At 61.8% G+C, this 54882-nt stretch carries 62 protein-coding genes and 1 tRNA gene (2 of these 63 running past the window's edge); 29 read left to right on the plus strand and 34 right to left on the minus strand.

Translation table 11 applies throughout. The features are described 5' to 3' along the window. Positions 1-950: the 3' portion of an alpha/beta hydrolase gene (locus EJ076_RS22105; protein WP_126069260.1), read on the plus strand. It extends 214 nt beyond the left edge of the window; only the last 950 of its 1164 coding nucleotides appear in the window; its start codon lies off the left edge, out of view; it ends in the stop codon at positions 948-950. Between the two features lie 185 nt (positions 951-1135). Here EJ076_RS22105 and ade read toward each other — a convergent pair whose 3' ends face one another. Continuing rightward, complete coding sequence (ade, locus tag EJ076_RS22110) at positions 1136-2953, minus strand: adenine deaminase (RefSeq protein WP_126069261.1); 1818 nt, start codon at positions 2951-2953, stop codon at positions 1136-1138. A 146-nt stretch (positions 2954-3099) separates the two neighbouring features. Here ade and EJ076_RS22115 point away from each other — a divergent pair, with 146 nt between their 5' ends. Next, positions 3100-3948 (plus strand): alpha/beta hydrolase, encoded by an 849-nt coding sequence (locus EJ076_RS22115; RefSeq protein WP_126069262.1) that lies wholly within the window; start codon positions 3100-3102, stop codon positions 3946-3948. Between the two features lie 116 nt (positions 3949-4064). Further along, complete coding sequence (locus EJ076_RS22120) at positions 4065-4730, plus strand: outer membrane protein (protein WP_126069263.1); 666 nt, start codon at positions 4065-4067, stop codon at positions 4728-4730. Here EJ076_RS22120 and EJ076_RS22125 read toward each other — a convergent pair. The 4 genes from EJ076_RS22125 to EJ076_RS22140 form a co-directional block, all read right to left on the minus strand. Beyond that, positions 4718-5476 carry an amino acid ABC transporter permease gene (locus tag EJ076_RS22125; RefSeq protein WP_245462854.1) on the minus strand — a complete coding sequence of 253 codons (759 nt, stop codon included), beginning with the start codon at positions 5474-5476 and terminating at the stop codon, positions 4718-4720. The two genes, EJ076_RS22120 and EJ076_RS22125, sit on opposite strands and share 13 nt — an antisense overlap. 20 nt (positions 5477-5496) lie before the next feature. After that, complete coding sequence (locus tag EJ076_RS22130) at positions 5497-6204, minus strand: transporter substrate-binding domain-containing protein (protein WP_164548702.1); 708 nt, start codon at positions 6202-6204, stop codon at positions 5497-5499. Positions 6205-6320: 116 nt separating this feature from the next. Beyond that, positions 6321-6644: a GYD domain-containing protein gene (locus EJ076_RS22135; protein ID WP_109671734.1), complete on the minus strand. Its 324-nt coding sequence runs from the start codon at positions 6642-6644 to the stop codon at positions 6321-6323. A 23-nt stretch (positions 6645-6667) separates the two neighbouring features. Continuing rightward, a complete protein-coding gene (locus EJ076_RS22140) occupies positions 6668-7363 on the minus strand; it encodes an isochorismatase family cysteine hydrolase (protein ID WP_126069264.1) in 696 nt (231 codons plus the stop codon). Positions 7364-7468: 105 nt separating this feature from the next. Between EJ076_RS22140 and EJ076_RS22145 the strand changes: the two genes are divergently transcribed. Together EJ076_RS22145 and EJ076_RS22150 are read left to right on the plus strand one after the other, a co-directional pair. Further along, entirely contained in the window at positions 7469-8368 is a 900-nt protein-coding gene (locus EJ076_RS22145; RefSeq protein ID WP_109671736.1) for a LysR family transcriptional regulator, read from the plus strand. A gap of 489 nt (positions 8369-8857) precedes the next feature. Continuing rightward, positions 8858-8943 (plus strand) — tRNA-Leu (locus EJ076_RS22150). Between the two features lie 125 nt (positions 8944-9068). On the opposite strand, the gene EJ076_RS22155 is transcribed toward EJ076_RS22150, so the two are convergent. The 4 genes from EJ076_RS22155 to EJ076_RS22170 all read right to left on the minus strand — a co-directional run bounded on the left by EJ076_RS22155 (position 9069) and on the right by EJ076_RS22170 (position 11073). Then, positions 9069-9437: a hypothetical protein gene (locus EJ076_RS22155; protein ID WP_126069265.1), complete on the minus strand. Its 369-nt coding sequence runs from the start codon at positions 9435-9437 to the stop codon at positions 9069-9071. Positions 9438-9776: 339 nt separating this feature from the next. After that, positions 9777-9986: a hypothetical protein gene (locus EJ076_RS22160; protein WP_109671774.1), complete on the minus strand. Its 210-nt coding sequence runs from the start codon at positions 9984-9986 to the stop codon at positions 9777-9779. A 13-nt stretch (positions 9987-9999) separates the two neighbouring features. Further along, complete coding sequence (locus tag EJ076_RS35850; protein ID WP_109671738.1) at positions 10000-10257, minus strand: PilZ domain-containing protein; 258 nt, start codon at positions 10255-10257, stop codon at positions 10000-10002. A gap of 237 nt (positions 10258-10494) precedes the next feature. Next, positions 10495-11073 carry an NUDIX domain-containing protein gene (locus tag EJ076_RS22170; RefSeq protein ID WP_126069266.1) on the minus strand — a complete coding sequence of 193 codons (579 nt, stop codon included), beginning with the start codon at positions 11071-11073 and terminating at the stop codon, positions 10495-10497. A 154-nt stretch (positions 11074-11227) separates the two neighbouring features. Here EJ076_RS22170 and EJ076_RS22175 point away from each other — a divergent pair, with 154 nt between their 5' ends. The 4 genes from EJ076_RS22175 to EJ076_RS22190 all read left to right on the plus strand — a co-directional run bounded on the left by EJ076_RS22175 (position 11228) and on the right by EJ076_RS22190 (position 13483). Next, the gene (locus tag EJ076_RS22175; RefSeq protein WP_126069267.1) at positions 11228-12331 is read left to right on the plus strand and encodes an NADH:flavin oxidoreductase/NADH oxidase; all 1104 of its coding nucleotides are present in this window, start codon (positions 11228-11230) and stop codon (positions 12329-12331) included. 133 nt (positions 12332-12464) lie between these two features. Further along, positions 12465-12782: an SH3 domain-containing protein gene (locus tag EJ076_RS22180; protein WP_109671740.1), complete on the plus strand. Its 318-nt coding sequence runs from the start codon at positions 12465-12467 to the stop codon at positions 12780-12782. A gap of 153 nt (positions 12783-12935) precedes the next feature. Continuing rightward, entirely contained in the window at positions 12936-13214 is a 279-nt protein-coding gene (locus EJ076_RS22185; protein ID WP_013532012.1) for a DUF982 domain-containing protein, read from the plus strand. A gap of 29 nt (positions 13215-13243) precedes the next feature. Further along, the gene (locus tag EJ076_RS22190) at positions 13244-13483 is read left to right on the plus strand and encodes a DUF2188 domain-containing protein (RefSeq protein ID WP_109671741.1); all 240 of its coding nucleotides are present in this window, start codon (positions 13244-13246) and stop codon (positions 13481-13483) included. Positions 13484-13555: 72 nt separating this feature from the next. Here EJ076_RS22190 and EJ076_RS22195 read toward each other — a convergent pair whose 3' ends face one another. Both EJ076_RS22195 and EJ076_RS22200 read right to left on the minus strand, forming a co-directional pair. After that, positions 13556-13843 carry a hypothetical protein gene (locus tag EJ076_RS22195; protein WP_126069268.1) on the minus strand — a complete coding sequence of 96 codons (288 nt, stop codon included), beginning with the start codon at positions 13841-13843 and terminating at the stop codon, positions 13556-13558. A 67-nt stretch (positions 13844-13910) separates the two neighbouring features. Next, positions 13911-14909: an alpha/beta fold hydrolase gene (locus EJ076_RS22200; protein ID WP_109671744.1), complete on the minus strand. Its 999-nt coding sequence runs from the start codon at positions 14907-14909 to the stop codon at positions 13911-13913. 134 nt (positions 14910-15043) lie between these two features. On the opposite strand from EJ076_RS22200, the gene EJ076_RS22205 reads away from it, so the two are divergent. The 5 genes from EJ076_RS22205 (at position 15044) to EJ076_RS22225 (ending at position 18592) form a co-directional block, all read left to right on the plus strand. Continuing rightward, positions 15044-15787, plus strand: a complete 744-nt coding sequence (locus tag EJ076_RS22205; RefSeq protein ID WP_109671746.1) for a competence/damage-inducible protein A — start codon at positions 15044-15046, stop codon at positions 15785-15787. Between the two features lie 81 nt (positions 15788-15868). Continuing rightward, positions 15869-16702, plus strand: a complete 834-nt coding sequence (locus EJ076_RS22210; RefSeq protein ID WP_126069269.1) for a universal stress protein — start codon at positions 15869-15871, stop codon at positions 16700-16702. Between the two features lie 236 nt (positions 16703-16938). Then, on the plus strand, positions 16939-17439 hold the full coding sequence (gene gpt / locus EJ076_RS22215; protein WP_057145797.1) for a xanthine phosphoribosyltransferase: 501 nt from the start codon (positions 16939-16941) through the stop codon (positions 17437-17439). Between the two features lie 211 nt (positions 17440-17650). Further along, on the plus strand, positions 17651-18139 hold the full coding sequence (locus EJ076_RS22220) for an NUDIX hydrolase (protein WP_109669793.1): 489 nt from the start codon (positions 17651-17653) through the stop codon (positions 18137-18139). 141 nt (positions 18140-18280) lie between these two features. Beyond that, positions 18281-18592: a PilZ domain-containing protein gene (locus EJ076_RS22225; protein WP_109669790.1), complete on the plus strand. Its 312-nt coding sequence runs from the start codon at positions 18281-18283 to the stop codon at positions 18590-18592. Between the two features lie 65 nt (positions 18593-18657). Here the strand turns inward: EJ076_RS22225 and EJ076_RS22230 are convergent, their stop codons facing one another. The 9 genes from EJ076_RS22230 to EJ076_RS22270 all read right to left on the minus strand — a co-directional run bounded on the left by EJ076_RS22230 (position 18658) and on the right by EJ076_RS22270 (position 27865). Further along, complete coding sequence (locus tag EJ076_RS22230) at positions 18658-19479, minus strand: IclR family transcriptional regulator (protein WP_126069270.1); 822 nt, start codon at positions 19477-19479, stop codon at positions 18658-18660. A gap of 54 nt (positions 19480-19533) precedes the next feature. Beyond that, positions 19534-20745: an aminotransferase class V-fold PLP-dependent enzyme gene (locus EJ076_RS22235; protein WP_126069271.1), complete on the minus strand. Its 1212-nt coding sequence runs from the start codon at positions 20743-20745 to the stop codon at positions 19534-19536. Positions 20746-20754: 9 nt separating this feature from the next. Then, on the minus strand, positions 20755-21246 hold the full coding sequence (locus EJ076_RS22240; protein ID WP_109669782.1) for a RidA family protein: 492 nt from the start codon (positions 21244-21246) through the stop codon (positions 20755-20757). Beyond that, the gene (locus EJ076_RS22245) at positions 21243-22244 is read right to left on the minus strand and encodes an oligopeptide/dipeptide ABC transporter ATP-binding protein (protein WP_126069272.1); all 1002 of its coding nucleotides are present in this window, start codon (positions 22242-22244) and stop codon (positions 21243-21245) included. The genes EJ076_RS22240 and EJ076_RS22245 overlap by 4 nt, the downstream gene beginning before the upstream one ends. Further along, entirely contained in the window at positions 22241-23260 is a 1020-nt protein-coding gene (locus tag EJ076_RS22250) for an ABC transporter ATP-binding protein (protein ID WP_109669845.1), read from the minus strand. Before EJ076_RS22250 ends, EJ076_RS22245 begins: the two co-directional genes overlap by 4 nt. Further along, a complete protein-coding gene (locus EJ076_RS22255) occupies positions 23257-24477 on the minus strand; it encodes an amidohydrolase/deacetylase family metallohydrolase (RefSeq protein WP_109669777.1) in 1221 nt (406 codons plus the stop codon). Before EJ076_RS22255 ends, EJ076_RS22250 begins: the two co-directional genes overlap by 4 nt. After that, entirely contained in the window at positions 24477-25340 is an 864-nt protein-coding gene (locus EJ076_RS22260; RefSeq protein ID WP_126069273.1) for an ABC transporter permease, read from the minus strand. The genes EJ076_RS22255 and EJ076_RS22260 overlap by 1 nt, the downstream gene beginning before the upstream one ends. After that, positions 25340-26281 carry an ABC transporter permease gene (locus EJ076_RS22265; protein WP_109669772.1) on the minus strand — a complete coding sequence of 314 codons (942 nt, stop codon included), beginning with the start codon at positions 26279-26281 and terminating at the stop codon, positions 25340-25342. The genes EJ076_RS22260 and EJ076_RS22265 overlap by 1 nt, the downstream gene beginning before the upstream one ends. Positions 26282-26368: 87 nt before the next feature. After that, positions 26369-27865, minus strand: a complete 1497-nt coding sequence (locus tag EJ076_RS22270; RefSeq protein ID WP_245463104.1) for an ABC transporter substrate-binding protein — start codon at positions 27863-27865, stop codon at positions 26369-26371. 920 nt (positions 27866-28785) lie between these two features. Here EJ076_RS22270 and EJ076_RS22275 point away from each other — a divergent pair. Together EJ076_RS22275 and EJ076_RS22280 are read left to right on the plus strand one after the other, a co-directional pair. Beyond that, the gene (locus EJ076_RS22275) at positions 28786-32568 is read left to right on the plus strand and encodes a vitamin B12-dependent ribonucleotide reductase (protein ID WP_126069275.1); all 3783 of its coding nucleotides are present in this window, start codon (positions 28786-28788) and stop codon (positions 32566-32568) included. A 10-nt stretch (positions 32569-32578) separates the two neighbouring features. Next, positions 32579-34264: an AIPR family protein gene (locus EJ076_RS22280; protein ID WP_126069276.1), complete on the plus strand. Its 1686-nt coding sequence runs from the start codon at positions 32579-32581 to the stop codon at positions 34262-34264. A gap of 21 nt (positions 34265-34285) precedes the next feature. Here the strand turns inward: EJ076_RS22280 and EJ076_RS22285 are convergent, their stop codons facing one another. Next, complete coding sequence (locus EJ076_RS22285; RefSeq protein ID WP_245462855.1) at positions 34286-34891, minus strand: hypothetical protein; 606 nt, start codon at positions 34889-34891, stop codon at positions 34286-34288. 4 nt (positions 34892-34895) lie between these two features. Beyond that, complete coding sequence (locus tag EJ076_RS22290) at positions 34896-35417, minus strand: hypothetical protein (RefSeq protein ID WP_126069278.1); 522 nt, start codon at positions 35415-35417, stop codon at positions 34896-34898. Between the two features lie 193 nt (positions 35418-35610). On the opposite strand from EJ076_RS22290, the gene EJ076_RS22295 reads away from it, so the two are divergent. Continuing rightward, positions 35611-35943, plus strand: a complete 333-nt coding sequence (locus tag EJ076_RS22295; RefSeq protein WP_245462856.1) for a hypothetical protein — start codon at positions 35611-35613, stop codon at positions 35941-35943. Positions 35944-35957: 14 nt separating this feature from the next. Here EJ076_RS22295 and EJ076_RS22300 read toward each other — a convergent pair whose 3' ends face one another. From EJ076_RS22300 to EJ076_RS35280, 3 genes are all read right to left on the minus strand, one after another. Beyond that, on the minus strand, positions 35958-36923 hold the full coding sequence (locus tag EJ076_RS22300) for a DUF3592 domain-containing protein (protein WP_245462857.1): 966 nt from the start codon (positions 36921-36923) through the stop codon (positions 35958-35960). A gap of 322 nt (positions 36924-37245) precedes the next feature. Then, complete coding sequence (locus EJ076_RS22305; RefSeq protein ID WP_126069279.1) at positions 37246-37854, minus strand: class I SAM-dependent methyltransferase; 609 nt, start codon at positions 37852-37854, stop codon at positions 37246-37248. A 42-nt stretch (positions 37855-37896) separates the two neighbouring features. Next, a complete protein-coding gene (locus EJ076_RS35280; RefSeq protein WP_164548704.1) occupies positions 37897-38064 on the minus strand; it encodes a hypothetical protein in 168 nt (55 codons plus the stop codon). A 104-nt stretch (positions 38065-38168) separates the two neighbouring features. Here EJ076_RS35280 and EJ076_RS22310 point away from each other — a divergent pair, with 104 nt between their 5' ends. Beyond that, the gene (locus EJ076_RS22310) at positions 38169-39080 is read left to right on the plus strand and encodes a LysR family transcriptional regulator (protein ID WP_126069280.1); all 912 of its coding nucleotides are present in this window, start codon (positions 38169-38171) and stop codon (positions 39078-39080) included. Between the two features lie 8 nt (positions 39081-39088). Here EJ076_RS22310 and EJ076_RS22315 read toward each other — a convergent pair whose 3' ends face one another. Beyond that, positions 39089-39970 carry a glycoside hydrolase family 25 protein gene (locus tag EJ076_RS22315; protein ID WP_245462858.1) on the minus strand — a complete coding sequence of 294 codons (882 nt, stop codon included), beginning with the start codon at positions 39968-39970 and terminating at the stop codon, positions 39089-39091. On the opposite strand from EJ076_RS22315, the gene EJ076_RS35855 reads away from it, so the two are divergent. Beyond that, a complete protein-coding gene (locus EJ076_RS35855; protein WP_245462859.1) occupies positions 39969-40244 on the plus strand; it encodes a hypothetical protein in 276 nt (91 codons plus the stop codon). The genes EJ076_RS22315 and EJ076_RS35855 overlap by 2 nt on opposite strands. A 102-nt stretch (positions 40245-40346) precedes the next feature. Here the strand turns inward: EJ076_RS35855 and EJ076_RS22320 are convergent, their stop codons facing one another. The 4 genes from EJ076_RS22320 to EJ076_RS22335 form a co-directional block, all read right to left on the minus strand. Next, complete coding sequence (locus EJ076_RS22320; protein ID WP_126069282.1) at positions 40347-41138, minus strand: phosphodiester glycosidase family protein; 792 nt, start codon at positions 41136-41138, stop codon at positions 40347-40349. A 79-nt stretch (positions 41139-41217) separates the two neighbouring features. Then, complete coding sequence (locus EJ076_RS22325) at positions 41218-42090, minus strand: undecaprenyl-diphosphate phosphatase (RefSeq protein ID WP_126069283.1); 873 nt, start codon at positions 42088-42090, stop codon at positions 41218-41220. A gap of 205 nt (positions 42091-42295) precedes the next feature. After that, on the minus strand, positions 42296-42493 hold the full coding sequence (locus tag EJ076_RS22330; RefSeq protein WP_109669740.1) for a hypothetical protein: 198 nt from the start codon (positions 42491-42493) through the stop codon (positions 42296-42298). Between the two features lie 151 nt (positions 42494-42644). After that, positions 42645-43043: a GFA family protein gene (locus EJ076_RS22335; protein WP_126069284.1), complete on the minus strand. Its 399-nt coding sequence runs from the start codon at positions 43041-43043 to the stop codon at positions 42645-42647. A 117-nt stretch (positions 43044-43160) separates the two neighbouring features. Here EJ076_RS22335 and EJ076_RS22340 point away from each other — a divergent pair, with 117 nt between their 5' ends. Next, positions 43161-44189, plus strand: a complete 1029-nt coding sequence (locus tag EJ076_RS22340; RefSeq protein WP_126069285.1) for a 2OG-Fe(II) oxygenase family protein — start codon at positions 43161-43163, stop codon at positions 44187-44189. 52 nt (positions 44190-44241) lie between these two features. On the opposite strand, the gene EJ076_RS22345 is transcribed toward EJ076_RS22340, so the two are convergent. From EJ076_RS22345 to EJ076_RS22355, 3 genes are all read right to left on the minus strand, one after another. Next, the gene (locus EJ076_RS22345; RefSeq protein ID WP_109669734.1) at positions 44242-45198 is read right to left on the minus strand and encodes an alpha/beta hydrolase; all 957 of its coding nucleotides are present in this window, start codon (positions 45196-45198) and stop codon (positions 44242-44244) included. 26 nt (positions 45199-45224) lie between these two features. Then, positions 45225-45710: an SRPBCC family protein gene (locus tag EJ076_RS22350; protein WP_109669841.1), complete on the minus strand. Its 486-nt coding sequence runs from the start codon at positions 45708-45710 to the stop codon at positions 45225-45227. A gap of 136 nt (positions 45711-45846) precedes the next feature. Continuing rightward, the gene (locus tag EJ076_RS22355) at positions 45847-46095 is read right to left on the minus strand and encodes a ParB N-terminal domain-containing protein (protein WP_013532091.1); all 249 of its coding nucleotides are present in this window, start codon (positions 46093-46095) and stop codon (positions 45847-45849) included. 193 nt (positions 46096-46288) lie between these two features. Here EJ076_RS22355 and EJ076_RS22360 point away from each other — a divergent pair, with 193 nt between their 5' ends. Next, positions 46289-46705: an acyl-CoA thioesterase gene (locus EJ076_RS22360; protein WP_126069286.1), complete on the plus strand. Its 417-nt coding sequence runs from the start codon at positions 46289-46291 to the stop codon at positions 46703-46705. Positions 46706-46720: 15 nt separating this feature from the next. On the opposite strand, the gene EJ076_RS22365 is transcribed toward EJ076_RS22360, so the two are convergent. Further along, a complete protein-coding gene (locus EJ076_RS22365; protein ID WP_126069287.1) occupies positions 46721-47680 on the minus strand; it encodes a LysR family transcriptional regulator in 960 nt (319 codons plus the stop codon). A gap of 135 nt (positions 47681-47815) precedes the next feature. Here EJ076_RS22365 and EJ076_RS22370 point away from each other — a divergent pair, with 135 nt between their 5' ends. The 8 genes in view from EJ076_RS22370 to EJ076_RS22405 are tightly spaced (at most 60 nt apart) and all read left to right on the plus strand, a layout consistent with a single transcriptional unit that may run on beyond the window. Further along, on the plus strand, positions 47816-48598 hold the full coding sequence (locus tag EJ076_RS22370; protein WP_109669726.1) for an ABC transporter substrate-binding protein: 783 nt from the start codon (positions 47816-47818) through the stop codon (positions 48596-48598). 60 nt (positions 48599-48658) lie between these two features. Then, on the plus strand, positions 48659-49306 hold the full coding sequence (locus tag EJ076_RS22375) for an amino acid ABC transporter permease (RefSeq protein WP_126069288.1): 648 nt from the start codon (positions 48659-48661) through the stop codon (positions 49304-49306). Between the two features lie 14 nt (positions 49307-49320). Continuing rightward, positions 49321-49980: an amino acid ABC transporter permease gene (locus EJ076_RS22380; protein WP_126069289.1), complete on the plus strand. Its 660-nt coding sequence runs from the start codon at positions 49321-49323 to the stop codon at positions 49978-49980. Then, entirely contained in the window at positions 49977-50741 is a 765-nt protein-coding gene (locus tag EJ076_RS22385; protein WP_109669717.1) for an amino acid ABC transporter ATP-binding protein, read from the plus strand. Before EJ076_RS22380 ends, EJ076_RS22385 begins: the two co-directional genes overlap by 4 nt. Before the next feature lie 8 nt (positions 50742-50749). Next, complete coding sequence (locus tag EJ076_RS22390) at positions 50750-52393, plus strand: N,N-dimethylformamidase beta subunit family domain-containing protein (RefSeq protein WP_126069290.1); 1644 nt, start codon at positions 50750-50752, stop codon at positions 52391-52393. Position 52394: 1 nt separating this feature from the next. Next, on the plus strand, positions 52395-53780 hold the full coding sequence (locus EJ076_RS22395; protein ID WP_126069291.1) for an aspartate aminotransferase family protein: 1386 nt from the start codon (positions 52395-52397) through the stop codon (positions 53778-53780). A 4-nt stretch (positions 53781-53784) separates the two neighbouring features. Beyond that, positions 53785-54714: a 3-keto-5-aminohexanoate cleavage protein gene (locus EJ076_RS22400; protein ID WP_126069292.1), complete on the plus strand. Its 930-nt coding sequence runs from the start codon at positions 53785-53787 to the stop codon at positions 54712-54714. A gap of 9 nt (positions 54715-54723) precedes the next feature. Then, positions 54724-54882, plus strand: partial view of a GNAT family N-acetyltransferase gene (locus tag EJ076_RS22405; RefSeq protein ID WP_164548705.1) — the beginning only. The gene runs 360 nt beyond the window's last position; the window shows 159 of its 519 coding nt (coding positions 1-159); its start codon is at positions 54724-54726; the stop codon falls past the right edge of the window.

Raw genomic sequence — 54882 nt, forward strand, 5'->3', positions numbered from 1 at the left:
CCAGCTTTGCCCGTGTCGACGTCACCGTTCCGAAAAGCCATCAGGTCGGCGCCATCGAGCGGGCCAAGGGATCCGCCAACAGCAATCCGGCCAAGGACTTCACCGCCAAGGACGTCGCCTTCTACGAAGGCGCGCCGCAATTCGCCAAGGCGGTCGGCGCCGACATCACCATGCGCGGCGACCGCGCGCTGGTTTTCGTGCACGGTTTCAACAACGGGTTCGATGACGGCATCTACCGGCTGACACAGATCGCGCACGACACCAAGTATCCCGGTACGCCGGTGCTGTTTTCCTGGGCTTCAAGCGCCAAGACAACAGGGTACCTCTATGACAAGGACAGCGCCAATGCCGCGCGCGACGACCTTGAGGCAACGTTGCGGATGCTCGCCAAGACCCAGGTAAAGAGCATCGACATCATCGCCCATTCGATGGGAACCTGGGTGACCATGGAAGCGCTGCGCCAGCTCGCCATCACCGGCGATCGCGATCTCGGCGGCAAGCTCGGCTATGTTATCCTGGCCTCGCCCGACATCGATGTCGACGTGTTCAAGAAGCAGATGATCCGTTACGGCAAACCCACCAAGCCTTTCGCCATCCTGCTTTCAGGCGACGATCGGGCTTTGAAGCTCTCCTCCTTCATCTCCGGCGACAAGCCACGCGTCGGCGACTACGGCAACGCGGCGGACCTCGCCAGCTATGGCGTGTCAGTCGTCGACCTGACCAAGACCAAGAGCGGCGACCAACTGAACCACGCCAAATTTGCCGACAACCCGTTCATGGTGCAATTGCTCGGCGACCGGCTGCGCGCGCCCGCCGGCCTGGCTTCGGACGAGACAGCGCCCGCACAACTCGACAATCTCGGCCAGGGCCTCGGCAAGGCTGTCGGCTCGGTTGCCGAAATCGTCATCACCACGCCGTTCAGGGTGCTGACCATCGCCACTGGCGGGTGACTACCATCAACAAGCGTAAGGGTATGCCGAGATTCGGGTCAGGCCGAGTCGAGAATGGCGGCTTTCGAGAACCGGAGCGGAACGTACTTTAAGTACGTGAGCTCAGTTCTACCGCGACGCGGTAGAACGGGGAAGCGCAGAAAGCCACCATTCGCAGGCCGGCCTCACCCGAATATCGATATACCCTAGACGAAGAGATCGACCTTCTGGAACGTCGTCACATCAATCAGGCCGACATCGGAAATCCTGAGTTCGGGAATGACGACCAGCGCCAGCAGCGAATGCTGCATGTATGCGTTGTTTAGCGAACAGCCCATCTTGCGCATTGCCTCGGTGAGTTTCTCCGCCTTGGCCGCGACGATTTCCGCCCGCTCGTCCGACATCAGCCCGGCGATCGGCATTTCGACCAGCGCCAGTTCCTTGCCCTTGGAGAACAGCACGACGCCGCCACCGACCTCGCCCAGACGGTTGACCGCCAGCGCCATGTCCTGCTTGTTGGTGCCGACGCAGATGATGTGGTGGGCGTCATGCGCCACGCTGGACGCCATGGCGCAGTCGCCCATGTAGCCGAAGCCGGAGACAAAGGCGTTGGTGACGCCGCCCGTGCCCCGGTGGCGCTCGACCAGCGCGATCTGGCAGATGTCGTTGCGACGATCCATGGCGACCAGTCCGTCCTCGACCGGCAGATCGGCCTCCAGCGCGCGCGTCGGCGCCTGGTTTTCGATGACGCCGATGACGCGCACCCGCACCTCGTTGGCGCCCTTGGGGGCGGCGATGTCGAAGTCGCCAGCCTTGAGCCTCTTGCCGAGCTTGACGGTGTTCTTCGCCGTCCGGGGATAGTCATAGGCCGGAATATCGATTTCGAGCTTGCCGCCCTTGGCCAGCCTGACGCCGCGTGCATAGACCTCGTCGATGGTCATTGCGGCGAGATCCGAGACGATCAGCAGGTCGGCCAGCCGCCCCGGCGCAATCGAACCGATCTCGCGCTCCAGTTTGAAATGCTGGGCGGTATTGAGCGTCGCCATCTGGATCGCCGTCACCGGCTTCAACCCCTGTTGGATGGCGTGGCGCACCACGCGGTCCATATGGCCTTCCTGAACCAGCGTGCCGGAATGGCTATCGTCGGTGCACAGGATGAAGTTGCGCGGATCGATGCCGCTCTCGGTCACCGCCTTGATCTGCGAGGCGACGTCGTACCAAGCCGAGCCCAGCCGCAGCATCGCCTTCATGCCCTGGCGCACCCGGGCAATGGCGTCCTCGGCGCGCGTACCCTCATGATCGTCCTCGGGGCCGCCGGCGACATAGCCATGGAACGGCAGGCCGAGATCGCGCGAGGCATAGTGACCGCCAACCGTTTTCCCCGCTTTCACCGTCGCGGCGATCTCGCCCGACATGACAGGATCGTTGGCGACGACGCCGGGGAAATTCATCACTTCACCCAGTCCGATGATGTTTTCCCAGGTCATCGCCTCGGTGACGTCTGCGACCGTCAGCTCGGCGCCGGCGTGTTCCAGCCCCGGCGCCGAGGGCACGCATGACGGCATCTGCACATGCACGTTGATGGGCATCGCCACAGCTTCGTCATGCATCAGCCGCACGCCGGGCAGACCCAGTACATTGGCGATCTCGTGCGGGTCGATGAACATCGAAGTGGTGCCGTGCGGAATGACAGCGCGGCAGAACTCGGTCACCGTCACCATGCCGCTTTCGACATGCATGTGCGCGTCGCAGAGACCGGGCACCAGGTAGCGCCCGCCGGCGTCAACCACCTTGGTACCCTGGCCGATGGCATGGCTGGCGTTCGGCCCGCAATAGGCAAAGCGGCCGCCGGCAATGGCGATGTCGGTACCGGCGATGATCTCGCCCGAATGGACATTCACCCAGCGGCCGTTGCGCACGACGAGATCGGCGGGTTTGCGCCCCATGGCGACATCGACCAGATATGTCGCCATCTCGGTCCAGGGTTTGGGTTTTGCGGGCCTTGCGGGCTTGGCTTTCGTCATTGGCGATTCCTCGGTTGGGGCCAGTGTCGCAAATGTAGGCTGGCGCCGCCAGAGCTGTCGGTCCGACATCCGGCGGCAGGCCAGGCTTGTTGACTAATCCGGCTAAAACGCGATGCTGACTGCGGATCGAGCTGCAAGAGGGAAACATGACCCGTTTTTGGAAAGCGTTCGCCATCATCTTGTTCACAGCGTCGACCACTTTTGCCGCCGCCGAGGAACGTTGGCAGACCTTGCCGGAGCCGGCGGCCATGCCCAAACCCGATCAGAGCGGATATGCGCCGGTGAAGGGCATCCAGATGTACTACGCCGTTTTCGGCGCGGGCGACCCGGTGCTGCTCATCCATGGTGGCCTCGGCCACGCCGACATCTGGGCCAGCCAGGTGGCCACGCTTTCCAAGACGCACAAGGTGATAGTCGCCGACAGCCGTGGCCACGGTCGCTCCACCCGCACCGAGCAGCCTTACGGCTACGACTTGATGGCGTCGGACTATCTGGCGCTGCTCGACTACCTGAAGATCGACAGGACCGCGGTTGTCGGATGGAGCGATGGCGGCATTATCGGTATCGACATCGCGCTGCATCATCCGGAGCGGCTGACAAGGCTCTTTGCGCAAGCCGCCAACGTAACCACCGATGGCGTCGATCCCGGCGTGATGACCAACAAGACCTTTGCCGCCTACATCGACCGCTCCGGCCGCGACTACAAGAAGATGTCAAAGACGCCGGACCAGTATGACGCCTTCGTGGCGCAGATGAGCCATATGTGGGAGAGCGAGCCGGCGTGGACCAAGGAACAGCTCGCCAAGATAACCACGCCGACGGCGATCGTTGCCGGCGACCATGATGAGGCGATCAAGCGCGAACACACCGAATACATCGCCTCCGCCATCCCGGGCGCGAAGCTGATCATCCTACCCAACGCCAGTCATTTCGCCATGCTGCAAGCGCCGGATGAGTATAGCCAGGCGGCGCTGGACTTCATCGACGCCAAATAGGGATTCTGTGCGGCAGAAAGGGGATTGCGATTGTTGAGCAATGGGATTCCGTTTTGCGGCGAATGTGGTTATCCTCGCCGCAAGGATCTTTCTGAATCGTCATTTCGGGGAGTTCGATGCATCGACTGATGGTCGCAAGTGCCGGTTTCCTTGCCGCTCTGGCCATGCCGGCTTTCGCAGCCGACCCGGCGGTCGACCTGCCGATGACCGCGCCCGGCTTCGACTGGACGGGTTACTATGCCGGCATGCAGGCCGGCTATGGCTGGGGCCGATCCGATATATCAGTGACAGAAGGCGCGCCGTTTTCAATCTCGCCCGACATCGACGGCGGCTTCGTCGGTGGCCATGTCGCCGGCCTTTGGCAGTTCGACCAGGCGGTGCTAGGCGCCGAGGCAGATCTCAACTATTCCTCGATCGAAGGCACGACGGAATCGGGCCTGGGAAGCACATTTGGCACCGACGTCAAGTGGTTCGGGTCGGTCAACGCCAAGGCCGGCTACGCGATGGATCGCCTGCTGGTCTACGGCGTTGGCGGCATCGCCTTTGCCGGCATCGAAACGTCGCAAGTCGCGGGGCCGGCGTTCACCACCACGCGCACAAATGTCGGCTGGACCGTCGGGGCCGGCGTCGACTATGCGCTGACCGACAAATTCGTCGTCGGCGCGCAGTATCGCTACTATGATTTCGGCTCCGAGCATTACGACACGCCGGAACCCTTCAACGATCGCGATCAGAATGTGAAGCTGAACACGGTCGGCATCAATTTGAGCTACAAGTTCTGATCGCTCCCGTTCAGTGCCGGTGTGTTGCGAACGGGTTGCAAGCCGGAATTCCGATCGTTGCTCTTCCGAGAATATGGGGCGGACATTCGTCTCTCGATCCAGCCTTGCGCGAGTGTCAGGATGGAGACCATGACGAGATAATAGAGGAACGCGCAGGCATACCATTCGGTGAACCGGAAGCTCGCCGATATGGACAGGGAGGTTGTTGTCATCAATTCCCGCAGCGAGATCGTGTACGCCAGGGACGTCGATTTCAGCAAGGAAATGAATTCATTCATCAGAGACGGCAAGGCGATACGCATTGCCTGAGGCATGACGACCAAGCGAAAGGCCTGAAATTTGGTAAGCCCAAGTGCGGCAGCCGCCTCCCTCTGGCCAGCCCCCAGAGACCCAAGTGCGGCGCGCATGATTTCCGCGTTATAGGCCACACCGACCAGGGTCATGCCAATGTAAGCGGCAATGAACGGGGTGAACCACGACGAGCGGAATATCGGAAACAGTTGCGGCAAGCCGTTCCAGATAAACAACAGCACCAGGATCATGGGCGCACTTCTGAACAGCCAGACATAGGCCAACAGGACCCAGCGGACCGAAGCGTGCTTGGAGCTTAACCCGATCGCCACAGGTAAACACAGCGTGAAGGCTGTCACCTGGACGCAGATCGAAAGGCCGATCGTTATTAGAGCGCCCTGGATCAAGGCGGGGCTGATGAGAGCTTGAAGGAAAATGATCGGATCAAACAGCACGTCGGCCCCGCGCTTCTTGCCTACGAGTCAAAGTCTACGTCGAAACCAGACTCGGGAAAATTGTACTTCTTCGATATCTCGCCAAACGTTCCTTGCTTCTTGAGCGCCTTAAGCGCCGACCTCAGCAACGCCAGGTCTTCCGGCGATTTCTGGATGTATATGCCGAACTGGAACTCGGAGGGATAGGTGTACACGACCTTGATCTTGTCACCGGTCTGTTTGGTGCGAACGCCAGCTTCAGCCGCTTCGGTCAGCGTTGCATCGGCTCGCCCGATCATGACCTGCTGGGTCGCCGCGACCTGCGATTCATAGGTCTGGAAGGTGACAAGCGCCTTGCCCTCCGCCTTGAACTTCTTGTTCATCTCGTCGGGTGCATCGGCGTAAGACGTCCCGGCTTCGATCGCCAGCGACTTGCCGGCAAGGTCGTCCGGGGTCTTGATCGCATTGTTCGTCGCGGCAGTGACGATCACGGTCGACGATTTCAGATAGGGCACCCCATCATAGGATTGACGGCGCTTGTCGTTGAGATAGATGCCACTGATGACGAGCGAGCAGCGACTTGCCTGCAGCGACGGCAGAAGCCCGTCAAAGCCTGAGACCACGAATGTGATGTCGGCGCCCCAGAATTTGGCAAGCGCATCGGCGACATCTATGTCGACGCCGACCGGTCGCGTGTCGGTTGGCTTGTCCATGTAGGTGAATGGTGGAAAGCCGGCCGTGGTGCACACGGTGAGGTGTCCGTCGCGTATGAACGAGGGCGCAGCTGTTTGAGCAAGAGCGGTTTGGCTGAGCAGTGTTGCGCCCAACACAGAAGTGATGTGGCATGCACGTAGCATCGTTCGTTTCATGGCAATTCCCCTGTTGCAATTCGGCTTTTTATTGACGCCTCGACAATCGAGCTCCATGCCGAGGCGTCGAATGCACGCAGCACGACCGGATCGACATGCCCGTCCTGGCGGGCGACGAGCAGGTATTGCATCATCGCCGTTTCGCTCGGCATCTCGAAAATCTGCACGAAATCGTAGGCGCCCATTGTGGCGTAGAGGGCGACGCTGCGCCCACCGAGATCTTCGACTCGTTCACGACTGACCCGAGCGCGCTCCGGAGAATTGGCAATCTCGTCGAGCCCCCGCTGCGTGAGACGCATCAGAGAGATGAAATAAGGCATTGCACCAATCCAGTTGGTTTCGATCAGGTGTTGGCCGAGGACGCGTCCAATGCGCGAAGGCCCGCCATCACATCCGCCGCCCTTGAGACGACACCGTAGATGCCGTCCTCGACGGTGACCATGTGAACGGCGGCGTCATGGGCGTACTGGTCGCCGCTGGCGCAGGCATCCTCGATCAGCAGGCATTGGTAATTTCTGTCCGCCGCCTCACGCATTGTCGTGCTCACGCAAACGTCCGTCGTGCAGCCGCTGAAAAGCAGGTGGGAAATCCCCCTGGCCCGCAGGACATGATCGAGGTCGGTATGGGTGAATGCACCGTTGGCGGTCTTGTCGATGACGACGTCGTTGGCGTGGACGGTGATTTCCGGGACAATCTCAAAACCTGGCGACGAGCGCAAAAGGACTTGGGTTCCCTCGAGCCCCGCACGTTTGCGACGCCAGCGCTCATAGGGAGTCATATCGGCCATGTCGGCGCGATAGCCCTGCCTGGTATGCAGGATCAGGCACCCCCCCGTGCGGGCGGCATGTATCAGAGCATTCACCGTCGGCAAAATCGCTCGCAACGGTGCGGGATCGTAGCCTTTTCTGGCGAAATAGCCGTCGGAAGACAGGAAATCGACCTGAAGGTCGATGACGAGAAGAGCCGTCACCTTGGGATCGAGATTTCCGTCATAGGGATAATCGAAAGGACGCGACCTGATCCACTTTGTTCCTGTCATTGGGCGCCCCGGCTTGTTGCTCGACGCCGAAACTAGGACAAGCCAATTGTTTTGACAAACCAAATGATTTATACAATTTCAAGTTAGTACAGCTAAACAATAGAGATGAAGCACCCACACGGCCTGGCCTATCTTCGCGTCTTCGAAACGGTTGCTCGGGTTGGTTCCGTGCGCGCGGCTGCGACCGAGCTGAGCGTCACGCCCGGCGCTGTAAGCCAGCAGGTGCGCAACCTGCAGGACACCCTTGGTGTCGCCCTGTTCGTCAGGGACGGGCGGCGCCTGCGCCTGACGGAAGCTGGAAAGACATTGCAGCGCTCAGCGGCGATAGCTTTTTCCGAGATCGACACGTGCGTTGATGAAATTGCCAGGCCCGCACCATCGGCGGGACCTCGATCCGTCACGATTGCGGTGCCACCGGCTCTCGCGGTTTCATGGTTCACGACCCAGATGTTCGACTTTGCCCAGGTTGAAGGCCTTACGTCCTTTCGTATGATTCCCGCGGTTGATTTCAGCCAGATCGACTGGCGCTCGACCGACATCGCGATCGTCTACGGTTCACCGCCCTGGAAGGGCTTTTCCTGGAGCCTCATGGCCAACGTCGCCCTGCGACCCGTTTGCAGCCCGAAACTGCTGAATGCCTCACCATCATTGAGATCGCCGCGCGACGTGACGGAACACTGGCTTTTGCACGAGGACGACGGCAGTGAATGGCTGCGGTGGCTGACAGCGGCGAATGTATCGCAAGTCACCTCGCGCAACGCATATTTCGGCACATTGATGATGGCGATAACCGCGGCTCTTGAAGGGCGCGGACTTGCTCTGGTCAGTGACTTCCTTGCGTCCGAATACCTTCATTCAGGACGACTGGTCAGGCCGTTCGAGACGGCAATCGAGGCTTCACGGAGCTACTATTGTGTCTGCGCCGACAGCCGCGCCGCCGATCCGCAGATCATGCGGATGACAGAGTGGATCATAGACCGATCGAGAGCACCGCAACGAGTTTGAACGGGAAAGCGTTCGGCACTTGTCTTGGCCTCGCCACAGCGTGATTTGAACCCTTGTCCGCCCAAGGCGCGTGGAACAAATGGTTCGGGTCGGTTAACGCCATGTCCGGCTGCGCCATGGACCGCCTGCCGGTCTATGGGATTGGCGGCATCGCCTCCGCCGGCATCGAACCGCGATCAGAATGTGAAGCTAAACACTATCGGCATGAACCTCACCAGCAGCGTAACGCTGCTGGCTAAGGCCGAGGAGCTATCTTGGTGGAAGGGAGGCGGCCGACGCTCCCAGTGGGCGGGGGGAATGGGTTGGGCCTGAGAGGCGCCGGCCTTGGTGGATCAAATCCACCACACAGGCATCCTACCAGCACCCGCGGCGCCGATAATTCCGTGATCGCGCCAGTATCATCAAGCCGCCCGGTCTGTTTGCACGTTCGGCCAGGACCCAAGAACACGACTTGACGGCCTGTGTCTGGCGTCTGAAAAGGGCTGGCCTGCGGACGTGGCGGAATTGGTAGACGCAAGGGACTTAAAATCCCTCGATCTCTGATCGTACGGGTTCGATTCCCGTCGTCCGCACCACTGCTGTGATTTGTGCAAGATTCGGCTTGAACCAGCCCGGAAACGACGGCGTTCCCAGCGCAGCCATCAAATGTCAGGCGTCGCGACACGAACCATGAACTGAAGGGGCAGCGCCGGTGTCCTGCTCACAGTGACGCCATACCGACAAGGGTTTGCGCGTGAGCATAGAGCTCGCGGCCGGCTCGCCGATATTCGATCTCCTCGCCGCTACAAACGACCATGAACTGCGCCGCGAACTCATGGGTGGTTGTGGCCGGGGTTGCGAGCATGGTTTCCACGATACTGGACATGTCAGCATACACGCGAACCAGATCATTGTCGGAAATGTCAAAGGAGATCGATTCCCTGAGCGCCACCCAACGCCGAAAGCTTGCCAGGATCGGCCTTTCGTTCAAGTTTGCAGCAGAAGCCCTTTCCACTGCAGCGGCTCCTATTGCTGGAATGGAGACGACTGTGCCGAGCACAGTGCGACTGGTCGTTGCATGAAAAGTCATGTCCAAGTCCCTACGGTTGCAGCCAACTTTCTACGGTCGACAACCCGAAGCTGCATTGCTCTAAATCAAAATCATTGGCAAACGAGCCGAACCGAAGGAACACGCGCCAGATGGCTGCGCGCCGCATAACAAACGGCCCGGCACGCTCGCAGTCGGGGGGACGTTGGGGTCATGCCGGGCCGTTGCGGGTGGGCTTGGTTTGGGATCTTGCCCCGCACCGACCAGCGTATATCTATATTAGCCACGTCTCAATTAAGACTGAAGTCCTGCCGACCAAGAGCTCTTTGTTTTAACGCAATTCCGCACGGAGAACCGTTTCACACTTTTCCTGGAATTGCTCTAGCGGCCCAAGGGTTGCCTGGAAAGCGAAACCAGCTCTAGCTCGTCAGTTACGCCGGCCATGTAGTTTGCGATGATCCGAGACGCGAGCGCGCTGCGCGCTTCAGTCGATTGGCTGTTGAGCTTAAGTTGCTCAAAAACGCGCCCCAACAAGGCCAGTTCGGATGGATCAAAAATCCCTGCTTCCGTTGCTTTTCTCCGAATAGGCACGCGACCTCCCAACTCAGTATATTTGAATGCCAAGGCGCTCACGCCTTCGCCACCGCACCACAGCTCGATAGCTGGCGTCATCTTCAGGCACTAGAAGGACGAAACGGTCTGGAATTGTGACGCCAGGGTCCACCCGCAATTCCGCACCATGAGCGTGTTGATTTCTAACGGAGCAACCGATCTTCGCATCGTCCGTGATGATCGTCGCATCCTTCAGGACAATCCCACGAGCGTGAGAGCGTCGCTCCATTGGCGGATCAATGGGGGGCATGGTGTTATTCTTTCCGTAAATCCAGCAGTGAACGGTTGATGGACTTCAAACGCATGCTTGACTCGCAAAACCACGATTCAATTAGCTAGCACTAAAATGGTTCCCAAAACGCAAAGCCGACAGCGCTTCGTCTGTCCTGCCCTCGAGAAGCGCCCTCGCGGCCATCCATGACCTGCTTTGATGGCACCCATTTTCCAGCGCTCCGATGCCGGCAAGGCGCCGGATAGCCGCAGAGGGTCAAGCAGGGATCGGGTTCAGCTTCAGATGCTGGATCAGAATAATCGTCTTGGCATCGATGATGCGACCGTCGGAGATGCCGGCCAGCGCCTCGTCGAGCGGCATTTCCAGCACCTCGATGTCCTCGCCCTCTTCCGGCGCGCCGCCGCCGGCCGAGATGCGGTCGGCGGGCGAATAGCGGGCGACGAAGAACCAGAGCCGTTCGGTGACGCTGCCCGGGCTCATATAGGGCGAAAAAAGCCGCTCGACGTTCTGCAGCCGGTAGCCGAGTTCTTCCTCAGCTTCCTTGCGGATGGCGGTCTCTGGATCGTTCTCGTCGAGCAGCCCGGCACAGGCCTCGATCAGCGGCTCGCGATGGCCGGTGACGTAGGCGGGATAGCGGAACTGGCGCACCAGAAGCACGGTCGAACGCGAAGGATCGTAAGGCAGGATCACAGCGCCGTCGCCGCGATCATAGGTCTGGCGTACCTGCGTCTCCCACTCGCCGTCACGCCGGCGGTAGTCGAGGACGGTCTTCTTCAGGACGGCCCAGTCGTCGGAGAGTATCTCTTCCGAACGGATGCGAATGCGATCTTCCATCACGGTCTCCATGCTACCCGGCCGAGGCGTAGCCGCGAACCGGCATTTGCGCAATGTAGGCAATCGGTTCAAAAAGGCGCTTCACCGTCTCGTGTCTGGCGCGCTTCCGATCCATTGCCTAGATAGCGGCTTACCCCTCCCGGAGCCCCATTTCATGACAGCATCGCTTTTCCAGCCGATCACTCTCGACGGCCTCACCTTCCCCAATCGCATCGCAGTCGCGCCGATGTGCCAGTATTCGGCCGAAGACGGCTCGGCCAGCGACTGGCACCTCTATCACTGGATGAACCTTGCCATGTCCGGCGCCGGCATGGTCACGGTCGAGATGACCGATGTCGAGCGGCGCGGGCGCATCACGCATGGCTGCCTCGGCCTCTATTCCGAAGACAATGAGGCCGCCGCCCGCCGGACGCTGGATGCGGCAAGACGCGTCGCCGCACCCGGTACGAAATTCGGCTCTCAGCTTGCCCATGCCGGCCGCAAGGCCTCGAACCGCAAGCCGTGGGAGGGCGGCGGTCCGCTGCAGCCAAACGAGGATCCCTGGCAGACCGTGTCGGCCTCGGCCATCGCCTACGATACCGGCTGGAACGTGCCGCACGCGCTGGAGGACGACGAGATCCTGCAGCTCATCGAACGATTCACTGATGCGGCGAGGCGTGCCGAACGCGCTGGCTTCGATTTCCTCGAACTGCATGCCGCGCACGGCTATCTGATCTTCCAGTTCCTGTCGCCCTTGTCCAACCAGCGCACTGACCGCTGGGGTGGCTCGCTGGAAAACCGCATGCGTCTTGTCGTCGAGATCGCCAAGGCGGTGCGGAAGGCAACGCCAAGGCTGATGCTCGGCGCGCGGCTGTCGGTGAAGGATTGGGTCGATGGCGGCTTCGACGTCGAGGACGCGATCGAAGTGGCAAAAGCACTGAAGGATTTGGGTGTCGCCTATCTCTGCTGCTCGAGCGGCGGCAATTCACCGCTGCAGAAATTGCCCACCGGTCCCGGCTACCAGGTGCATCTGGCGGAAGCCGTGCGCAAGGGTGCGGATATTCCGACCCGTGCGGTCGGCCTGATCGACGACCCAAAGCAGGCCGAAGCGATCCTCGCCGAGGGTCGCGCCGACATGGTGGCGCTGGCGCGCGCCTTCCTGGCCGATCCACGCTGGGGATGGCGTGCGGCGGCGACGTTCAGCGAGACAATCCACCCGGCGCCACAGCTTGCCCGTTCGGTGACCACGATGCAGCACTGGATGAAGGCGGCGGGCTGATCGGCGCGTTCTCTACCGGCGCGGTGTTGCCTCCTAGCCCTGGACAGTTTGCCACAGCTTCGCTTCAATTTTACTCGCAACCTGTTACGTTGGGTGAGGCTGCGGCGGGCGTGGCCGGGCTTGGGAGGAGATCATGTCGTTCAGGGCATTCTTGCCGGTTGCAGCGCTGACCGTTGTGGCCGGACTTTGGATCGGCACATCGACGCCGGCCGGCGCACAATATTGCGAGGGCACGGTGCACGGCCTGTCCGGCCGCTACAATCTGGCGACAGGAAGCGGCTTTCTTGCTGTGCGGACACGGCCGAACTCATCGTCGCGGATGATCGGCCAGTTGTTCAATGGCGATCATACCGAGATCTTCGACCGACGCGGCAACTGGTATCAGGTCGAAATCGGCGGCCGGACCGGCTGGGCAAACGCACGCTGGCTGCGCAACGATTGCGGCTACTGAGACATCAGTGCATGTCACCCAAAAGTGGATCCGGTTTTGGGATAACGACATGCATCGAACAAAGACCTAAGTCGCGTCGCAAACGCGACGCGACTTTTGGGCGCAGGCTGAAGGCCATGGTTGCAACCAAATTGGCTGCTTTGCGTTGCGGCCATGATGGACAACAAACCTTTTGAAGTGCCGGTCGTCGTCGAACTTGGCCACGTCGGCAAATATCGCCATATCCGCAGCGCCCAGGAGGCGGCTGAGTGCCTGATGACCGTGTGGCCGCTCAATCGCGGCCCGCGCCATCGTGATGCGCTCGACACTTGCCTCAAAGTACTGGAAGGTTATCGTTCGACTGCAGATGCGCGCCGGGCGCTGATTGAAGCCGCCAAGGAATCGGAAGTGCTGGTGCCCGACGACAGACTGCCAGACGACCGGCTGCATTGAGCAGACGGACCTTTCAACTGGAGGTTTTCATGGCGAAGCTGACTTACAAGGTCGTCGAGCATGACGGCGGCTGGGCCTACAAGGTCGGAGCGACCTTTTCGGAGACGTTTCCCACCCATCAGGACGCCTTGCGCGCCGCCGAAATCGCCTCGGCCGAGCAGCAAGTCGCCGGAGCCACGGACGGCATCCAGTACGAGGACGCCGAAGGCAAATGGCATGAGGAACTGGCCGATGGCCGGGATCGACCGCAGACAGAGGTCTCCGACTAACCCTTCGTCAGGGAGTCGACCGCGGACGCCCGGAGAGAAGGGCGTCTCGCGGCAGTAGAAGCCTGCGGCTGACTATTTGCCGCAGTACTGGTCGTTGACGTTCCCCTGAGCATTCGCATCAGGACCGGCGGTGTTGGAGGCGCAGGGCCCGGCTGCGCCGGGGTTGCCGAGGGTGTTCAGCCCGGAGCTGTCGCCATTGATGCTACCAGTTGTGGTAGTGTCCACAGACGATGAATCCTCATTGCCGAAGAGCCAGTTGTGATGGAGCCAATCTTGATGATTGCCGTCCGACGACTGCTCCATCGCCGATGTGGCGAGACCGATCGTGAGAACGGATGCTGCGAGAAGTTTCCTGTACATTGAATTACTCCGTATCTTGGCCGCCTTGGGTGCGACACGGGTAAAACCCGCCAATGAGTCGAATGGTTCATTGAAATTGTTGTGAAGCCGGGTTGATGTCGGATCGGAAAGCACGGGCCGCAATGCGTTTGATGAACGCGATGACCCGTTCCGGCTCGTTGAATTGCGGCATGTGCCCGAGGCCGTCGACAGATTCGAACTCAAGCCTTTCGATCTTGTTCTGCATGGGCTCGCCGTGGGTACGGATATCGATAACGCGATCGGCCGTACCGAAAAGAATGCCGGCCGGCATGACGATCTCGCTATAACGACCCTCGATGCGGCCGAGATCTTGTTCTACCGCCACGACATCGGAGGACGTGGCGTAGAAATGGGCTGGTCTCAGCCCCAGCCACCCACCTCCGTCGACCATGTAGTCGGCAGGAGAAGCCTGTGGCGCGAAGATGAATTCCATTGTCGGCCGCGCATATCTAAGGCTCGTCGGTATCGCCAGCGTATAGCTCATGATCCGGCGCCACAGGCGTGACGGGATATAGAGCGAGCCCAGCTTTTCACGCGCACCGGCTTCCATGTGGGTCAATGGCGACAACAAGGCGATGCCGGAAATCACCTCGGGGTGCTCCACGGCAAGGGTCAGCGCGATGGCGCCGCCGAGGGAATGACCGACCACCAGCGGCCTTTCCAGCCCAAGCGCTTCGATGAAGCCTCGCACGATTCCAGCCTGTTCGGGCAGGCCACCGGAGGCGCCGCTGGCGCGCACCGAATAGCCCGCACCCGGTCGGTCGAGCGCGATCAGCCGGTAGCCCGGGCCGAATCGTCCGAACAGAGTGTGCCGGAAATGATGGAGCTGAGCGCCAAGCCCATGCACGAAGACGATCGGCCGCCCCTCACCCTGATCGACATAGTGGATGCGGTTGCCGTGGATCTCGATGAATTTTCCGACCGGCGGCACCAGCCTTTCGGCCTTGGCCGCGATCCACAGCGTCGCCAGCACCAGACTGGCGATCCCCAAGACTGCCAGCAACACCAGAACGACCAGCAGCCACGACAGAATCGACAGGAGCATTGTTCACCCGGATCAGAGCCTGGTTGAGCTTAGCCGCATCCGGTGCCGCTGCAACCTTGCATCGAAACGGGGGCGGCATTGCGGCCGCTGCCGCGCCGCGCTATCTCAGGCGACCTTTCTTGCCGGAGCTTCCCATGCCTGAAATCGTAACCGCCGCCATGCTCGTCATCGGCGATGAGATTCTGTCCGGCCGCACCAAGGACAAGAACATCGGCCATCTCGCCGACATCATGACGGCGATCGGCATCGACCTGAAGGAAGTGCGCATCGTCCCGGACGAGGAAGACGAGATCATTGCTGCGGTGAATGCCGTGCGCGTCCGCTACACTTATGTGTTCACCACCGGCGGCATTGGCCCGACGCATGACGACATCACGGCCGATTCCATTTCCAAGGCCTTCGGCGTGCCTTGTGAATACGATGCCAAGGCCTACGCGACGCTGGAGGCAAGCTATGCCGCACGCGGCATCGAATATACCGAGGCCCGCAAGCGCATGGCACGGATGCCGCGAGGCGCCGATCTCATCGACAATCCGGTGTCGGTCGCGCCCGGCTTCCGCATCGGCAACGTCCATGTCATGGCCGGTGTGCCATCGATTTTCCAGGCCATGCTCGATAATGTCGTGCCGACGCTGAAGGCCGGCACGAAAATGCTGTCGGCAACCGTGCCCTGCCCGTTCGGCGAAGGCCTCATCGGCGGGCCGCTGGGCGACATCCAGAAAGCGCATCCGGACACGATCATCGGCTCCTACCCGAAATATGGCGACGGCAAGTTCTGGACCGAACTGGTCGTGCGTGCCCGCAGCCAGGAGGCGCTGGACGCCGCCCGCGCCGATGTCGAGGCAATGGTCACCGGGTTCGCCAACAATCCCGGCTGATCCGGTCCAGACCGGAACCAAGCACGACGCTGCAACGTTTCCTCGGCGCGAGTTCGATAGCTCGTAGACTGAGGGATCATCATGCGATTCAAAACCATCGTCGCCATTCTGCAGAACGAGCAGGACGCGGAGCGGGTGCTCGACTGTGCCATTCCGCTCGCCACCCGGTTCCAGAGCCATCTGATCGGCATCCACGCCGAAACGCTTCCCGTGCCCTACACCTCTGCCACAGGCTTTCCGGACACCGAGTTCCTGCAGGTTTCGGCCGACATGAACCGGGAGCGGGCCGAAAAGCTGCAGGCCGTGTTTCTCAGGCATATCGAGAATTCCGGTCTATCCTTCGAGTGGCGAAGCCTGGAGAGTTTTTCGGGCGACAGTGCGCTGACCGGGATTTCAAGCGTGCGGGCCGCCGACCTGATCATAGCGGCGCAGCGCGAAACGGGCGGTGACCCGAGCGCGGATGTCGACACGCTGGTCTATGACGCCGGCCGGCCGGTGCTGGTGGTGCCGCATGCGGGTCCGCTGGTCACCACCTTCAAACACGTGCTGCTCGCCTGGAACGGCAGCAAGGAAGCGGCGCGCGCCGCCTTCGACGCGCTGCCCTTCATCATCGAAGCCGAGAAGACCGACATATTGGTCATCGACCCCCCTGAAACGCTCGACGACAGCCCAGAGGCCGCCGGGGCCGAAATCGCGTCCGCGCTATCGCGCCACGGCGCCACCGTGAGCGTCTCGGTGCAGCGTTCGGGCGGCAATTCGATCGATGACATCATCCAGACCAGGATCGCGGAGACCGGCGCCGACCTGCTGGTGCTCGGCGCCTACAGCCACTCATGGCTGCGCCAGCTTCTGTTCGGCGGCGTGACGCGCACGGTGCTGCGCACCGCGCCGGTGGCAGCCTTCCTGTCGCGCTGATGCCTGTCGCTCAAAAAATGGCTCCGGTTTTGAGACAACGACATGCATGCAAGCAGAGACTTGAGGCGCGTCGCATGAATCCGTTTCGACGCGACACGCTTTAAGTCCACAGCGATCTCTGAGGCCTGCCCTTGCCAAGGCCCCTGCTCTTGCCAAGACAGGGGCTTTCCGGCTAATTCCGCGCGCATTCCCCTGTTTTCTTGCGCGCGATCCCCGCGTGCTGCGGAGTGCGCGACATGTCCCTTCCCGAAAAAGCCTTTCCGGTCTCCTGGGACCAGTTCCATCGTGACGCCCGCGCGCTCGCCTGGCGGCTGGCCGGCGCCAACAAGGGGCAGTGGAAAGCGATCGTCTGCATCACGCGAGGCGGGCTGGTCCCCGCCGCGATCATCTCGCGTGAGCTTGGCATCCGCGTCATCGAAACCGTCTGCGTCGCCTCCTATCACGACTATACCAGCCAGGGGCAGCTGCAGGTCCTCAAAGAGATCACCCCAGCCCTGCTCGCCGAAGACGGCGCCGGCGTGCTGATCATCGACGACCTGACCGACACCGGCAAGACAGCGGGCATCGTGCGCGCGATGATGCCCAAGGCGCATTTCGCCACCGTCTACGCCAAGCCGAAAGGCCGGCCGCTGGTCGATACTTTCGTCACTGAAGTCAGCCAGGACACCTGGATCTATTTCCCGTGGGACATGGGCTTCACATACCAGAAGCCGATCGCCGACGACCACGCCGGCTGATTCGCCACAACCTGCCTGTTACATACCAGCAGCTTGCACCGGGCATGATTTGCTTTCGCAAACGGGCCTGGCAGGCCAGATATTTTGCGAAATCGACGTCTATTGGTGGAAATCGGCCAGACGAGTGAAATTTTTTACTTTTATTGCCGACAATTAGCCGTAAGATTCATGAGGCGGCAAACGATTCTGGAGGCTGGGGCTAGCTTCTCCGATGTTGACGAGGCCAACGACGCACAACCATCTGGTCGAAAGGGTCCGGCGACTCTTCGGCACCGCACCCTGTCGCCTACAGGTTGCCGCCCTGCCCTGGCGCGATACCGGGAACGGCGTCGAGATCATGCTGATCACCAGTCGCGATACCGGTCGCTGGGTTTTGCCCAAGGGCTGGCCAGAGGCCAGGGAGCCGCTCTGCGAGGCCGCGGCGCGCGAGGCCGGCGAGGAAGCCGGGCTGCGCGGCAGTGTCTCTCATCTCGAAGCCGGCCGTTACTTCTACGCCAAGGTACTGGCTTCCGGCGAAGAAGTGCCGTGCGAGGTCCTGGTGTTCCCGCTGCACGTCGACAAGATCGCCGACCGCTGGAAGGAAAAACACTCCCGCACCCGCAAATGGGTCAGTTCCAGCGAAGCGGTGCACATGATCAACGAACCTGATCTTTGCCAGATTATCGCCTATTTCTGCGCCGACCCGCACAGCTTTCCCTAAACGGGACATTGGATGGCCGCACCGCGCGCCCAAGTTGTAAACCAGTTCGGCTTGCAAGGCACGATACGCATTTGCGCATCAACGTGAATGCTTTGCTAAGGAATCAAAGGTAGGATTCGGCAGCTCTGGTATTTTTCAGCGATGTCGAACCCTGCAAATCCGATTCCGAACGTGTCCGACGAGCCCCAGCGCGAGCATCGTCCGCGTGTGCTCAAGGGCGGGTCAATCATTACCGGAATTTCGAATTCGGAAGTCGGTTGCACGCTGCGCAATCAGCACGAAAGTGGCGCCGAACTGAAGATACCGCTCGAAGCCCGGGTTCCAGATCACTTTCTTCTCTATGTGCCGCTCGACGGCATTGCCTATCGGTGCGAGGTCCGCTGGCGGCACAACGACCGTATCGGGGTGCAGTTCACCAGCACCGAGCCAAAACCCCGGCTGCATTACGGCTGATCCTGCCGGGACCTGGGGTTGGCAAGCCGACCACCAGCCAATCTCGAAAAACATCAAGCTAGCGGCTATGGCTGGCCGTTCCGCCAACCCAGACGCGTTTCAATACGCCCCGCGCTCAGTTTGACCAGCGCAGCCAGGTCCGGGTTCTTTTGTTTCAGCTTCAGATCGGGAACGACGATCGAGATCGTCGCGCGACAGGCTCCCAGATTGTCGCGGATCGGAGCGGCGATACAGGCGACTGAAAAATCGGATTCGCCGGCCTGGATCGACAGCCCCTGCGCCAGCGTCGCTGCGGATGCCTTGGCAAGCACATTCTTGTCGGTTTCGGCGCGCCCCGTCGGCGAGGCCGTCGCCGAGCGGGCGAATATCTCCAGACGCTCGGCTTCCGGCAAATGACCGACTAACAGCCGGCCCGAGGCGGTCCAGTTGAGCGGCGTGCGCGTGCCGACGCGCGACGTCACCTGGAAATGATCCTTGCCCTCTTCCATGGCGAAGACGACCATGTGGTCGCCATCGCGACCACATATCTGGACGGTCTCTTTCGAATTCTGGGCCAGTTCATGCATTTCCTGCACCGCAACGTTGAGCAGGTCGAGGGTGCGGGCATAGGTCAAGCCATATTGATATAGCCGCGGCCCGAGCCACAACAGGCCGCCATCCTTGCGGTCCAGAAGCTCCTTCTCGACCATGTCGTCGACAATGACATAGATGGTCGACAGCGGTGCGCCGATATCGCGCGCGATCTCATAGGCGGTTGCAGGCCGTCCCTGCCGCTGCAGGCAATCCAGAATTTGCAACGCACGGTCAATGCCGCTGGTACGCGACCGGCGCGGCTCTGTAGCGACCTTGGTGCTGCTCAGGTCTCGATCGGTTGTCGTCGTTGCCATGAGGCCTCGGGGTTCATCGCGCATGGTTGTCACAGGGCAGTAGCATGGCGGCAGTCAATCCGGCCAGTTGAGGATTGCCGCCTCGCTGGCGAGGACGCGCTCGTTGAAAGGCGTCGCGATGATTTCATTCGACTTGCGCGCAATATCGAGTTCCTCGCCAAGCCGGGCAGCCACGACGAACTCTTCGTCCGGATGAAGGTTGCAGGGGTCGAGAAGGAAATAGCCATGCTCGACTTCGTGGTCGCGCACGATCACCGGCCGGTCGCCGGCGGCCAGACGATCGGCGAGATCCCATGCGGTGATGCGGGCCTGTGCCGGATCGATCGTAAGCTTCAGGCGGTCGAGCGGGTTGTTGGTCGGATCGGGCTCGATGCTGACATTGACGCCAGCCCGCCCTTCAAGCGTCTCTATCCAGCAATCGAGCGCCCTGCGTTCGCGGGCACGAATGGCGTCATGGTCACGCACCTTCCAGGCCTGAAGTGCCGCGAGCGCCCCGACGATGCCCTCCTTGCCCACCTTCATGCCACGGCCGATGCCGCGGTTCTGCAGGTAGACGTTGCGAACCCTTTCCTTCGGCCCTGCAACGATGCCGGAGGTCGGACCGCCAAGGAATTTGTGGCCGGAATAAAGGACGAGATCGGCGCCGGCTGCGAGAAAGCCGGTGAGATCATATTCCGACGCCGCATCGACGATGACAGGCACGCCACGCGCGTGCGCAACCTCGGCAAAGATCGCCAGCGGTATCTGGGCATAGTCGACCACATGATGCGAAACGACAAAGACCGCCGCCGCGGTGCGATCGGTGATGGCACCAGCCAGATGATAGGCCGAAGCGCTGGTCGCCTGGCCAACCGGGACGACCTTGGCGCCGGTCAGCCGGATCGCCTGTTCCACCGGCGCACCATAGGAGATCATGTGCCCGGACTGGATCAGCACCTCGTCTTTCAGGCCTGATGTGTCGGGCAGCCGCTCGATCGCCCAGAGGTTAGGCCCGGTCATGCAGGCAGCCACGGCAAGACTGATCGCCGCCGAACAGGAAGCCGTGATGAAGCCGGCTTCGGCGCCGGTCAATTGCGCAATGGCGGCACTGGCACGCCGATGCAGGTCGCCCATTTCGACGAATTCGCCGAGGATGGCGGAGACGGCCTCGACCGCTTGCGGGACGACGATGGAGGCACCAAGCGAGGTCATCGTGCCGGACACGTTGATGACGGGCCTCAAGCCCAGCTGGCGGCGGATGTTGTCGGGTCTGTTGTGCTTGGTCATGTCCTGTCCTCAGTCGATCGCTATGACGGCTTCGATCTCGACGGTGATGCGGCCGGGCAAGGAGCCATGGCCTACCGCTGAACGCGCGTGGATACCGGCTTCCTGGAAAACATCGATAAGCAGGTCCGAACAGCCATTGATGACAGCCGGATGGTCGGCAAAGTCGGGTGTCGCGTTGACCATGCCGAACAGCTTGACCACACGCCGCACACGGCGCAAGTCGCCCAGGGCCGTGTGCATGACGGCGATCAGGTTGATGCCCGTCAGCCGGGCATGGGCATAGGCCTCGTCAATGGTGACGTCGGCGCCGACCTTGCCGGTATGGAGCCGGCCATCGGCTTCGCTCGGTCCCTGGCCGGACAGGAACAGCAGCTTTCCCTCCTGGACGTGGGTGACAAAATTGGCGATTGGCGACGGCGCCTCGGGCAGCGTTATGCCAAGCGCCGAAAGCCGGCTGTAGGGCGTGCTGTCCGGATGCTTGAACAGCTCGGAAAAGGTCATTTCAAACTCCAGTCAGACATTTTTTCATTGTGGCGGATGCATGCCACGTGATGTCCGCCGCCGACAGGCTCGACCGGCGGCACGGTTTCAGCGCAGGCCGCGATCGCTTCCGGACAGCGGGTGCGGAAGACGCAGCCGGAAGGCGGATCGATCGGGCTCGGGATGTCGCCATGCAAAGGTATGTGCGAGCGGCGCCGCGTCGGGTCCGGCACGGGCGCCGTCGCCAGCAGGGCTTTCGTGTAGGGGTGGCGTGGCGCGGCATAGACAAGGCGGCTCGGGCCGCGCTCCATGACGCGACCGAGATACATGACCACCACCTCGTCGCAAAGATATTCGACCACCGAGAGATCATGGGCGATGAACAGCAGCGTCAGGCCAAGCTTTTTCTGCAGGTCGCCAAACAGATTGAGCACCTGTGCCTGCACCGAGACATCGAGCGCCGAAACCGGTTCGTCGGCGACGATGAATTGCGGCTCGACGGCGAGCGCGCGCGCGATGCCGATGCGCTGGCGCTGGCCGCCGGAGAATTCGTGCGGATAGCGGCTGGCGTGGTCCGGCGACAGCCCGACCAGCGTCAGCAGCTCGGCGACCCGCTCCGCCCGCTTTTTGCCGCGGGGAAAGCCGCGCGCGTCAAGCGCCTCGCCGATGATAGCGGCGACCCGCATACGGGGATTGAGGCTGGAAAACGGATCCTGGAAGACGATCTGCAACTTCTGCCGATAGGCGCGCATGTCGCGCGACGACAGTGAGAACAGGTCGACGCCGTCGAACAGCGCCTTGCCGCCCGTCGGTTCAACCAGCCGCAGCAAGGCCCGGCCGGCGGTGGTCTTGCCCGAACCGGACTCGCCGACAAGGCCTACGGTCGAGCCGCGTTGGACATCAAAACTGACATCCTCGACCGCATGCACGATGCGGCCGTTGCGCGCTGGAAAATGCTTGGTCAGGCCCTGCACGCTGAGCAGCGGCTGCGCCTCGACGGTTTGGACAAGCGCGCTCATAGCTCGGCGCTCCTGATGCAGCGGGAAGCACCGTGCGGGCCTGCCGGCACGAGTGCGGGCGGTGCTGCCCGACACGGCGCTATGGCGAAATCGCAGCGCGGCTCGAAGGCACAACCTGGCGGCAGATTGGTGATCGGCGGCACGCTGCCAGGGATCGAATAGAGCGCACGGCGCTCGCCGGCGGCGTCGATGTCGCGGGCGGCGTTCGGCGTGCAGGCCAGCAGGCCCCTGGTGTAGGGATGGCGCTGATGCGCGAACAGATCGTTGACCGGCGCCTGTTCGACGACGCGGCCGCCATACATGACAACCACATCATGGGCGATTTCGGCGACGACACCGAGATTGTGGGTGATGAACAGGATCGACATACCCATCTCGGCCTGCAGCCGGCGCAGAAGGTCGAGGATCTGCGCCTGGATGGTGACGTCGAGCGCTGTGGTCGGCTCATCGGCGATCAGCAGAGACGGGCTGCACGACAGCGCCATGGCGATCATGACGCGCTGGCGCATGCCGCCGGACATCTGGTGCGGATAGTCGTCCAGACGCGATTCGGCGTCGGGGATTTCGACATGCTTCAGCATGGCGAGCGCGCGCTTGCGCGCTTCGCGACGATCGACCGGCTCATGCAACGCGATCATCTCGCCGATTTGGTCGCCGACCGTGAACAGCGGGTTGAGGCTGGTCATCGGCTCCTGGAAGATCATCGCGATCTCCGAGCCGCGCATTTTCCGAAACTGCTTCTGGCTGAAGCCGGCAAGATCGTGGACGCGCTCTTGCCTGTCGCGAAACAGGATGCTGCCGCCGGCAATCGCACCCGGCCGCGACAGAAGCCCCATGATGGAGAGGCTGGTGACGGATTTTCCCGAGCCGGATTCGCCGACCACCGCGAGTGTCTTGCCGCGCTTCAGATCGAAGGTCACGCCATCCACCGCCTTGGCCGTCAGCCGGCGCGTCACGAACCACGTCCGCAGATCGCGAACCGACAGGATGACGTCGCTGGCGAACGGCTCTGTCACGACTTCCACCCGCAATGCGGACAGGCGTGGGGACCGCCCTCGCCTTGCCTGGGCATATGGCGATGAGCTGCAACGGCGTGGGCGCCCAGAATGGCATGACGCGGTTCAAACAGCCGGTGCAGTGTGCTCGGCACGCCTTGGGAATCGCGCACGGTCAGATCGGCGTCGACAACATCGAACAGCGTGAACTCCGCCGCCTTGCCTTTATCCAGCAAGCCGTCGGTCGGCAGGCGGATGGCGCGGCGCGGCGCGGTGGTCGAGGCCGCCACCACATCCTCGAATTTCATGCCGAGCGACAACAGCTTGGACATGGTGGTGGCCATGTCCCAGACCGACGTATCCAGCGAGCGGTTGTGGAGATCGGTCGAGATCGTTGCCGGCGGCAGGCCGCGCTCGAGGGCCGCCTTGGCGACATCGAAGGAGAAGGACGCGCCGCCGTGACCGACATCGAGCACGATGCCTCGCGCCGCCGCCTGTTCGGCCAGCAGGTAGAGATCGTCGTCCTCGATGATCGAGCCGCCGGCCTTGCCGTTGAAGCAATGGGTGACGATGTCGCCTTCGGTCAAAAGGCCGAGCACGTCGTCGTAGAGCGGCGGCGGCTCGCCGACATGCACCATAATGGGCAGCTTGAGGATGCGGCTGAGTTTCTTGGCCAACCGGACGGGCGTCAGATCCCAGCCGCCTGTTATGACATGGCTGGCGCGGACTTTCAGGCCAACGATGACGTCGCGGTTGGCCTCGACCGTGGCGATGACGCGGTCGAAATCGATCGAACGCATGTCGATCAGCTCGCTGACGCGGTTGCAGGCGACGAGGCCGATCGAACCGATGTTCAGGAAGGCGTAGACGTTCTCCTTGGCAGGTTCGATGATGAATTCACGAAAGCCGTGGAAATTGGCCTCGCCGGCCGAGCCGGCATCGACCATCGTGGTCACGCCACGGGCCGCGCCACATTGTTCAGGGCGCAGCGAGATATCCGTGCCGCCATACCAGACATGGACATGGAGATCGGTCCAGCCGGGTGACAGAAACGCACCCTTGGCATCGACTGTGTTGACGCCCTCGCCCGCTGCAATCGCTGACGCGGTCTCGGCGATGCGGCCCTGCTCGTCGACCAGCACGTCGATCGGCTGATCGAAGCCGCCGCCGAACCCGACGGGTCTGGCGCCCTTGATGAGCAGCGGCCGGTCGGCCTTTTGGAAACGATTGCCGAACATCAGATATCCTTTGCCAGACGGGGGTCGAGAAGATCGCGCAGTCCATCGCCGACGAGCTGCAGCGACAGCACCGTGACGACGATGGCGGCACCTGGAAACATCATGACCCAGGGCGCCTGATCCATGTATTGGCGACCGGTGGCGATCATGGTGCCCCAGGTCGGAATGTCGGGCGAAATGCCGACGCCGAGGAAGGATAGGCCGGCTTCCGCCAGGATGGCGTTGGCGAAGATGAAGGTGCCCTGCACCAAGAGCGGCGAGGTGACGTTGCGCAGCACGTGGCGGATCAGGATGATTGGCGTCGGCACGCCCAGCGCGCGCGCCGCCTCGACATAGGGAAGTTCGCGGATGACCAGTGTCGAGGCCCGCACGACGCGCGCAAGCCGGGGCGCATAGACGATGCCGAGCGCGATGACCACATTGACCGCGGTCGCGCCGAGTGCTGCCACCAGCGCGATGGCGAGCAGGATATCCGGGAATGCCATCATCGCATCGATCAGCCGCGAGACCGGCGCATCGAGCCGCTTAAAGTAGCCCGATGTCAGCCCGAGGATGGTGCCGATGATCGACGAAAAAATAACCACGGCGAAGCCGACGCTGAGCGAGGTGCGCGCGGCATAGAGCATGCGGGTGAAGACATCGCGGCCGAGATCGTCGGTGCCGAACAGATGGTCGAGGCTCGGCGGGTGCAGCCGGCTGGCGATGGAGAGCTTTGACGGCGCGTAGGGAGCGATGACGGGCGCCAGGATCGCAGCCAGCACGATGATCACCAGCACGGCGATGCCGGCGGCCGATGTCGGCCGGCCCAGCAGCCGTGAAAGGATGTTGGGCTCGGAGCGGAGCGGGATCGAGATCGCGGCCATCAGTAGCGAACCCTGGGATCGACCGCGAGATACAGCATGTCGATGGCGAAATTGACCAGCACGTAAAGCCCGGCAATGACCAGCAGCGCGCCCTGGATGACGGGATAGTCGCGTCTCAGCACCGCCGAGACGACGAGGCTGCCGACGCCTGGCAAGCCGAACACCGTCTCGGTCACCACCGCTCCGGAAATGAGTAGGGCTGCGGTCAGGCCGATGACGGTGAGGATGGGGATCAGCGCATTCTTGAAGGCATGCTTCAGCACCACGCGCCATTCGCTCATGCCCTTGGAGCGTGCGGTGCGCACATAGTCGTCGTTGAGCACGTCGAGCATCGAGGCGCGGGTGAAGCGCGTGATCAGCGCCGAAGAGACGAGGCCGAGCGCCAGCGCCGGCAATACGAGATGGTTCAGCCTGTCGGCAAAGGATGCGCCCGGCCCGCCATAGCCTGACGTGTCGAACCAGCCGAGTTTTACGGCGAAGAACTGGATGAACAGCAGCCCCAGCCAGAAGCTCGGCACGCTGGCCGCGAACATGGCGATGGTGGTCGTTGCCTGATCGAAGACCGAACCACGCTTGTAGGCGGCCAGTATGCCGACCGGCAAGGCGATCAGCGTCGCGATCAGCAGCGAGAACACGGTGAGGAAGAAGGTCGGCTCGGCACGCTGCGCAAGTGCTGATGTGACCGGCTCGCCAAGGAAGATCGACTGACCGAAATCTCCTTGCACCACGCCAAGCACATAGCGTCCGAACTGTTCGAGAATCGAGCCGTCGAGCCCGAGCCTGGAGCGAAGTGCTGCGATGTCGGCGGCCGACGCGTCGGGGCCGAGCATCACCGCTGCCGGATCGCCTGGTGTCACGCGCACGATGACGAAGACGATGGTGACCACCAGCGCCATGACGACGATCATGCCGAAAAGTCTGTTGAGGATCGAGCGCAGCATCGGTTCAGCCTGTCCCTTCCACAATCCATCGAAACGGTCTTGTCGAGCGCCGGCAAAAGTCTGGCCGGCGCCCGGTTGCGGGAGGAACTACTTGCCTTCCAGATAGGCGTTCCAGAAATACGGCCATGGCGCCGGGGTCACGCCCTTGAGCGTCGGCGCCTGGGCGGCCAATGCGTTGAAGTCGCCGATCTTGACCGCCGGAACCTCGTCGAAGACCGCCTTTTGCACGTCGGCGAACAGCGCGACGCGCTTGGCCGGATCGGACTCGGCATTGAAGGCACCCAGCACCTGGTGCTTGCGGTCGGAAACCCACCAGCCCGGCGAGGAATCCGACATGATGCCGGTCAGCGAGGGCTCAGGCAGGAACGGGCTGTGGGTGATGTAGATGTCCCAGAGCGCCGGATCGGTGCGGTTCTTGGTCAATGTCGCCCATTCGACCACGTCGAGCTGGACCTGGAAACCGGCGGCCTTGAGATACTCCGCGGCAACCTGCGCCATCTTGTAGTGGAATTCGTACTGGCGGCTGGTGAGGATACGCAACGGCTTGCCGTCGTAACCGGCCTCTTTCAGCAGTGCGGCGGCGCCCTCGGTGTCGCCGTCGGGCTTGTAGGCTTCGACGCCGGCCTCGGTGTGCCAGGCATAGCCTTCGGGATAGAGCGCTCCGTCGGCGGCGAAGAAATCCTTCGACCCGAAGGCGGCAAGCAGCATGTCGTTGGGCGCCAGTGCCGCCTGGATCGCCTTGCGGATGCGGATGTCGGCGTTCAGTCCCTGCTTGGTGTTGAGGACGAAAACCGGCCAGCCGAAGGGTTTCAGGATGACGGGCGCGGTCTTGCCGCCGGAAATCTTGTCGAACGATTCCACGGGCAATGAATCGGCATAGGCGAACTGGCCGGCAACCGCACCCTCGACGCGGGTGTTGGCATCGGGGACCGGCACGAAACGGATTTCGTCGAGATATTGCTTTCTGGCACCGCCATAACCGTTTGGCTCGCCATCGCGCGACTTGTAGCCGTCGAAGCGGGCAAGCTGGATGAACTGGTCGGGCTTGCGGTCCTTCAGCATATAGGGGCCGGTGCCGACAAAACTGGTCAGCGGGTCCTGCCCTGCATTCTCGGAGGGAATGATGATGGCGGCGGCGTTGTTGAGCGACAACAGCGCCAGCAGTGGCGCGAATGGCTTCTTGAGCGTGATCTTGACCGTGCCGTCGTCGACCGCATCCACCGACGCGATGACCTCGGCGGCCTGCTTGCCGCGCGTGGCGATTTTCATCCAGCGCTGCAGCGACGCGACGACGTCGGCCGAGTTCATATCGCTGCCGTCATGGAACTTCACGCCGGTTCTGAGCTTGATGGTGTAGACGAGCCCGTCAGGTGAAATCTGCGGCATGTCGGCGGCGAGAAGCGGCGTGATGCCCCAATCCTTGTCGAAGGTGTAAAGCGTTTCGTAGATGTGCTGCGTGACGATGCCGACGAGATCGGCGGTCGACGCCATTGGATCGAGCGTTGGCGGTTCGCCGATCGTGGCCACATCGATGACGCCGCCCTTGGCGGGCTCGGCCCAGACATTGCCCGTCGCCGGCAGCATAAGCGCGGCGAGCGAAGCTGCGATTTGGAAAAAGCGCTTCATCTTGGTTCCCTTCGCATCTATTCCATATTTATGGAATTTATATCTTAGTTACGGACTAGTAGATGCATCAGCCCTTCGCAACGTCAAGTTTTTTCTCCCCGGGTTGCCTCGTCGTCCGAATCCGGGAATCGATTTGCGCCGCCATTCCCGACCGATCGCCCATTTCACCGGCAGATTGACGTATCGCCATGGAATTGGACCTCTGTGGCCAGCGCAGATGGCGGCAATCCAGGGCAAACGGCGGCTTGCCCAAGGGCAAACGGTGGCTTGCTCAAGGGCAAACGGCGGCTTGCGATCATGCCAAAGCGAATTCCGCTCAGCCGGCTTTCTATCCCCGTTATCCACATATGTGACACACAAGATGTTGGGGTCACAAAAGCTACGCAAACGAATCCTTGACGGCGCAAAACGAGTCGCCTTTTATAGGCCATGCGCTCCTGTTGAGAGTGCGACCGGAAAGTTCTGAGCCCGGTCTTTTTCCCGGATTATGTGCGTTTTTGCCCGCATTTCCGCCTGTTTACGAGGCCGGCGGAAGCGTTGGGATTGTGGGGTGGTTGGGGACGATAGGGACAATTGTCGGACTGGAATAAATTGTCTGTTAATACTATATTTAGTGTTTGCAGGTAGGTTCGACGCTAGATAGTGTGAATTTCCCTCGAGCGAGGGAATCGGAAAAAATCAGTTTTGAGGGACCCGCGGGTTCGTCGGCGCGTTGGACATGCACTTCGCAAGGAGTTTGACCAGCAGGGCCGGTGGAGACTGCAAAATGGAGAGCCGGCCGTTTTCGAACGCCGGCAGACGGCGGACATGCGCGTTTCGCATTGGGGGCAGAAATCCCTGGGGAAAAGCGCTATATATAGACAAAAGGGACCGGACCAATGCGCATCGAGCGTCGTTTCACCAAGCCAGGACAATCTGCCTACGCGGAGATCGAATTCCGCAAGGCGCTTTCGGAGATCAAGAATCCGGATGGTTCGGTGGTGTTCCGCTTGGACAATATCGACGTGCCGGCGCAGTTCTCCCAGGTTGCCGCCGACATCCTGGCGCAGAAGTATTTCCGCAAGGCCGGTGTCCCCGCGCGCCTGAAGAAGATCGAGGAGAACGACGTCCCCTCCTTCCTGTGGCGCTCCGTCGCCGATGAGGCCGAACTGGCAAAGCTGCCGGAAGCCGAGCGCTACGGCTCCGAGATCGACGCCCGCCAGGTCTTCGATCGGTTGGCCGGCACCTGGACCTATTGGGGCTGGAAGGGCGGCTACTTCAAGGCGTCGGAGGAAGACGCGCGCGCCTTCCGTGACGAGCTTGCCTATATGCTGGCCACCCAGCGCGTGGCGCCGAATTCGCCGCAATGGTTCAACACCGGCCTGCATTGGGCCTATGGCATCGACGGCCCCAGCCAGGGCCACTTCTATGTCGACCCGTTCACCGGCAAGCTGACCAAGTCGAAGTCCTCCTACGAGCATCCGCAGCCGCATGCCTGCTTCATCCAGGGCGTGCAGGACGACCTCGTCAACGAGGGCGGCATCATGGACCTGTGGGTGCGTGAAGCGCGCCTGTTCAAATACGGCTCCGGCACCGGCTCCAACTTCTCGCTGCTGCGCGGCGAAGGCGAAAAGCTGTCGGGCGGCGGCCGCTCGTCCGGTCTGATGAGCTTCCTCAAGATCGGCGACCGCGCGGCGGGCGCCATCAAGTCGGGCGGCACGACGCGCCGCGCCGCGAAAATGGTCATCGTCGACGCCGACCACCCCGATATCGAGGAATTCATCGACTGGAAGGTCAATGAAGAGCAGAAGGTCGCCTCGCTGGTGACCGGCTCGAAGATCGTCAAGAAGCATCTCGAAGCGATCATGAAGGCCTGCGTCAACTGCGAAGGCAATGGCGACGACTGCTTCGATCCGGCCATCAACACCGCGCTGAAGCGCGAGATCAAGGCGGCCAAGAAGTCCGCCGTGCCGGAGAACTACATCTACCGCGTCATCCAGTTCGCCAAGCAGGGCTATTCGTCGATGTCGTTCAAGACCTACGACACCGACTGGGATTCGGATGCCTACCTGACCGTTTCGGGCCAGAACTCCAACAATTCGGTGTCGCTGAAGGACAATTTCCTGCGCGCCGTCGAGGACGATGCCGACTGGCACCTGACCGCCCGCAAGGACGGCAAGGTATTGAAGACGCTGAAGGCTCGCGACCTCTGGGAAAAGATCGGTTACGCCGCCTGGGCTTCGGCCGATCCGGGCCTGCACTTCAACACGACGATGAACGACTGGCACACCTGCGCTTCCGCCGGTGCGATCCGGGCGTCCAACCCGTGCTCGGAATACATGTTCCTCGACGACACGGCCTGCAACCTCGCCTCGATCAACCTGCTGCCCTACCGCAACGCGGATGGCACCATCGACATCGCTGCCTACGAGCACACGGTGCGGCTGTGGACCGTCGTTCTCGAAATCTCGGTCATGATGGCGCAGTTCCCATCGAAGGAGATCGCCAAGCAGTCCTACGAATACCGCACGCTCGGCCTCGGCTATGCCAACATTGGCGGCCTGCTGATGACGTCTGGCATTCCCTATGACTCCGACGAAGGCCGCGCGATCTGCGCCGCACTCACCGCCATCATGACCGGCGTCGCCTACGCCACTTCGGCCGAGATGGCTTCCGAGCTCGGCGCCTTCGCCGACTACGACCGCAATGCGCAGAACATGCTGCGCGTCATGCGCAACCATCGCCGTGCCGCCTATGGCGAGAAGCAGGGCTATGAGAAGCTCGCCGTCAACCCGGTGCCGCTGGTCGCTTCCGACCTGAAGCAGCAGGACCTTGCCACCCACGCCAAGGCTGCCTGGGACCGCGCCATCGAGCTTGGCGAGGAGCATGGCTACCGCAATGCGCAGGCAACCGTGATCGCGCCGACCGGCACGATCGGCCTGGTCATGGATTGCGACACCACCGGCATCGAGCCCGACTTCGCCCTGGTGAAGTTCAAGAAGCTCGCCGGCGGCGGCTACTTCAAGATCATCAACCGCGCCGTGCCGGAAGCGCTGCGCACGCTCGGCTACTCCGAAGCCCAGATCGGCGAGATGGAGGCTTATGCGGTCGGCCACGGCAACCTCAACCAGGCGCCGGCAATCAACCCCGGCGCGCTCAAGGCCAAGGGTTTCACCGACGACAAGATCGCGGCGCTCAATGCAGCCTTGAAGTCGGCCTTCGACATCAAGTTCGTCTTCAACCAGTGGACGCTCGGCGCCGACTGGGTGAAGGAGACGTTTGGCTTCACCGACGAGCAGCTCAACGACTTCTCGTTCGAGATCCTGCCGGCGCTCGGCTTCTCCAGGAAGGACATCGAGGCCGCGAACATCCATGTCTGCGGTGCGATGACGCTGGAAGGCGCGCCCTTCCTCAAGGCCGAACACCTGGCCGTGTTCGACTGCGCCAGCCCGTGCGGCAAGATCGGCAAGCGCTCGCTGTCGATCAACAGCCACATCCAGATGATGGCGGCCGCACAGCCCTTCATCTCCGGCGCCATCTCCAAGACCATCAACATGCCCAACGATGCCACGGTGGAAGACGCCAAGGGCGCCTACATGCTGTCGTGGAAGCTGGCGCTGAAGGCCAACGCGCTCTACCGCGACGGCTCGAAGCTATCGCAGCCGCTCAATTCCTCGCTGCTCGCCGATGGCGAGGACGACGAGGACGAAGCCCTCGAGCAACTGATCGCCGCACCGGCGGCGGCACGCGCGGCGCAGATCACCGAGCGGATCGTCGAGCGCATCATCGAGCGCGTGTCGCGCGAGCAGGAAAAGCTGCCCGGCCGCCGCAAGGGCTACACGCAGAAGGCCAAGATCGGTGGCAACACCATCTTCCTGCGCACCGGCGAATATGACGATGGCCGTCTCGGCGAGATCTTCATCGACATGAACAAGGAAGGCGCGACGCTGCGTGGCCTTCTCAACAACTTCGCCATCGCCATCTCGCTCGGCCTGCAATACGGCGTGCCGCTCGACGAATATGTGCACGCCTTCACCTTCACCAAATTCGAGCCGGCCGGCATGGTGCAGGGCAACGATGCCATCAAGAGCGCGACGTCGATCCTCGACTACGTGTTCCGCGAACTGGCGATCTCCTATCTCGGCCGCAACGACCTCGCCCATGTCGACCAGTCGGACTTTTCCAACACCGCGCTTGGCCGTGGCATCAGCGAAGGCAAGACGGATGCGGTCTCCAAGGGCCTGACCCGTGGCGCCTCGCCGGTGAAGCTGGTGTCGCGCGTCAGCGGCAATGATCCGAAAGGCTTTGCAGCTCCCTCGGGCGCCCCTGCCCGATCAGTGCCAACAGCCTTCTCCGGCTCCAACGTGCTGGCCCTGAAACCGGCCAGCGACGAAGCGGTCGCCTACAAGCGCGACTATGAGGAGCGGGCGAAGGATCTGGCCGAGGACATCGCCTTCGAAGAAGCGGCAGGTGTTGCTTCCGACGCCACGGCGGGATTGTTCACCGACGCCGCGGCCGTTGAGGCGGCCGAGGCCAAGAAACTCGCCAACGACCGCCGCGCCAGGTCACTGCTCCAGGGCTACACCGGCAATTCCTGCTCCGAGTGCCAGAACTTCACGATGGTGCGGAACGGGACTTGCGAGAAGTGCGATACTTGTGGTGCGACGAGCGGGTGCAGCTGAGGGGATTTGATTGAGCCCAAAAGTCGTAAATGCAACGACGCCGACAATCCTAGATTTCGGCGTCGTTGAAAGCGGTATACGGGAACGTGAGAGCGCCAGCGTCTCGCGCAGCGATGCATTTACTAGACTTGCCTTAGAAACTGTCTTTGGGCTACCTCAACCAGAAGTCGACGAGTATATTGTTGACGGCTTTGATGACCGCGGCATCGATATTGTCTATATCGATCACGACAATCGTGTAATAAATATCGGGTCATGCAAGACGGTTGTCTCATATAAGAATTCTCGGAAGAATTTCCCTGGCGACGAAATTGATAAAATAATCTCTTTTGTTGAAGACCTCGTTCTTAACCGCGAGGATATGCTCAAAACATGCAACGGCCCTCTAGCTGCAAAAGTTAGGGAGATATGGGATATTTTTGCGGAAGAAAGCTATCGGATTTCGGTTCATCTCTTTTCAAACCAGGCCACGCTTCAAAAAGATGCTCACAACCGACTAGTTGAAGCTCTGAGCCGTCACGAAATTGCGCTGTTCGAATATGGGTTGTTCGAGCTATCTCACGGGGTCGTAAAGGCCACTAAGCCTCGGTTCAAAAAGAAGATTGTTCCGTCAGATGATGCCGCGTTCGGTGTAAAAGAAGCCAACAAGCGGGCGGTCATGCTGAAGGTCTCGTTGAAGGAACTGACGCAGTTTCTCAGCGCAGAAAATGAAGTATTCGATGAGCGATTAATCTGGCAAAACGTTCGATATTTTCTTGGCTTGGACAATGAGGTCAATAGGGAAATCCGGGAAACATTGCTGTCCGGGCAGGCAAGCGATTTTTGGTTCTTAAACTCCGGCCTTACAATCGTTTGCGAACAGATAGTTTCCGTAGCGAATGGCAGACATCCCATAACGATGGTAAACCCTCAGATCGTGAATGGCTGCCAAACCGCGACGGTCATTCATGCAGTTTCGACCGGAACCATGGCCGACCTGGACAACGGCTATGTTCATGTGAAAATCATCGAAACGAACGATAGTACATTTATCGAGCGGGTTGCCCTTGCAAGCAACACGCAAAGCCGCATCTTGAATCGCGACTTGAGAGCAAACGACAACATACAGCGCCAACTGGTCGAGTGTCTTCGACCTCACAACTATTTCTATGTTAGGAAGCGCGGAGAGAACGCACCTCGTCCAGGAATGAGGATGATCGATGCGGCGAGAGCAGGCCAACTCGTGCTGGCGTACCTTTGCGGCGAGCCGACAAAGAGCAAAACCAACTCTAACGATATATTTGGCGATCTATATGAAGAGGCTTTCAATCCTCACGCAGTAACGCCCGAGATAATTATCGCGGCGCACGAATGTTATTCCGTGATCGAGCGCCGCAGAAAAGAGATTCTGGCCTGGCAGGCATCGGTTACTCGAAATTCTTTTGAGGAATCATGGCTGATCGAAGGCCACTTTCATTTGCTATTCGTCATTGGTGAACTCATGCGCCGGGCTTCCATCCCGTTGGCAGAGACGACAATAGCCATTGGCTTGATTGAGAAGGCAAGCAGCATCCTGAGGACTTTTGTCGAGCGGAATCAAAAAGTTGCAAACTATCGACTCTTCCGTTTGGCCAGATCTCGGGAGGAAATCCTGAAGATCATCGACAATAACTCCAAGCCGGATGAGGCTAACCCGGTTCAGATTGAGCTATTCTAACATGTAGGGTCGGCGTAACGCCTACAACACCCGCAGCGTCTGCTCATCAAACAACGGCTCGTCCTGGCCGATGCGGACGAACAGCAGCTTGCGCCCCTCACCCGCAGGCACCTCGAAATACTGGATGCCGTCAGGCATTTCGCCCCAGTCGCCGCAGGGCGGCTCCGGAACCTCGTTGGGGTCGGCTAGCGCTTTCAGTTCTTTCGCGTAGGCAGCGTCCGGGCTGAATGTGTAGCGCTTGACGCCGGCGGGTACTGTGCCCTCGGTGTAAGGCGCCAGCACGCAGCGGGCGCTGACGGCCTTGTCGGTCTTTTGCAGGAACAGGCGTTGCAAGGCAGCCTCGCCGGTTTCGCCGGACCTGATGTCATACAACTCGACAAGAGGGTCGGCCGCGCCGCCATCGCTGTATTTGATGGCGAGCGCATTGCCGGCGAATTCGAAGTGGATCTGGCGGAAGCCGAAGTCGCAGCGCTGAACCCAGGCGGCCAGCCCGACATTTTTGTCCGTCAGCCTTTCCCAGACGCATTTGTCGATCGGCGGGCGCGATGGCGCCGGCTCGTCCGCACGCGCCACGGTGATTGTCGTCGCGGATGCAAGCAGGGCGCTGGCCCAGGTGATCGATCTCATGGCGCTATTCATCGCTGCATCCTGTCAAGGTGAAGGCATCCCAGGCCGAGCCGTCGGGATTGGCATTTGCGAAATCGGCTCCTTCGGTGAAAGCCACGCCGAAATCGGGCAAAAGCAGCCCTTTCGGCGCGGGTGTCGTTTCGCGCGAATTCAGCTGTTCGGCGCCGCCGCCGGTCAGGGCATAGATTTGGCCCATCCATATCCTGCACAGGCCGCTGCCATCCTGAAGGCCCACTTCGCGGTCGTCGTCTGTGCAGGTGTGGCGGATGGTGCCGAGCGGAAATGAATTCCTACCGTTGGTCCAGGTGATGTCGGCCGGCAGGCTTGTGCCGGTGTTGGGCACGGTCAGCGAAAACACCTGCGCCGTCAGCGCCGCCGGCTCGTTGGCGAGCGGCCGGAATTGCATGACCGCGCCCGAGCGCGGCTCGCGATAGGTGGCGTGGCTCAGCAGACAGTCTTTTGCGAAGGCCGCAGGCATCGGGCCGAGCAAGCCCAGGAAAACAAAGGCCAGTGTGCGGGTGATCATCAGATGTCTCTGGGAAAGCGTTGCCTGGGCCGCACAGTCGCATCATCCGCGCAAAAGCATAAGCGAAATCCGGAACGGCTGGGTCTGTCCGCTCCTGGACGAAAACTTATCCTGTACCCACGGCGACAGCCTGTATGGTCGAGCACAGCGGCCCAGGAGACAGATGATGCGGCGTTTGGTGATGACGATGGCAATGTCCGCATTTGCGGGCGGCCCGGCACTGGCGGCGGCGCCCTATGTCGGGGCATGGTCCAGCGACCGGCTGAACTGCAGTGCGGCGGCCGACGTCCAACGCGAAACCGTCTTCACTGTAGACCAGGCTGCCCTGTCGCTTCCCGAGTTTGGCTGCGAGCACGCGACATTTCGCAAAAATCCGACCGGATGGGTGGTGCGGGCAAGCCAATGCTACGGCTCTGACCCGTCGCTCGAAGAGCCGTTCACGCGTGTCATCCACATCGTCAGGCACGGCGCCACGCTGCGGTTCACCTGGCCTGGCTTCGACAGCGGCCCCCTCGTCCGCTGCTGAATGCGTCCATCGCCTCAGAACAGCCCGACCAGAAACGCGGCGCCACCGAGAAAGCCTGCCGAGCAGACCCACAGCAACCACAGCCCGCGCACCCGGCATTCGAGCACCGCCGAGGCGGGGTTGGCGGGGTCATAGTGGACGTCGACCTTGCTACCCTCGACATACTGTCGTGCCTGGCCGCCGACGAGGCCGGGCAGCGAAGCCGTCACGGTGGCGCCGAAGGTCACGCGATCGGCGCTGTAGCGCTGGCCGGCGACGCCATAGGAGTAGACGATGCGAGATTTGAAGACGGTGCGCCAGCGTCGATAGCCTGAATGGCTTCGAAGCGCCTGCAGGCCCGAGGACTCGATGCGACCGGCCGCGATCGGCCATTTTGCCCCCTGCTCCGCCAACGATTTCTGGGCGAAACCCATGCGCAGGATAAACAGACCCATGAACAGCAGCAGCGCTCCCGCGCCGAGGTTCTGCGGCTTGGGCAGATGCGGGCCGATCGCTTCCAGCACACCGCCGACGGAAAACACCAGCACCAGCGCGCCGACCACCAGTCCGGCCGAAAGCTGGACCATGAACTTGAAGGCGCCTTCGGGCATGGTGCGCTCGATCACGGCTTTGCTCGGAGCCGCCGGATCATAGAACACGGTCACCTCAGCACCGCGGGGAAACCGTGCAAGGGTCTCCTTGACTTCAAAATTCCCCAGATTCTCCTGCACGCTGTAGCGCGAACCGCGAAATGTCTTGCCGCCAACCTTGTATTCGAAGGTGATCGCCGGAAAATTGCGGATCTCGGTGGAATCGCTGCTGTCCGAACCGCTGCCAGAGCTGCGGACCTCGCGTGCCTCAACGCGCGAAGAGACGATCTTTCCCGGCGCCGGCAACCAGCGGCTGACCGCCTTCACTTCTCGCCATTTCAGAAAGGTGACGATCGACAGCCCGCCGGCGACCGCGCAGGCAAAGCCGACAAGCAGAATCTTGAGCTCCAACTCGTCTCCCCCCAGGAGTGCAGGAGCCTGCACATAGACAGCAAGGCCGCGGCAATGTCTCGTATATTCGAGAAGCCGCCTCTCCAGAAAGGAAAAGACCGTCTTCCGTTGATCCAGATCAACGCACATGCACCGCTCATGCTGTCTCCTCGACACTCATCGAAGGGAGAACGAGCGTGTCGACTTACGACCTCATGGTTATCACCGCAGTGCTAGTCTGTTTCGGGTCATTCTCTGCAGTCCTGGCCTATGCCACCCTCGATGAATCGCGTCGCCGGCCACGCAGATAAGAGCAGCGCAAACAGCGACAGTCCACGCCGCGTCATGCTGGCCTGATAGCCAGGAAGGTGTTCCATTCTTCGCGATCGCGGCCGACGTTGAAATCGTCCCTGATCAGGACCAGCCCGGCGCTTTCGAGACGGGCCGCGAAGTCGTCCCTGCGCCAGTAGACCGTATGATATTCGCCTGACGTCTCACCATCGCCATTGCGCATAGATACGAGAAAGGCGCCGCCTGGCCGCAGCGACCCGGCTATCTTGGCAAGGACCTGGTCGGTCTGGTCGCGCGGCACATGGATCAGGACGCACAGGGCCAGCACCGCGTCGTAGGGGCCGCCGAGATCATCGGTGAGGAGATCGAGGAGTTCGCCGCGCTTGCCGCGCGCGGCCTGCAGCTCCAGAAACCGCTTCGTCGCGTCGGTGCGCCGAACCTTGACGCCCAAACTCTCCAGAAAGTCCGCATCGTATCCCGCTCCGGACCCAACTTCCAGAATCTGGCCGCTGGTACCGGCGATCGCCACAAGGCGCTTCAGCGATGCCTGCTCCCTCTCGTTGGGAACATGCCTCACGATGGCATCGTACTGTTCCGCATAATCCTCATAAGCACTGATCGTTTGACGGCTCTTCGCCAGATCCTGCGATGACACGCTCATCTTTCCCTCCCTTGCATTCTAAGTCGGTCAAAGAGACTTGCCTCAGCGGATGCTGCCGTTGGGAACATGTCCGTCGAGCATGCCGATATCGCGCAGGAAGTGGTCCGACAGGCAACGGCGATCGAGCAGGCGGCGCGAGCGGGGCCTGAACGGTGCGATGAAGAGATCGAGCGTCGGGCGACGAAGCGCGTTGTAGAGGGTCGTGGTCATTGCCGTGTCCTTCCGGGTTCGAGTTGATGGACAGAGCATGCCTCTTTCCAGCCTTGGATTCCAATCGAACGTCGCGTATCATGCATCAGGAGGATTGATGCGTCATGAGTTGGGAGCTGCCGCCGCTAGGCGCTATTAGGGTGTTTGAGGCCGCAGCGCGGCTGGGCAGTTTCACCAAGGCCGCCGAAGAACTCGGCATGACCCAGTCAGCGGCCAGCTATCAGATCAAAGTGCTGGAAGAACGCGCCGGGACGCCGCTTTTCATAAGGAAAACAAGGCAGATCGTGCTGACCGAGGCTGGGCAGCAGTTGGCGCCGCACGCAACCGGCGCGTTCTCGGCCCTGGCGGATGCATGGGTCGCCACCAAGGGCGGAGCGACCGGCGTGCTTTCCGTCACGACCATGGAAACATTCGCAACGAACTGGCTGGCCGTATGGCTTGGAACATTCCAGCTGATGCATCCCGATCTTGCCGTGAAGGTGAATACATCGGCCCGGCTGGTCGATTTCACCCGCGAGGACATGGATATCGGCATCAGAACCGGCACCGGAAAATGGCCCGGCCTGGCGGCGCATTATCTGTTCAAGGCGGACTACACGCCAATGCTCAGCCCCAAGCTGGCCGAGAGCGTGGGCGGTATTCGCCACCCCGAGGATCTCTACAAGGTAGCGCTATGCTGTGCGACCGATCCCTGGTGGAAAATCTGGTTCGAAGCAGCCGGCGTGCCCTTCGATCCCGATCGCGTCATCGCGGGTCCAATGCTGGGTTCGCAGGCTTATGATGCGATGGCGGCACTGACCGATCAGGGCGCCGCGATCCTCACCCGCAACATCTACAGCGCCCTTTTGGCAAAGGGCCAGTTGATACAGCCGTTCGAAGTCCTCGGCTCCGACGGCGACGGCTATTGGCTGGTGCACCTGGAAAGCCGCCGCAACACGCCGAAGATCAAGGTGTTCCGCGACTGGGTGCTGGCGCAGACGGCGGATATCAGGGAGAGCGAAGCACGTCGGATCTGACGGCTGTCTCAGTCGGCGTCGGCGACGGTCTGCCGGCCACCGGCCCAATTGCGCCATTGCCGTTCGTCGCCGTGGAAGACGTTGAGGTCGATGCGGCCGGTGACGCCATGCGACAGGCCGGAGCCGGAATACTGCCAGAACAGCCATTTGCGGTCGGGGTAGACCTTGGATGGATGCCGCGCCACAGCGCGCACCCAGAACGGATAATCGAGGAATTCACCCCTGAGATTGTCACGGTAGAAATCAGGCGCGGTGTAGATGATGGGCCGCTGGCCGTAATGGCGTTCCAGCTTGTCCATGAACACCTGCATCTTCTCCAGCACCTTTTCGCGCGACGGCCGCCGCTTGCAGCTGGACTCGCCGTTCCACTCGACGTCGATCACCGGCGGCAGCGCGCCTTCGACCCTGGGCACATTGCGGATGAACCAGTCGGCCTGTTCGCCGGCCGTGCGACACCAGTAGAAGAAGTGGTAAGCGCCACGCTTCAGGCCGGCAGCGTCGGCATTGCGCCAGTTCTTCATGAACATCGGATCGAGATGATCACCACCGTCGGTCGCCTTGATGTAGGCGAAGTTGGCGCCCTGGACGCGCAGCTTGTCCCAGTTGACGTTGCCTTGCCAGCGTGAGACGTCGACGCCGTGCACGGCAAGATGGCGGGGCGAACCCTTGCCGAAATTGATCGGCTTGGCATCGCGAAAACCATAGCGGGTGACCGGCCCGGCAAGCATCGGAGGCGCCGCGCGGCTCAAGAGCCTCGGCGGCGATACCAGGGCCGCCGGCTCGATCGAGGGCTCGATGCTGTCCGACGGTTCCGGCGCTGAAAGTGCCACCGTCTCTTCCTCCGCCAGACCGAAAGGCCGCGGACTTTCGTCCGGGTCATTGTCAGACATGGGCGCCATTTCGACCCTTGGCGCGCGCTTGGCCATTGCCTGGGGGACTGCCGCTATAGGTGCCGGCGGCCGGATCACGGAACTGGTGGTTTCGCTCGACGGTTTCTGCAAATCCAAGGCATCGATGCCGGCCGTCGACGTGCAGCCGGCAAGGCATAACGATGCGATCAAGAAACTGATAGCGCCCGGAATCCGCATCTGGACCTGTACTCAAAACACAACAGACCGAGGGCAAAATGACAGCCAACGGACAAACCGGATCAGTTATGAATGAGAAATTACCAATAAAGTTTGAATCAAGGATTATTAGTCGGAGCGAAGGTTGGCGAACGGGGTTCGCGACGGCCAAGCGAGAGTCGGAAAGAGAGCTCGGGCGCTAGCCATTCTTCCTGAAGACGCCAATCATCGGCCCCAAATTCCAGTAGTCGTCGTTGCGGCCGATGGCAGGCGCAAACAGGCTGGATATCGTGCCGTCGAGGAACAGCGCGTTGTCGCAGCCGAGCGCGTCGCGGAAAAGCCGGGCGAAGGCATGGAAGGTCACCGTGCCGTTCGAAATCGCAAACACCGCAACGCCGTCCTTTCGCACCCCGACCCCGTCGCGGGTTTTTCGCGAGGTGCTGTCGGCCTGGAATTTCGGATGCAGCTGGCCGTCGATCACCAGCATTGGCCCGGATTGCGTCGCATAATCGACGCTCGGACGCCTTTTCACAAAATCCCTGGTGGCGCGGACCGCGGCCTTGCCGTCGCGCATGTAGAAAATACCGTTCGGCTGCAGGGAAAAATTGCCGCTTCCCGATCCCGTCTTCACATCAGCCATTTCCTGGCCGTGCTCGACATAGAGACCGACCGGCGCGAGGTTCGGGTGATACATGCCGGCATTGATGCCGAACAGCATCGTGCGCCCGGCCGCCTGCTGCGCGGCATGGAGATTGTGCAGCGACTGAAATGGCTTGCCCGCCGGATCCTTCCAGAACAACTCGACCTGATATCGTTTCGGGTCGACCTCGCACACGAGATAGCTGGTCGCCTCGAAGGCGAAGTCCCGGCATGGCGGCAGCGAGGCAACCCACTGGCCCAACCCCATGCCGAGTGTCGCCACCGACGGCAGCGCGCCCTTGGCGAGCGCCAGCAGCAATGGGACCGATTGCAGAAAGGTCAAAAAATCCATGCGCGTACCGGAATCGAAGTTCGAGGCCCGGTACGGATATAGCCCGTTTCAAGCGATACTGTGGAAGACTCAGGCGCGCTTAGACAAGCCATCCCATGGCGACGCACAGTAGCAGGACGACACCGAGCACGCCGCGATAGATGACGAACGGCCAGGCCGAAAAACGCTCCAGCACGCGCATCAGCCCCCATATGGCGAAGAAGGCGGAGATCGAGGCAACGACCAGCCCGACGGCGAGGACCGACCAGCCATGGGCGTCGAGATGGACCTTGTGCAGTTCCCAAAGCTCCTTGAGACCGGCGAGCGCAATCGCGGGCAACCCGAGCAGGAACGAGAAGCGCGCCGCTTCGGCCCGCTTGAAGCCGAGCCCCAGTGCTGCGGTCAGGGTCGAGCCGGAGCGCGACACGCCGGGGATAAGCGCACCGATCTGGGCAACACCGACGAGCAGCGCATCCGCCAGCGACGCTTCGCCCATGCTGCGCCGGTGGCGTGCAAAAATCTCGGCCAGCGCCAGCAGGATCGCCATGGCGATGCAGGCCCAGCCGATCACAGTCAGGCTGCGCAGCGGCGAATTGCAGGCGTTGAGCACGCCCGATAGGGCAACGCCGGCGATGACGATCGGGATCGTCGCCAATATGATCCAGAGCGCCAGCCGGAAATGCCGGTCAGCGAAATCGCGTCGCGCCAGTGCGTCGAGCGACCCAAACAGGATATCCCTGACGTCACTCCAGAAATAGCTGACCACCGCGGCAAGGGCCGCGAGTTGCATGGCGGCGGAGAAGGCGGAGCCGGGATCCTGCCAGCCGAGTACGGCCGGCACGATGCGCATATGGGCGGTCGAGGAAATCGGCAGCAGTTCGGTGATGCCTTGCACCACGCCGAGGAACGCCACCTTGGCAAATCCCAAGCCGACGAAGCCCGTGTCCAGGCCTTGAGTGCAGATGTCGGCCAATGTCGAATTCCATGCATGAGAGATCGGACTTGCGCGGAGAGACCAGCATCGGTCAATCCCGGGCAAGCCTTATCGTCATGGGCAGGATAATCAATTTACGGATTTGTAAGCTGGTGCCGGGATGCACGCGATTCAAAACCAGCCCACCTTGGGGCCAGCTTGAGATTCACAGGGAAAATCGCGACGTGATTAGTCGCAACGCGATTTACGGGCAGAGCCAGAGTTTCTGGCATGTCCTGGCGATCACATGCGCCGGCGGCACGTCAGGTTCATCGACGGAGGGCCGGCGAACCCGTTCGAGCAGCATGCGCACCTGTTCGGGGCGCACACGATCGCGCTCCATCACAAGCAGGACCATCGGATCGCTCAAAAGCTCATCCAGGGTGCTGATGCTGTCGTTCATCCGTCGTCTCCTCGAATGCCGTGCCCGCGCCCCTTAAATAGGGAGACAAAGATGGCCCGCCAATGACGCTTTGCCGGCTATCTCGTGTCTCTTTCGATTAAATTTTGGTCATGGTTACGCTCTTCCTTCTCTCCCTGCGGACGAAGGAAAACTAGCCTGGCGGCGGAGCGCCTTCGTACTGCGGCAAGCCGTCATCGAGCATCAGCCAGGGCTGCTTCGAGGCCGTGAAAATATGCATTTGCGGCTTGAAAACAGAGGGATCGTCGAGCGAACCGGTGGTGATGCCGATAATCCCCGCGGAATCGCGCCGGGAGAACATCGTCGTGCCGCAACTCGGGCAAAAGCCGCGCTTGAGGTCCGGCGAGGAGTTTATCGTCGCCAGTGGCCCGTCGACCGTCAAATCGTCGATGCGAAACAGCACGCGGGCGTTGAAGGCGGCACCGATCGCCTTCTGGCAAATCCGGCAGTGGCAGATGCGTTCGTTGATGGGAGCCGCGTCCGTGCGGTAGCGCACCGCCTTGCACAGGCATCCGCCCTCATATCTTGCCATCGCCCGGATCCATTGGTGGAGAGAATAAGCGGCACCGTAGCGGCGGGACCGATTGGGTCAATTGAAAAGCTTTGATACAACGTCATCGATTATCGTGATGCGGATGGAACCGAAGCCATGACGCCGGACATCGAAACCATCGGCATTGCGGACCTGTTCGGGCCGCCCTCGCCCGCTCGCGACCGCACCGACGCCAGGATCATGGCGGCAGCCTCCGGAATCGGCTTCATGGCGGTCCGGGACTTTCCCGGCGACGACTGGCTGACGCCGGACAAACGCGCACAATTGCTGCGCATCTTCTCGCTTGCCGACGCCGAGAAGCAGAAACTGCTGCGCTGGAATTTCGACCGCACGAAAAAGAACGTCTATCGCGGCTGGTTCCCGCTGCAGCCGACAGCCGTTTCCTACAAGGAAGGCGTCGACATGGGACCGGATCTCGCCCATGCGACTGATGTCCCGGCTTCCGACGATCCGTTGTGCGAGCCGACACCCTTGCCGACCGAAGACGCTCTGCCCGGCTGGCGCGCGGCGGCGGCGGATTATTACCGCGCGATGGAGACTGTGGGCAACGCACTGATGCGCTCGATCGCCCGCGGGCTTGGCCTGCCGGAAACCATCTTCGACGCCTATTTCAAGCATGGCATCTCGACGCTGCGGCTGATCCGTTATCCCCTGCGGGACGCCAATGCCGGGGTCGACACCAGCGGGCCGGAGTTTTCGGTTGTCCACAAGGGTGAGACGCGCACCATCATCGGCCGCGAGCATGCCGATTCCGGCTTCGTCACCTTGCTGGCGCAGGACGGCGTCGAGGGCTTGCAGGCCAAGAACCTTGCCGGCGAATGGATCGACGTGCCGCCGGCCAACGGCACGCTTGCGGTCAATTTCGGCCAGCTGCTGGAACGCTGGACCGGCGGGCGCGTCCGGGCAACGCGGCACCGGGTGATTGCCCCGAAGACGGCGCGCTTCTCGATCCCGTTCTTCTACGAACCGCGCGTCGACGCCGAGATTGCGCCGTTGCCGCTGACCGGCGCGGAGCCCTTCGAGCCGTTTCTCTACGGCGACTATCTCTGGGAAGCGGCGACGAATTTCGTCGAGATGAGCGGCATCAAGCATCTCAGGCAGCCGCGCCGCGCCAAGGCTTCATAAACAAAGCCGCCGGCCGCCTCATGAGAGACGGCCGGCGGGAATCGACGGGCAGTCATTCCGTTTCGCTGACGACCTCGTCCCAGGTCTTCACCTTGGTCTCGCCATTGAGGAAAGGCAGCGCGGCGGCCGTCAGCTCGGGGGCGAAAAAGACGTCGTAATGGGTGCGGTTGGGCAGTATCGCCAGGCGGTTCTGTGACAGGTTCTCGCGCATCCAGCCGGCGTCTTTCAGTCCGCCGCCGAGCATCTGGTAGAACTTGATCTCATGCTCGGGCCGGTACATGTCGCTGTCGCCATAGGCCAGCATGACCGGCATCTTCAGCTTGGCGACGTCGGCGGAGTAGTCGTAGTCCTGGCGCATGAAATTGCCGAGCGCGTCGAGCAGCTTCGGGAAATCCTGCGGACGTGGCGCCACTGCCATGTAGGATTTGTACATCGGCGTGTCCTTCATGAAATCGGCCGCCGCCGCACTGACCTGCGCCTGCTGGCCGCGCATCTCGGCGTAGAAGCCGTCCGCGGCGTAGCCGGTCGACACCAGGACAAGCCGGCGCACCGCTTCAGGATGCTGGACGGCCATGCGGAAGGCGACGCCGCCGCCCAGCGAATAGCCCATGACGTCGACCTTGTCGTAGCCAAGCGCCTTGACGATATCAGCCATGTCGTCGCCCATCGCCTCCAGACTGAACGGCCGCTCGCCGAGCGCCGTGCGGCCATGACCTTGCAGGTCGACACCGATGATGGTGCGGTTTTCGGCAAGCTTGGGCAGGAGCGGCGCGAACATGTCCGTGGTGCCGAGGCCGCCATGCAGCAGGAGCAGCGGCTCGCCCTTGCCGTAGATGGCATAATAGTAGGTCAGGCCGTTGATCGGCAGCAGGCCGGACTTCTCCGGCTTCGGCAGTGCGTTCGTTTCGGTCGTCATGGCGGATTTGGTCTCCTCTGCATTGGTGATGCCCGGGCAGCCAAGAAGCGCTGCGGCCGAAACAAGAATGGCGAAAATCAGGGTTTTGGACATATCGATCTCCTCTCGTCCTGCCGATATCAAAGCGTTTTGGCGAGGTCTTCGAGCTGGTCGGTGCACTGGCCCCAGCCCTCGTGGAAACCCATCTTCTCGTGCTGTTCGCGGTCGGCGGCGCTCCAATGCCTGACCCGAGCGATATAGCGGGTCTTGCCGTTGCCCTCGTCCTCGAAGGTCAGCACGCCGGTCATGAACGGCTTTTCCGACGGCTCCCATGCCTGGGTATAGGCATCGGTGAAGACGATCTTCTTGCCGGGAACGACTTCGAGGAAGACGCCTGGGTTGGGGTATTCGTTGCCATCGGGGCTCGCCATGACGACAAGGCTCGAGCCGCCGGTGCGCACATCCATTTCGGCGCGCGGCGTCGTCCACGGTTTTGGCGAGAACCATTGCGTCACCAGTTTCGGGTCGGTCCAGCAGCGATAGACGTTTTCGCGCGGCGCATCGATGATGCGGGCCAGAACCAGTTCACGGTCATTGGCGGGGGCGATGTCGAGCTTGGTGGTCATGATGGTGTCCTCGGTGTGGGTTTGATCTGGCTTGCGTCCCAAGGACGAGCCGATGAACCGCAAACCGACACCGCCAGCGAAAAATTCTGGGGTATGCTTGTGCTGTGTGGAGAGTGCCTAGCGAATTAAGGCCGCGTCAGTGGCGCTTGGCTTGCACCAGATAGGCCTCTATCTCGGTCTCGCCGAGCCACTTTGCCGCCTCCAGCCGATGCAGGCCTTCGACGAGGATATGGCGCTTGCCGTCGTGGCGAACCTGGATCGGCGTCTTCATGCCATTCTCCAGGATGTCCTCGGCCAGATGACGGACGGTCTCGGGATGCAGCGTCTTCTTGCGCGCCGTCGGCACGTAGATCTCGTCGACCTTGACCTTTTGCACTCTGAGCATGCCGACCCCCGTGGCGGAAACGCCGCCTCCCCTGAGATAGTCCGTTTGATGGAGTCGGCCAAGGGTGCGGCTAACGAATACGATGCCGAAGGTCATTCTCATAAGATGCCATGACAGCAGACCGTTTGCCTGTCGGCGTGCGTTTCGATATTGCGTCGGCGCGATCGTCGATGGCCACTGAGGCAAAAAACCCATGAGCAAATCTCTCGTCACCTTTGTCGGCGTCGCTCATCCCTGGATGTGCGACGTGATGGGGCACGTGAATGTGCGTCACTACGCTGCGATGTTCGACGACGCCAGCTTCCAGCTTCTCGGCCATATCGCCGGACAGGACGACAACCAGGCGTCGCAAATCGGATGGGCCGATGTGCGCACCGAAATCGACTATCGCCATGAAACGAAAGCCGGTGCGCTCATCGCTATCCGCTCGCATGTCGTGAAGATCGGCCGCACCTCCATCACCTTCGAACAGGTTATGTCGGGCTCGCTAGACGGCGTCGTCCGTGCATCGAGCCGGACGACCAGCGTGCGCTTCGACCTCGCCGCGCGCACCTCTGTGGCGCTGGACGAGCCAATGCGGAACCGCGCGGCGACCTTACTGATCGAATAAGCCTGTCTCGGCCGGTCAGCCTTGGTAGATGCGGTCCTCGAGCGGTGTCTCGGCGATCAACGTCTGTAGCCCGGACAGCAGCGCCTTCTCGGCGCGGTTCATCGCCTTGTCCGGATTGACCAGCAGGAAGATGTCGATGGCCGGCGGCGCGTCGTAGGGCGGCAGCCGCCACAGCGCTCCATCCGCCACGTCACGCCGCGCGACATGCAGCGGCAGCGGGCCGATGCCGAGCCCGGCGACGATCATGCGCCGCACCTCTTCCAGGCTCGAGGACACACCGACGACATCGGCGTTCAGCCGGGCCTCGCTGCGCAACAGCGCGACCGGCCGCAACGCATCCGAAATATGGTCGGTCTGGAACGATACCGAGGGTTCGCCACGGAGATCGGCCAGCGTCAGTCCGGTTTGCCCATAAAGCCTGTGCTGCGGCCCACAGAAGAAGCCGAAGAACTCGCGGTAGACCATCGCATATTCCAGCGCCGGATCGCGCTGGCTGACCAGGCAGATGCCGAAGGAGGCACGCCGCTCCCTGACCTGCTTGGCGACTTCAGTGCTTGCCGCGACTGAAATGGTGATGCTGGCGCGCGGGTAGTTGCGGTGGAACTCGGACAGCGCCTGATCGAAGAGCGGCGAGACGACATGGCTTGCCGTCGCGATCATCACATGGCCGGTGACGTCGTCGCTGATGCCGCGCATCAGCAGCGGCAGTTGCGATATGGTGCCGAACACCTCGACGCTCTGCTCATAGAGAAGCCGTCCGACCTCGGTGAGTTCGAAACGTGTCGCGTCGCGCTCGACCAGACGCCGGCCTACCCGGTCTTCCAGCCGCCGCAGCGCGTTGCTGACGCTTGGCTGCTTGAGGTTCAGCCGCTCGGCGGCACGCGTGATACTCTTGACCTCCGCGATGACGACGAAGGTCCGCAGAAGGTTCCAGTCCAGATCCCACACCAGTCGTTCGGGGCGCGGCAAAGCCATTCCTGATATCTATGCTCCCTATTCCCATTATCTATTTGCGCAATGATGCCGCAAAGGCAATCATTGATGACAGGAAAGCGTCTGTACGCCTCCCAAGAACAAACCTTGCGCGCCATCCAGAGGACAGGAAATCAGATGAACAGAGTATTTTCCGGCATCGCCGTTGCGGCCCTGCTGCTTGCGTCGACCTTCACGGCCGTTTCGGCCAGGGCCGACGACCTCGAGAAGATCAAGGCTGCGGGCGAGCTGAAGATTTCCATGAGCGGTCAGTATCCACCCTTCAACTTCGTCAACGACCAGAATGAAGTCGTCGGCTTCGACGCCGATATCGGCAAGGCCATCGCCGAGCGCATCGGCGTCAAGGGCACCATTATCACCACGGCCTGGGACGGCATCATCGCCGGGCTGCTCGCCAACAAATACGACACCGTCGTCGGCTCGATGACGATCACGCCCGAGCGCGAAAAGGTGGTCGATTTCGTCGGGCCTTACTACCACGCCGGCCGCGCCGTTTTTGTCAGCGAGGCGTCCAAGGTGCAGAGCCTCGACGACCTCAAGGGCAAGACCATTGGTGTGACGCTGGGCGAGACCCACGAGAAATGGGCACGCGAAAAGGGCGGCTGGGATATCCGCACCTACAAGGGCCTGCCGGAACTGCTGCTGGAGCTGAGGGCCGGCCGTGTCGACGCCATCGTCGTCGACAACATTCCGGTCATGGTTGCCGTCAAGGAGACGGGCGAGAAGGTCCGCAAGCTCAACACGCCCGATATCGAAGGCGGCGCTGTTGCCATCGGCATCGCCATCCGCAAAGACAATCCTGAGCTCAAGGCTGCCATGCAGAAGGCGCTGGACGACATGCTGGCGGACGGCAGCTACGAAAAGATCTCGATGAAGTGGGTCGGCAGCGACATCCGCTGACCCCTCCCTGGTTTCAGGCGGCCAAAGCCGTCTGAAGCGTCACTCCTGCTGGGCCCTTTCATGGATTTCTCCTTGATGCAGCGTGTCTTCCCGTTCTTCGTGGAAGCTGCCCTGGTGACGATCGAGATCACGGTGCTGGCCCTGATCCTGGGCCTTGCGGCTGCTTCATTAGCCGCGGCCGCCAAGATGTCGAGGTCGGCAATCCTGCGGACCATCGGCACGCTCTATGTCAGCCTGTTTCGCGGCACGCCGTGCCTGATCCAGCTCTTCGTGCTCTATTTCGGCGGCCCGCAGATCGGGATCAATCTGGAGCCGTTCGCCGCGGGCGTCATCGGCCTCGGCCTCAACATCGGCGCCTATATGGCGGAATCGATCCGTGGCGCGCTGGTCGCGGTCGACAGAGGCCAGACCGAGGCTGCCCGCACAATCGGCTTCAGCCGTTTCCAGACGCTGCGCAAGGTCGTGCTGCCGCAGGCCGCGCGGCTGATGATCCGGCCGCTCGGGGTCAATACGGTTGCTTTGTTGAAGGGATCCGCATTGGTGTCGACCATTTCAGTCGTCGAACTGACCTACACCGCCCAGCGCTTCATCGGCTCCACCTACAAGCCGTTCGAGATCTTCGGCGTTGCAGCCCTGCTCTACATGATCATGGTCTACGCGGTTGCGCGGGTCGTCGACCTTCTCGACAAACGCTTCGCCATCGTCTGACCGGAGAGAGCACGATGCAAGGTTTGGATTTCACCGTCGTCGCGCCCTACTGGGACCTTCTGCTGATCGGCGCCTGGTGGACCGCGGTGCTGACCATTTCGGCGGGCGCGCTCAGCTTCGTCGGCGGCATCCTGTTTGCGGTCACCGTGCTCTATGCCCCGAAGATCGTTGCCTATCCCGTGCGCGCGCTCATGTGGGTGTTCATGGGTACGCCGCTGCTGCTGCAGCTGTTCCTGATCTATTTCGGCCTGGTGCAGATCGGCATCGACATCCCTGCCCTTGCCGCCGGCATTGTCGGGCTTGGCCTGCATTTTGCGGTCTACAATGCCGACATCATCCGCGCCGGCATCGTGGCCGTCGATGTCGGCCAGACAGAGGGTGCGCGCAGCATCGGCTTCGGCAAGTGGCAGACGCTGCGCCATGTCGTGATACCGCAAGCCATCCGCAACACCGCGCCGCCGATCGGCGGCAACCTGATCGCGTTGCTGAAGGAATCCTCGATCGTCTCGGTCATCGGCATCGCCGAGCTGGTCCATTCGGCCCAGCTGGCGATCAGCGAAACGTTCCGCCCGTTCGAGTTCTACATCACCGCAGCGGCGCTCTACTACATTCTCAACCTTGTGCTCGAGGCGGCCTTGCGCCTGTTCGAAAGACATGTGGAGGCTTCCCGATGAGCACACAGCGGCCCATGGTCGAGGTTCGCGGTGCGCGCAAATCGTTCGGCGCCGTCGAGGTCCTCAGAGGTATCGACCTGTCTGTCGATCGCGGTCAGATCGTCGCGATCATCGGGCCGAGCGGCTCCGGCAAGAGCACGCTGCTGCGCTCCATCAACCATCTGGAATCCTTGAATTCCGGTGAAGTCTGGCTCGACGGCGTGCAGGTCAACCAGCCCTTGCACGGCCAGGCCTTCGAGCGGCACATCAACAAGGTGCGCCAGCAGATGGGCATGGTGTTTCAGCACTTCAATCTGTTCCCGCATCTGACCGTGCTCGAGAACATTTCCATGGGACCGATCATCCTCAAGGGAATGACCAAAAGTGACGCGCATGCGCTGGCGCATAGCCTCTTGTCCAAGGTCGGGCTCGCCGACAAGATCGACGCCTATCCCTCGCGGCTTTCGGGCGGCCAGAAGCAGCGCGTGGCGATTGCCCGTGCGCTGGCGATGCAGCCCAAGGTGATGCTGTTCGACGAAGCCACCTCGGCGCTTGACCCGGAACTGGTCGACGAGGTCAACGCGGTGATGAAACAGCTTGCCGCCGAACACATGACCATGCTCATCGTAACACATGAGATGCGCTTTGCCGGCGAGGTGGCGGACAGGGTGCTGTTCATGGATGGCGGCGTGATCGTCGAGGAAGGCCCGCCCGGCGACATGTTCCGCGCGCCGCAGAAGGAACGCACGCGCACCTTCCTCAAGAAATACCTTTCCGCCTGAGTGTGACCATGACCAGACCAAACACGGAATTCCCCGATTTCGGACTGACGCCGGAGCAGCGCCGGCACGCGGTGCGCGGCCATTACTACGAGTGGCCAGGCATGGATGGCGAGCGCGGTGAGATCTGGTGCTACAGCGACCGTTTTTCCTATCGCGCCGGCGAGACGGTGACGCTTCATGTCAGTTCGACGGCGCCGTCCTTCAGCATGGCGATCATCCGCGACGGCGGCACCGAGACCAAAGTGTTCGAGAAATCGGGCATCGCGTCGCGTTGGCAGGACAGTCCTGACCAGTGTTCAGCCGAAGGTTGCGGCTGGGAAGCGTCGTTCGAATTCCGTGTCGGGAACGACTGGCCGTCCGGTGCCTACCGGGTCACGCTGACCGCAGACGGTCGCGACGGCAAGCCGATCCAATGCCACCATATTTTCATCGTCAGCCCGCAGCCAGGCAAGAAACCCGGCCGTGTGCTGCAGGTGGCGGCGACGGGCACCTGGCTGGCTTACAACACCTGGGGCGGTTCCAACCACTACCAGGGCATTACCGGGCCGGATCGCAATCAGTATTCACCCATCGTGTCGACGCAGCGCCCGTGGTGTCGCGGCTTCGTCGTGCTGCCGAAAGACGCGCCGCGCGTACCGCTGGAAGTCGCCGTGCCACCGAAGACCGTGCCGCGCTATCCGCATATGGAGTGGGCGCTCGCCACCGGCCATTCGAAGAAATACGCTTCGTCGGGCTGGGCCAGTTATGACAGCCACTTCTTCCGCTTCGCCGAACGAGCCGGCTATCAAGTCGATCTCGCCAGCCAGCATGATCTGCATTTTTCGCCGGAAACTCTCGACGGTTACGACTGCGCCGTCTTCGTCGGTCATGACGAATACTGGACCTGGGAGATGCGCGACGCCGTCGACACCTATGTCGAGCGCGGTGGTCATGCGGCGCGCTTTGCCGGCAATTTCATGTGGCAGACGCGGCTGGAGGACGAGGGCCGCAGGCAGATCTGCTACAAATATCGCTCGCGTGCCGAGGACCCGGCCTATCTCCCGGGCGGCGACGTCACCCGCGCCACCAACTCCTGGGAGGCGCCGGAAATCGGCCGGCCAGGATCCGCGACCTTCGGGCTCAACGCGACCCGCGGCCTCTATGCCGGCTGGGGCGGCTGCGCGCCGCGCGGTGTGCGTGGCTTTCCGGTCTACCGGCCGGAACACTGGGCGTTCGCCGGCACCGGCATCTACTATGGTGACCTGCTGGGCGCCGGCAGCCATGTCTATGGCTATGAGGTCGACGGGCTCGAGTTCGAGATACGCGGCGGCCTGCCCTACCCGACCGCCACCAGCGGCGCGCCTGTTGGCCTGCAGGTTCTCGCCGTCGGCATGGCCTCTCAGGTCGAGGAAAGCGCCGACATCCCGATCGAGGACCAGTTCCTCACCGATGAGGATGGCCGCTTCACCGCCGAGACTTTGTTCGGCGAGGCGAGCGACGCCAATCTGGAAAGGGTCAAACGCGGCAACGGCATGATCGTCAATTTCCCACGCGGCAAGGGCGAGGTGTTCCATGCCGGAAGCTGCGAATGGGTCGCCGGCCTGCTAAGACAAGACCCGATGGTCGAACGCGTTACCAAGAATGTCCTCGATCGTTACCTCGGAAAGCCCTGACATGTCGAAAGTCCAATCCGCCGCTCAAGAAACCGAAGCCCGGCGAGAATCGCATCTGTTCTATCTGTCCAGCCTGCGCCGGCCGCTGATCGACCGCGCCGAGGGCATCTATATGTGGACGCAGGACGGCCGCCGCTTCATCGACGGCTCGAGCGGCCCGATGGTCGCCAATATCGGCCACTCCAACCGCAACGTGCTGGATGCCATGAAGCGGCAGATGGACCGCGCCACCTTCGCCTATCGCCTGCATTTCGAGAACGAGCCGGCGGAAGAGCTGGCGCGGGAGCTCGCCGGCAAGCTGCCGGAAGGCATGGACCGCATCTTCTTCGTCTCCGGTGGCTCGGAAGCGACGGAATCCTGTATCAAGCTGGCGCGGCAATGGGCGGTCGCCACCGGCCAGGCCAGCCGCTGGAAGGTGATCACGCGCTTTCCCTCCTATCATGGCGGCACGCTGGGTTCGCTCTCGATCACCGGCGACGATGCGCTGGCCGAAACGTTCGAGCCGATGATGCGGGTGATGCCGACCGTGCCGGCGCCGAATGCCTGGCGCGACCGCGACAATCTTTCGATGGAACAGCGCGGCATCCGCTATGCCGACATGCTGGAGGAGAAGATCCTGGCCGAAGGCCCGGACAGCGTGGTCGCCTTCATCATGGAGCCGATCGGGGGTGCTGCGACCGCGGCCCTGGTGGCGCCGGACAGCTATTATCCACGCATCCGCGAGATCTGCGACCGCTACGGCATCCTGCTCATCCACGACGAAGTGATGAGCGGGGCCGGCCGCACCGGCAAATTCCTCGGCGGCGACCACTGGAACTGCAAGCCCGACATCGTCGCGCTGTCGAAGGGGCTGGGCTCCGGCTATGCGCCGCTTGGCGCGCTGGCCGCCCCGATGCGGCTGGTGCAGCCGCTGCTCGACGCGGGCGGCTTCCAGCACGGCCACACCTATGCCGGCAACCCGCTGGCTTGCGCCGCCGGACTGGCCGTGCTCGGCGAAATGGACCGACTCGGCTTGATCGCCAATGCGGCTGCCATGGGCGACGTGCTGATGGACGGGCTGAAAGGGCTGGCGAAGCGGTTTCCGTTCATCGCCGACGTGCGCGGCAAGGGCCTGCTCACCGGCGCCCAGATGGTTGCCGATCCTGAGACCCTGAGGCCGATCGACCAGACCAAGAAGGCCACGCAGAGGCTGCTCGACCTCGCCTATGAGCGCGGGTTGATCATCTATGGCCGCAGGGTCAAGGGCGGCGTCGACGGCGACAATTTCATGGTCGCGCCGCCGATGATCGTCACCAGGGAACAGGTCGGCGAGATCGTCTCCATCATCGGCGACTCGCTGGAGGTTCTGGCCTCCGAACTCGACCTGCCGGTCGAAGGCCAGGGGTAAAAGAATGGCGCCGCGCAAAGTCATCATCACCTGCGCCGTCACCGGCTCGGTGCACACGCCGTCGATGTCGCCCTATCTGCCGGTGACGCCGGACCAGATCGCCGCCGACGCGATTGCGGCGGCCGAAGCCGGCGCCTCGATCCTGCATCTGCACGCCCGTGACCCCAGGGATGGCCGCCCGACCGCCGATCCGGACGTCTACATGCAGTTCCTGCCGCGCATCAAGCAGGCGACCGATGCGGTGATCAACATCACCACCGGCGGCTCGTCGCTGATGACGCTGGACCAGCGGCTGGCTGCACCGCTAAGGGCCGAACCCGAAATGTGCTCACTCAACATGGGCTCGATGAATTTCGCGCTGTTCCCGATGCTCGACAAACCGAGGGAATGGCAGCACGAATGGGAGCCGAAGCTGCTCGAAGCCACCCGGGACACCATCTTCAAGAACACCTTTGCCGATATGGAGGGCGTGCTGGAGCGGTTGGGCAAGGGCTGCGGCACGCGCTTCGAATTCGAATGCTACGATGTCGGCCATCTCTATTCGCTGGCGCATTTCCGCGACCGGGGTCTGGTGTCGGGACCGCTGTTCATCCAGTTCGTGCTGGGCATATTGGGCGGCATCGGCGCCGACCCTGACAACCTCGTCCATATGAAGCGGATCGCCGACAAATTGTTTGGCGACAGCTACCAGTTCTCCGTGCTGGCCGCCGGCCGCCAGCAGATGCCGTTGATCTCGATCGCCGCGGCGATGGGCGGCAATGTCCGGGTCGGGCTGGAAGACAGTCTCTATGACGGCCGCCAGCTGGCGAAATCCAATGCCGATCAGGTGCGCCGTATCCGTGGCATTCTCGACGGGCTGTCGCTGGAGGTTGCCACGCCCACCGAAGCGCGCGACATGCTGGCGCTCAAGGGCGGCGACCGGGTGGCGTTTTGAGAGACGACCGTGACCAATCCAACATCCGATGACGTCCTGTTACGCCCCGGCCGAGTGGAAGACGTCGAAACGATCCACACGGCGATCCTGAAACTCGGCACGCATATTGGCGCGCCCGAGGAGATCATTTCGACAGCAGATGATCTGCGCACCTATGGCTTTGGCGAA

This window comes from Mesorhizobium sp. M7D.F.Ca.US.005.01.1.1 (genome assembly GCF_003952545.1).
Taxonomy (GTDB): domain Bacteria; phylum Pseudomonadota; class Alphaproteobacteria; order Rhizobiales; family Rhizobiaceae; genus Mesorhizobium; species Mesorhizobium loti.

Coding starts and splice junctions, on each gene's coding strand:
- EJ076_RS35280 (WP_164548704.1), bottom strand. CDS start 38,064: ATGACCACGACCCTCTACAACGCGCTTCGTCGCCCGACGCTCGATCTC.
- EJ076_RS22115 (WP_126069262.1), top strand. CDS start 3,100: ATGACCCGTTTTTGGAAAGCGTTCGCCATCATCTTGTTCACAGCGTCG.
- EJ076_RS22270 (WP_245463104.1), bottom strand. CDS start 27,865: ATGCTGCCGGCGACGGGCAATGTCTGGGCCGAGCCCGCCAAGGGCGGC.
- EJ076_RS22260 (WP_126069273.1), bottom strand. CDS start 25,340: ATGGCCGCGATCTCGATCCCGCTCCGCTCCGAGCCCAACATCCTTTCA.
- EJ076_RS22380 (WP_126069289.1), top strand. CDS start 49,321: ATGCAAGGTTTGGATTTCACCGTCGTCGCGCCCTACTGGGACCTTCTG.
- EJ076_RS22220 (WP_109669793.1), top strand. CDS start 17,651: ATGTTGACGAGGCCAACGACGCACAACCATCTGGTCGAAAGGGTCCGG.
- EJ076_RS22185 (WP_013532012.1), top strand. CDS start 12,936: ATGATGGACAACAAACCTTTTGAAGTGCCGGTCGTCGTCGAACTTGGC.
- EJ076_RS22180 (WP_109671740.1), top strand. CDS start 12,465: ATGTCGTTCAGGGCATTCTTGCCGGTTGCAGCGCTGACCGTTGTGGCC.
- EJ076_RS35850 (WP_109671738.1), bottom strand. CDS start 10,257: ATGCCCCCCATTGATCCGCCAATGGAGCGACGCTCTCACGCTCGTGGG.
- EJ076_RS22370 (WP_109669726.1), top strand. CDS start 47,816: ATGAACAGAGTATTTTCCGGCATCGCCGTTGCGGCCCTGCTGCTTGCG.
- EJ076_RS22240 (WP_109669782.1), bottom strand. CDS start 21,246: ATGACCTTTTCCGAGCTGTTCAAGCATCCGGACAGCACGCCCTACAGC.
- EJ076_RS22400 (WP_126069292.1), top strand. CDS start 53,785: ATGGCGCCGCGCAAAGTCATCATCACCTGCGCCGTCACCGGCTCGGTG.
- EJ076_RS22265 (WP_109669772.1), bottom strand. CDS start 26,281: ATGCTGCGCTCGATCCTCAACAGACTTTTCGGCATGATCGTCGTCATG.
- EJ076_RS22345 (WP_109669734.1), bottom strand. CDS start 45,198: ATGTCCAAAACCCTGATTTTCGCCATTCTTGTTTCGGCCGCAGCGCTT.
- EJ076_RS22145 (WP_109671736.1), top strand. CDS start 7,469: ATGAAGCACCCACACGGCCTGGCCTATCTTCGCGTCTTCGAAACGGTT.
- EJ076_RS22275 (WP_126069275.1), top strand. CDS start 28,786: ATGCGCATCGAGCGTCGTTTCACCAAGCCAGGACAATCTGCCTACGCG.
- EJ076_RS22210 (WP_126069269.1), top strand. CDS start 15,869: ATGCGATTCAAAACCATCGTCGCCATTCTGCAGAACGAGCAGGACGCG.
- EJ076_RS22320 (WP_126069282.1), bottom strand. CDS start 41,138: ATGGATTTTTTGACCTTTCTGCAATCGGTCCCATTGCTGCTGGCGCTC.
- EJ076_RS22330 (WP_109669740.1), bottom strand. CDS start 42,493: ATGAACGACAGCATCAGCACCCTGGATGAGCTTTTGAGCGATCCGATG.
- EJ076_RS35855 (WP_245462859.1), top strand. CDS start 39,969: ATGGGCGCCATTTCGACCCTTGGCGCGCGCTTGGCCATTGCCTGGGGG.
- EJ076_RS22230 (WP_126069270.1), bottom strand. CDS start 19,479: ATGGCAACGACGACAACCGATCGAGACCTGAGCAGCACCAAGGTCGCT.
- EJ076_RS22120 (WP_126069263.1), top strand. CDS start 4,065: ATGCATCGACTGATGGTCGCAAGTGCCGGTTTCCTTGCCGCTCTGGCC.
- EJ076_RS22200 (WP_109671744.1), bottom strand. CDS start 14,909: ATGCTCCTGTCGATTCTGTCGTGGCTGCTGGTCGTTCTGGTGTTGCTG.
- EJ076_RS22290 (WP_126069278.1), bottom strand. CDS start 35,417: ATGATCACCCGCACACTGGCCTTTGTTTTCCTGGGCTTGCTCGGCCCG.
- EJ076_RS22245 (WP_126069272.1), bottom strand. CDS start 22,244: ATGAGCGCGCTTGTCCAAACCGTCGAGGCGCAGCCGCTGCTCAGCGTG.
- EJ076_RS22365 (WP_126069287.1), bottom strand. CDS start 47,680: ATGGCTTTGCCGCGCCCCGAACGACTGGTGTGGGATCTGGACTGGAAC.
- EJ076_RS22155 (WP_126069265.1), bottom strand. CDS start 9,437: ATGACTTTTCATGCAACGACCAGTCGCACTGTGCTCGGCACAGTCGTC.
- EJ076_RS22310 (WP_126069280.1), top strand. CDS start 38,169: ATGAGTTGGGAGCTGCCGCCGCTAGGCGCTATTAGGGTGTTTGAGGCC.
- EJ076_RS22395 (WP_126069291.1), top strand. CDS start 52,395: ATGTCGAAAGTCCAATCCGCCGCTCAAGAAACCGAAGCCCGGCGAGAA.
- EJ076_RS22295 (WP_245462856.1), top strand. CDS start 35,611: ATGTCCGCATTTGCGGGCGGCCCGGCACTGGCGGCGGCGCCCTATGTC.
- EJ076_RS22335 (WP_126069284.1), bottom strand. CDS start 43,043: ATGGCAAGATATGAGGGCGGATGCCTGTGCAAGGCGGTGCGCTACCGC.
- EJ076_RS22175 (WP_126069267.1), top strand. CDS start 11,228: ATGACAGCATCGCTTTTCCAGCCGATCACTCTCGACGGCCTCACCTTC.
- EJ076_RS22375 (WP_126069288.1), top strand. CDS start 48,659: ATGGATTTCTCCTTGATGCAGCGTGTCTTCCCGTTCTTCGTGGAAGCT.
- EJ076_RS22285 (WP_245462855.1), bottom strand. CDS start 34,891: ATGAGATCGATCACCTGGGCCAGCGCCCTGCTTGCATCCGCGACGACA.
- EJ076_RS22225 (WP_109669790.1), top strand. CDS start 18,281: ATGTCGAACCCTGCAAATCCGATTCCGAACGTGTCCGACGAGCCCCAG.
- EJ076_RS22315 (WP_245462858.1), bottom strand. CDS start 39,970: ATGTCTGACAATGACCCGGACGAAAGTCCGCGGCCTTTCGGTCTGGCG.
- EJ076_RS22140 (WP_126069264.1), bottom strand. CDS start 7,363: ATGACAGGAACAAAGTGGATCAGGTCGCGTCCTTTCGATTATCCCTAT.
- EJ076_RS22350 (WP_109669841.1), bottom strand. CDS start 45,710: ATGACCACCAAGCTCGACATCGCCCCCGCCAATGACCGTGAACTGGTT.
- EJ076_RS22360 (WP_126069286.1), top strand. CDS start 46,289: ATGAGCAAATCTCTCGTCACCTTTGTCGGCGTCGCTCATCCCTGGATG.
- EJ076_RS22235 (WP_126069271.1), bottom strand. CDS start 20,745: ATGACCAAGCACAACAGACCCGACAACATCCGCCGCCAGCTGGGCTTG.
- EJ076_RS22135 (WP_109671734.1), bottom strand. CDS start 6,644: ATGCCTTATTTCATCTCTCTGATGCGTCTCACGCAGCGGGGGCTCGAC.
- ade (WP_126069261.1), bottom strand. CDS start 2,953: ATGACGAAAGCCAAGCCCGCAAGGCCCGCAAAACCCAAACCCTGGACC.
- EJ076_RS22205 (WP_109671746.1), top strand. CDS start 15,044: ATGCCTGAAATCGTAACCGCCGCCATGCTCGTCATCGGCGATGAGATT.
- EJ076_RS22255 (WP_109669777.1), bottom strand. CDS start 24,477: ATGTTCGGCAATCGTTTCCAAAAGGCCGACCGGCCGCTGCTCATCAAG.
- EJ076_RS22195 (WP_126069268.1), bottom strand. CDS start 13,843: ATGTACAGGAAACTTCTCGCAGCATCCGTTCTCACGATCGGTCTCGCC.
- EJ076_RS22170 (WP_126069266.1), bottom strand. CDS start 11,073: ATGGAAGATCGCATTCGCATCCGTTCGGAAGAGATACTCTCCGACGAC.
- EJ076_RS22340 (WP_126069285.1), top strand. CDS start 43,161: ATGACGCCGGACATCGAAACCATCGGCATTGCGGACCTGTTCGGGCCG.
- EJ076_RS22385 (WP_109669717.1), top strand. CDS start 49,977: ATGAGCACACAGCGGCCCATGGTCGAGGTTCGCGGTGCGCGCAAATCG.
- EJ076_RS22190 (WP_109671741.1), top strand. CDS start 13,244: ATGGCGAAGCTGACTTACAAGGTCGTCGAGCATGACGGCGGCTGGGCC.
- EJ076_RS22355 (WP_013532091.1), bottom strand. CDS start 46,095: ATGCTCAGAGTGCAAAAGGTCAAGGTCGACGAGATCTACGTGCCGACG.
- EJ076_RS22305 (WP_126069279.1), bottom strand. CDS start 37,854: ATGAGCGTGTCATCGCAGGATCTGGCGAAGAGCCGTCAAACGATCAGT.
- EJ076_RS22390 (WP_126069290.1), top strand. CDS start 50,750: ATGACCAGACCAAACACGGAATTCCCCGATTTCGGACTGACGCCGGAG.
- gpt (WP_057145797.1), top strand. CDS start 16,939: ATGTCCCTTCCCGAAAAAGCCTTTCCGGTCTCCTGGGACCAGTTCCAT.